Annotated in this window: 55 protein-coding genes (1 of these 55 cut by a window edge); 34 read left to right on the plus strand and 21 right to left on the minus strand. The window is 71.7% G+C overall.

What is annotated here, in order from left to right; genetic code table 11:
- Window positions 1-88: 88 nt before the first annotated feature.
- Complete coding sequence (locus tag ACWDY5_RS30860; RefSeq protein ID WP_449725654.1) at window positions 89-1,162, minus strand: MBL fold metallo-hydrolase; 1,074 nt, start codon at window positions 1,160-1,162, stop codon at window positions 89-91.
- A gap of 89 nt (window positions 1,163-1,251) precedes the next feature.
- Between ACWDY5_RS30860 and ligA the strand changes: the two genes are divergently transcribed.
- The 3 genes from ligA (at window position 1,252) to ACWDY5_RS30875 (ending at window position 4,797) form a co-directional block, all read left to right on the plus strand.
- A complete protein-coding gene (ligA, locus tag ACWDY5_RS30865) occupies window positions 1,252-3,243 on the plus strand; it encodes an NAD-dependent DNA ligase LigA (RefSeq protein WP_449725655.1) in 1,992 nt (663 codons plus the stop codon).
- A gap of 274 nt (window positions 3,244-3,517) precedes the next feature.
- Window positions 3,518-4,204, plus strand: coding sequence for a hypothetical protein (locus tag ACWDY5_RS30870; protein WP_449725656.1), 687 nt, complete (start codon window positions 3,518-3,520; stop codon window positions 4,202-4,204).
- A 20-nt stretch (window positions 4,205-4,224) separates the two neighbouring features.
- The gene (locus ACWDY5_RS30875) at window positions 4,225-4,797 is read left to right on the plus strand and encodes a hypothetical protein (RefSeq protein WP_449725657.1); all 573 of its coding nucleotides are present in this window, start codon (window positions 4,225-4,227) and stop codon (window positions 4,795-4,797) included.
- 61 nt (window positions 4,798-4,858) lie between these two features.
- Here ACWDY5_RS30875 and ACWDY5_RS30880 read toward each other — a convergent pair whose 3' ends face one another.
- Complete coding sequence (locus ACWDY5_RS30880; RefSeq protein WP_449725658.1) at window positions 4,859-5,950, minus strand: winged helix DNA-binding domain-containing protein; 1,092 nt, start codon at window positions 5,948-5,950, stop codon at window positions 4,859-4,861.
- A gap of 35 nt (window positions 5,951-5,985) precedes the next feature.
- Window positions 5,986-6,885, minus strand: a complete 900-nt coding sequence (locus tag ACWDY5_RS30885) for a LysR family transcriptional regulator (protein WP_449725659.1) — start codon at window positions 6,883-6,885, stop codon at window positions 5,986-5,988.
- A gap of 104 nt (window positions 6,886-6,989) precedes the next feature.
- Between ACWDY5_RS30885 and ACWDY5_RS30890 the strand changes: the two genes are divergently transcribed.
- On the plus strand, window positions 6,990-7,355 hold the full coding sequence (locus tag ACWDY5_RS30890) for a darcynin family protein (protein ID WP_449725660.1): 366 nt from the start codon (window positions 6,990-6,992) through the stop codon (window positions 7,353-7,355).
- 25 nt (window positions 7,356-7,380) lie between these two features.
- On the opposite strand, the gene ACWDY5_RS30895 is transcribed toward ACWDY5_RS30890, so the two are convergent.
- On the minus strand, window positions 7,381-8,037 hold the full coding sequence (locus tag ACWDY5_RS30895) for a maleylpyruvate isomerase N-terminal domain-containing protein (RefSeq protein WP_449725661.1): 657 nt from the start codon (window positions 8,035-8,037) through the stop codon (window positions 7,381-7,383).
- A 116-nt stretch (window positions 8,038-8,153) separates the two neighbouring features.
- Between ACWDY5_RS30895 and ACWDY5_RS30900 the strand changes: the two genes are divergently transcribed.
- Window positions 8,154-9,470, plus strand: coding sequence for an SGNH/GDSL hydrolase family protein (locus ACWDY5_RS30900; RefSeq protein ID WP_449725662.1), 1,317 nt, complete (start codon window positions 8,154-8,156; stop codon window positions 9,468-9,470).
- Window positions 9,467-12,556: a glycosyl hydrolase 115 family protein gene (locus ACWDY5_RS30905; protein WP_449725663.1), complete on the plus strand. Its 3,090-nt coding sequence runs from the start codon at window positions 9,467-9,469 to the stop codon at window positions 12,554-12,556. The genes ACWDY5_RS30900 and ACWDY5_RS30905 overlap by 4 nt, the downstream gene beginning before the upstream one ends.
- On the opposite strand, the gene ACWDY5_RS30910 is transcribed toward ACWDY5_RS30905, so the two are convergent.
- The 3 genes from ACWDY5_RS30910 to ACWDY5_RS30920 form a co-directional block, all read right to left on the minus strand.
- On the minus strand, window positions 12,553-13,323 hold the full coding sequence (locus ACWDY5_RS30910) for an SDR family NAD(P)-dependent oxidoreductase (protein ID WP_449725664.1): 771 nt from the start codon (window positions 13,321-13,323) through the stop codon (window positions 12,553-12,555). The two genes, ACWDY5_RS30905 and ACWDY5_RS30910, sit on opposite strands and share 4 nt — an antisense overlap.
- 64 nt (window positions 13,324-13,387) lie before the next feature.
- Complete coding sequence (locus ACWDY5_RS30915; protein ID WP_449725665.1) at window positions 13,388-14,908, minus strand: purple acid phosphatase family protein; 1,521 nt, start codon at window positions 14,906-14,908, stop codon at window positions 13,388-13,390.
- Complete coding sequence (locus tag ACWDY5_RS30920) at window positions 14,901-16,481, minus strand: purple acid phosphatase family protein (protein ID WP_449725666.1); 1,581 nt, start codon at window positions 16,479-16,481, stop codon at window positions 14,901-14,903. Before ACWDY5_RS30920 ends, ACWDY5_RS30915 begins: the two co-directional genes overlap by 8 nt.
- Before the next feature lie 101 nt (window positions 16,482-16,582).
- Between ACWDY5_RS30920 and ACWDY5_RS30925 the strand changes: the two genes are divergently transcribed.
- Complete coding sequence (locus tag ACWDY5_RS30925) at window positions 16,583-17,320, plus strand: MerR family transcriptional regulator (RefSeq protein ID WP_449725667.1); 738 nt, start codon at window positions 16,583-16,585, stop codon at window positions 17,318-17,320.
- The gene (locus tag ACWDY5_RS30930) at window positions 17,317-17,859 is read left to right on the plus strand and encodes an isochorismatase family cysteine hydrolase (RefSeq protein ID WP_449725668.1); all 543 of its coding nucleotides are present in this window, start codon (window positions 17,317-17,319) and stop codon (window positions 17,857-17,859) included. The genes ACWDY5_RS30925 and ACWDY5_RS30930 overlap by 4 nt, the downstream gene beginning before the upstream one ends.
- 18 nt (window positions 17,860-17,877) lie before the next feature.
- Here the strand turns inward: ACWDY5_RS30930 and ACWDY5_RS30935 are convergent, their stop codons facing one another.
- Window positions 17,878-18,888 (minus strand): LacI family DNA-binding transcriptional regulator, encoded by a 1,011-nt coding sequence (locus tag ACWDY5_RS30935; RefSeq protein ID WP_449725669.1) that lies wholly within the window; start codon window positions 18,886-18,888, stop codon window positions 17,878-17,880.
- A 171-nt stretch (window positions 18,889-19,059) separates the two neighbouring features.
- Here ACWDY5_RS30935 and ACWDY5_RS30940 point away from each other — a divergent pair, with 171 nt between their 5' ends.
- The 10 genes from ACWDY5_RS30940 to ACWDY5_RS30985 are packed head-to-tail and all read left to right on the plus strand — an operon-like array spanning window position 19,060 to window position 31,026.
- Window positions 19,060-20,880, plus strand: coding sequence for a glycoside hydrolase family 127 protein (locus ACWDY5_RS30940; protein WP_449725670.1), 1,821 nt, complete (start codon window positions 19,060-19,062; stop codon window positions 20,878-20,880).
- A 36-nt stretch (window positions 20,881-20,916) separates the two neighbouring features.
- Window positions 20,917-22,152: an ABC transporter substrate-binding protein gene (locus tag ACWDY5_RS30945; RefSeq protein ID WP_449725729.1), complete on the plus strand. Its 1,236-nt coding sequence runs from the start codon at window positions 20,917-20,919 to the stop codon at window positions 22,150-22,152.
- 1 nt (window position 22,153) lies between these two features.
- Complete coding sequence (locus tag ACWDY5_RS30950) at window positions 22,154-23,005, plus strand: carbohydrate ABC transporter permease (protein WP_449725671.1); 852 nt, start codon at window positions 22,154-22,156, stop codon at window positions 23,003-23,005.
- Window positions 23,002-23,799, plus strand: a complete 798-nt coding sequence (locus ACWDY5_RS30955) for a carbohydrate ABC transporter permease (protein ID WP_449725672.1) — start codon at window positions 23,002-23,004, stop codon at window positions 23,797-23,799. The genes ACWDY5_RS30950 and ACWDY5_RS30955 overlap by 4 nt, the downstream gene beginning before the upstream one ends.
- A 17-nt stretch (window positions 23,800-23,816) precedes the next feature.
- A complete protein-coding gene (locus ACWDY5_RS30960) occupies window positions 23,817-24,641 on the plus strand; it encodes a hypothetical protein (protein ID WP_449725673.1) in 825 nt (274 codons plus the stop codon).
- A gap of 41 nt (window positions 24,642-24,682) precedes the next feature.
- Window positions 24,683-26,551 carry a beta-L-arabinofuranosidase domain-containing protein gene (locus tag ACWDY5_RS30965; protein WP_449725674.1) on the plus strand — a complete coding sequence of 623 codons (1,869 nt, stop codon included), beginning with the start codon at window positions 24,683-24,685 and terminating at the stop codon, window positions 26,549-26,551.
- Between the two features lie 9 nt (window positions 26,552-26,560).
- Window positions 26,561-27,571, plus strand: coding sequence for a glycoside hydrolase family 43 protein (locus tag ACWDY5_RS30970; protein WP_449725675.1), 1,011 nt, complete (start codon window positions 26,561-26,563; stop codon window positions 27,569-27,571).
- A complete protein-coding gene (locus ACWDY5_RS30975) occupies window positions 27,571-30,423 on the plus strand; it encodes a discoidin domain-containing protein (protein ID WP_449725676.1) in 2,853 nt (950 codons plus the stop codon). Before ACWDY5_RS30970 ends, ACWDY5_RS30975 begins: the two co-directional genes overlap by 1 nt.
- Before the next feature lie 17 nt (window positions 30,424-30,440).
- A complete protein-coding gene (locus tag ACWDY5_RS30980; RefSeq protein WP_449725677.1) occupies window positions 30,441-30,659 on the plus strand; it encodes a hypothetical protein in 219 nt (72 codons plus the stop codon).
- Between the two features lie 37 nt (window positions 30,660-30,696).
- Window positions 30,697-31,026 (plus strand): hypothetical protein, encoded by a 330-nt coding sequence (locus ACWDY5_RS30985; RefSeq protein WP_449725678.1) that lies wholly within the window; start codon window positions 30,697-30,699, stop codon window positions 31,024-31,026.
- A gap of 15 nt (window positions 31,027-31,041) precedes the next feature.
- Here ACWDY5_RS30985 and ACWDY5_RS30990 read toward each other — a convergent pair whose 3' ends face one another.
- The gene (locus ACWDY5_RS30990; protein ID WP_449725679.1) at window positions 31,042-31,398 is read right to left on the minus strand and encodes a winged helix-turn-helix transcriptional regulator; all 357 of its coding nucleotides are present in this window, start codon (window positions 31,396-31,398) and stop codon (window positions 31,042-31,044) included.
- A 71-nt stretch (window positions 31,399-31,469) separates the two neighbouring features.
- Here ACWDY5_RS30990 and ACWDY5_RS30995 point away from each other — a divergent pair, with 71 nt between their 5' ends.
- Together ACWDY5_RS30995 and ACWDY5_RS31000 are read left to right on the plus strand one after the other, a co-directional pair.
- Complete coding sequence (locus tag ACWDY5_RS30995) at window positions 31,470-32,063, plus strand: carboxymuconolactone decarboxylase family protein (protein WP_449725680.1); 594 nt, start codon at window positions 31,470-31,472, stop codon at window positions 32,061-32,063.
- 30 nt (window positions 32,064-32,093) lie between these two features.
- On the plus strand, window positions 32,094-33,386 hold the full coding sequence (locus ACWDY5_RS31000; RefSeq protein WP_449725681.1) for an APC family permease: 1,293 nt from the start codon (window positions 32,094-32,096) through the stop codon (window positions 33,384-33,386).
- Between the two features lie 52 nt (window positions 33,387-33,438).
- Here ACWDY5_RS31000 and ACWDY5_RS31005 read toward each other — a convergent pair whose 3' ends face one another.
- On the minus strand, window positions 33,439-34,575 hold the full coding sequence (locus tag ACWDY5_RS31005; RefSeq protein ID WP_449725682.1) for an epoxide hydrolase family protein: 1,137 nt from the start codon (window positions 34,573-34,575) through the stop codon (window positions 33,439-33,441).
- Window positions 34,576-34,629: 54 nt separating this feature from the next.
- On the opposite strand from ACWDY5_RS31005, the gene ACWDY5_RS31010 reads away from it, so the two are divergent.
- Window positions 34,630-35,637 (plus strand): helix-turn-helix transcriptional regulator, encoded by a 1,008-nt coding sequence (locus ACWDY5_RS31010; protein ID WP_449725683.1) that lies wholly within the window; start codon window positions 34,630-34,632, stop codon window positions 35,635-35,637.
- A gap of 23 nt (window positions 35,638-35,660) precedes the next feature.
- The gene (locus ACWDY5_RS31015; RefSeq protein ID WP_449725684.1) at window positions 35,661-36,083 is read left to right on the plus strand and encodes an MmcQ/YjbR family DNA-binding protein; all 423 of its coding nucleotides are present in this window, start codon (window positions 35,661-35,663) and stop codon (window positions 36,081-36,083) included.
- Window positions 36,084-36,093: 10 nt separating this feature from the next.
- Here ACWDY5_RS31015 and ACWDY5_RS31020 read toward each other — a convergent pair whose 3' ends face one another.
- Window positions 36,094-36,663 (minus strand): helix-turn-helix domain-containing protein, encoded by a 570-nt coding sequence (locus ACWDY5_RS31020; RefSeq protein ID WP_449725730.1) that lies wholly within the window; start codon window positions 36,661-36,663, stop codon window positions 36,094-36,096.
- A 76-nt stretch (window positions 36,664-36,739) separates the two neighbouring features.
- Between ACWDY5_RS31020 and ACWDY5_RS31025 the strand changes: the two genes are divergently transcribed.
- From ACWDY5_RS31025 to ACWDY5_RS31045, 5 genes are all read left to right on the plus strand, one after another.
- Window positions 36,740-37,366 (plus strand): class I SAM-dependent methyltransferase, encoded by a 627-nt coding sequence (locus ACWDY5_RS31025; protein WP_449725685.1) that lies wholly within the window; start codon window positions 36,740-36,742, stop codon window positions 37,364-37,366.
- Window positions 37,363-37,830, plus strand: a complete 468-nt coding sequence (locus ACWDY5_RS31030; RefSeq protein ID WP_449725686.1) for a DinB family protein — start codon at window positions 37,363-37,365, stop codon at window positions 37,828-37,830. Before ACWDY5_RS31025 ends, ACWDY5_RS31030 begins: the two co-directional genes overlap by 4 nt.
- Window positions 37,831-37,856: 26 nt before the next feature.
- The gene (locus tag ACWDY5_RS31035; protein ID WP_449725687.1) at window positions 37,857-38,858 is read left to right on the plus strand and encodes an alpha/beta fold hydrolase; all 1,002 of its coding nucleotides are present in this window, start codon (window positions 37,857-37,859) and stop codon (window positions 38,856-38,858) included.
- A 138-nt stretch (window positions 38,859-38,996) separates the two neighbouring features.
- Window positions 38,997-39,503, plus strand: a complete 507-nt coding sequence (locus ACWDY5_RS31040; protein ID WP_449725688.1) for an SRPBCC family protein — start codon at window positions 38,997-38,999, stop codon at window positions 39,501-39,503.
- A complete protein-coding gene (locus tag ACWDY5_RS31045) occupies window positions 39,503-40,327 on the plus strand; it encodes a phosphotransferase family protein (RefSeq protein ID WP_449725689.1) in 825 nt (274 codons plus the stop codon). The genes ACWDY5_RS31040 and ACWDY5_RS31045 overlap by 1 nt, the downstream gene beginning before the upstream one ends.
- Window positions 40,328-40,332: 5 nt before the next feature.
- Here the strand turns inward: ACWDY5_RS31045 and ACWDY5_RS31050 are convergent, their stop codons facing one another.
- The 4 genes from ACWDY5_RS31050 to ACWDY5_RS31065 are packed head-to-tail and all read right to left on the minus strand — an operon-like array spanning window position 40,333 to window position 43,313.
- Window positions 40,333-41,364 (minus strand): ABC transporter ATP-binding protein, encoded by a 1,032-nt coding sequence (locus ACWDY5_RS31050; RefSeq protein WP_449725690.1) that lies wholly within the window; start codon window positions 41,362-41,364, stop codon window positions 40,333-40,335.
- Complete coding sequence (modB, locus tag ACWDY5_RS31055; RefSeq protein WP_252481452.1) at window positions 41,361-42,164, minus strand: molybdate ABC transporter permease subunit; 804 nt, start codon at window positions 42,162-42,164, stop codon at window positions 41,361-41,363. Before modB ends, ACWDY5_RS31050 begins: the two co-directional genes overlap by 4 nt.
- A complete protein-coding gene (gene modA / locus ACWDY5_RS31060) occupies window positions 42,161-42,913 on the minus strand; it encodes a molybdate ABC transporter substrate-binding protein (RefSeq protein ID WP_449725691.1) in 753 nt (250 codons plus the stop codon). The genes modB and modA overlap by 4 nt, the downstream gene beginning before the upstream one ends.
- Before the next feature lies 1 nt (window position 42,914).
- Window positions 42,915-43,313 (minus strand): TOBE domain-containing protein, encoded by a 399-nt coding sequence (locus tag ACWDY5_RS31065; protein WP_449725692.1) that lies wholly within the window; start codon window positions 43,311-43,313, stop codon window positions 42,915-42,917.
- A 58-nt stretch (window positions 43,314-43,371) separates the two neighbouring features.
- Here ACWDY5_RS31065 and ACWDY5_RS31070 point away from each other — a divergent pair, with 58 nt between their 5' ends.
- From ACWDY5_RS31070 to ACWDY5_RS31085, 4 genes are read left to right on the plus strand one after another with little or no spacing between them, the layout of a single operon-like run.
- Window positions 43,372-43,989 (plus strand): 2'-5' RNA ligase family protein, encoded by a 618-nt coding sequence (locus ACWDY5_RS31070; protein WP_449725693.1) that lies wholly within the window; start codon window positions 43,372-43,374, stop codon window positions 43,987-43,989.
- Window positions 43,990-44,021: 32 nt separating this feature from the next.
- Complete coding sequence (locus tag ACWDY5_RS31075; protein ID WP_449725694.1) at window positions 44,022-44,819, plus strand: thymidylate synthase; 798 nt, start codon at window positions 44,022-44,024, stop codon at window positions 44,817-44,819.
- The gene (locus ACWDY5_RS31080; protein WP_449725695.1) at window positions 44,816-45,310 is read left to right on the plus strand and encodes a dihydrofolate reductase; all 495 of its coding nucleotides are present in this window, start codon (window positions 44,816-44,818) and stop codon (window positions 45,308-45,310) included. Before ACWDY5_RS31075 ends, ACWDY5_RS31080 begins: the two co-directional genes overlap by 4 nt.
- 44 nt (window positions 45,311-45,354) lie before the next feature.
- Window positions 45,355-46,935: a DUF5722 domain-containing protein gene (locus tag ACWDY5_RS31085; RefSeq protein WP_449725696.1), complete on the plus strand. Its 1,581-nt coding sequence runs from the start codon at window positions 45,355-45,357 to the stop codon at window positions 46,933-46,935.
- A 7-nt stretch (window positions 46,936-46,942) separates the two neighbouring features.
- Here ACWDY5_RS31085 and ACWDY5_RS31090 read toward each other — a convergent pair whose 3' ends face one another.
- Window positions 46,943-48,502 (minus strand): alpha/beta hydrolase, encoded by a 1,560-nt coding sequence (locus ACWDY5_RS31090; protein ID WP_449725697.1) that lies wholly within the window; start codon window positions 48,500-48,502, stop codon window positions 46,943-46,945.
- 244 nt (window positions 48,503-48,746) lie between these two features.
- Between ACWDY5_RS31090 and ACWDY5_RS31095 the strand changes: the two genes are divergently transcribed.
- Entirely contained in the window at window positions 48,747-50,207 is a 1,461-nt protein-coding gene (locus ACWDY5_RS31095) for a glycoside hydrolase (protein WP_449725698.1), read from the plus strand.
- Window positions 50,208-50,319: 112 nt separating this feature from the next.
- Here ACWDY5_RS31095 and ACWDY5_RS31100 read toward each other — a convergent pair whose 3' ends face one another.
- From ACWDY5_RS31100 to ACWDY5_RS31115, 4 genes are read right to left on the minus strand one after another with little or no spacing between them, the layout of a single operon-like run.
- Window positions 50,320-51,231 carry a MerR family transcriptional regulator gene (locus ACWDY5_RS31100; protein WP_449725699.1) on the minus strand — a complete coding sequence of 304 codons (912 nt, stop codon included), beginning with the start codon at window positions 51,229-51,231 and terminating at the stop codon, window positions 50,320-50,322.
- A gap of 15 nt (window positions 51,232-51,246) precedes the next feature.
- Complete coding sequence (locus ACWDY5_RS31105) at window positions 51,247-51,531, minus strand: WhiB family transcriptional regulator (protein ID WP_449725700.1); 285 nt, start codon at window positions 51,529-51,531, stop codon at window positions 51,247-51,249.
- 60 nt (window positions 51,532-51,591) lie between these two features.
- Entirely contained in the window at window positions 51,592-53,046 is a 1,455-nt protein-coding gene (locus ACWDY5_RS31110; RefSeq protein ID WP_449725731.1) for an SDR family oxidoreductase, read from the minus strand.
- A 13-nt stretch (window positions 53,047-53,059) separates the two neighbouring features.
- A complete protein-coding gene (locus tag ACWDY5_RS31115; protein WP_449725701.1) occupies window positions 53,060-53,551 on the minus strand; it encodes a TspO/MBR family protein in 492 nt (163 codons plus the stop codon).
- Between the two features lie 105 nt (window positions 53,552-53,656).
- Between ACWDY5_RS31115 and ACWDY5_RS31120 the strand changes: the two genes are divergently transcribed.
- A complete protein-coding gene (locus ACWDY5_RS31120) occupies window positions 53,657-54,535 on the plus strand; it encodes a helix-turn-helix domain-containing protein (RefSeq protein ID WP_449725702.1) in 879 nt (292 codons plus the stop codon).
- Between the two features lie 58 nt (window positions 54,536-54,593).
- Complete coding sequence (locus tag ACWDY5_RS31125; RefSeq protein ID WP_449725703.1) at window positions 54,594-55,052, plus strand: SRPBCC family protein; 459 nt, start codon at window positions 54,594-54,596, stop codon at window positions 55,050-55,052.
- Window positions 55,053-55,061: 9 nt separating this feature from the next.
- On the opposite strand, the gene ACWDY5_RS31130 is transcribed toward ACWDY5_RS31125, so the two are convergent.
- On the minus strand, window positions 55,062-55,612 hold the 3' portion of the coding sequence (locus ACWDY5_RS31130) for an LLM class flavin-dependent oxidoreductase (protein ID WP_449725704.1). Its footprint extends 409 nt past the window's final position; only the last 551 of its 960 coding nucleotides appear in the window; the start codon falls outside the window, past its right edge; the stop codon is at window positions 55,062-55,064.

Here is a 55,612-nt window from a genome sequence, read left to right on the forward strand (position 1 = left end):
GGGCAGCCCACTGCTCATCGGTCAGCTCATGACGACGCACCACGAACGTGATCAAAGCAGATCACACCAGCCGCTTTGAAAACGCCCCCTAGGACTCCAGCAGCTTCCACCAGGGCACCACCGGCGCGGGCGCGGCCACGTCCACCCGCTCGCCGGGCCGGGGCACGGCCACCGCGACCTCGCGCGCCTTCGCCTCGGCCCACAGCCGGTCCACCGGCTCGGACCAGTCCTGCACGCCCAGCACGAACGTCGCCCAGTGCACCGGCACCAGCAGCCCGCCGCGCAGGTCCAGGTGCGCGGCCACGCCCTCCTCCGGCGTCATGTGGATGCCGGGCCAGTCCTGCACATAAGCGCCGATCTGCACCAGGGTCGCGTCGAACGGGCCGTGCTCCGCGCCGATCTCGGCGAAGCCGGGGAAGTAGCCGGTGTCGCCGGTGTAGAACACCCGGTGCGCGGGGCCGATCAGCGCGTAGGAGGCCCACAGCGTGTCGTCGCGTTTGAGCGCCCGCCCGGAGAAGTGCTGCGCCTCGGTCGCGATGATCTGCACCCCGGCGACGGTGGTGGACTCCGACCAGTCCAGCTCGATGATCCGCTCCTCCGGCACCCGCCAGCGCCGCAGGTGCGCCCCGACGCCCAGCGGCACCACGAACGGCGCGGTCTGGGTGCGCAGCAGGGCCCGCACGGTGGCCAGGTCCAGGTGGTCGTAGTGGTCGTGCGAGATCACCACCGCGTCCACTGCGGGCAGTGACTCCACCGGCGCGGGGGCCTCGTGCAGCCGCCGCGGCCCGCCGAAGGGCAGCGGCGAGACCCGTTCGCCCCACACCGGGTCGAGCAGGATCAGCGCGCCGTCGAGCTCGACCAGCGAGCTGGAGTGCCCATACCAAGTCAGGTGCACGCCCCGCCCGACCGGCGGCTCCGGCTCGACCAGCGGCACCGCGCCTGCCGGTTTGCGCCGCTGCTTGCCGAAGAACAGCTCGCGCGCCAGCCTGGCCCGCGCGCCGGGTGCGGCCAGCGCGTCCACCCGGTTGCGGAACAGGCCGTCGCGGTACTGCGGGGAGCGGGTCAGGCGGGCCCCGGAGGCCCGGCCGCCGAGCTGGGCCGGTAGATCCCGCAGCGTCCACGCCAGGGCGGCGGCGAGCGCGCCGAGCAGGTATCGGGTCATGCCGCTGATTCTCCCCGGTCGAGCTGTGCGCGTGCTCAGCAGCGCGCGGCGCCCGGCGGTTGTCGGTGGTCAACGGTAGTTTGACCGCTGTGAACGCTGGGGAACGCATCCAGGAGCTCGCCGACCGGATCGTCGCGCTGCGCGACGCCTACTACCGCGGCTCGCCGCAGGTGGCCGACGCCGAGTACGACGTGATCGAGGACGAGCTGCGCGCCTTGATCGAGGCGAATCCGGAGCTGGCGCCGGATCCGAACCCGCTGGAGCAGGTCGGCGCGCCCACGGTGCTGCACGCGCCGGTCCGGCACGCCCGCCCGATGCTCTCCCTGGAGAAGGCGACCAAACCGGAGCAGGTGGCCGCGTTCTTCGACCGGTTCCCCGGCCAGCCCGTGGTGGTGATGCCCAAGCTGGACGGGCTCTCGCTGTCGGTGGTCTATGAGGACGGACGGCTGGCGCGGGCGGTCACCCGCGGCGACGGCAGCACCGGCGACGACGTGACCCCGCTGGTGCGCGCCCTGGTCGACGGCGTGCCCGAGCGGGTGGACGCGCCCGGCCGGGTGGAGGTGCGCGGCGAGGCGGTGATGCTGCGCTCCACCTTCGCCGCCTACAACACCGCGCACCCGGACAAGCCGCTGATCAACCCGCGCAACGCCGCCGCGGGCACCTTGCGCGCCAAGGACCCGGCCACCGTGGCCGAGCGGCGGCTGCGCTTCTTCGGCTTCGACCTGGACACCTCCGCCGGTGGCGCCGCGGTCGACCTGGAGCAGGGCCTGCGCGACCTCGGCCTGGACGGCGCGGACATGCGGCTGTGCACCGACGCCGAGCAGGCGCAGGCGGTGATCACCGAGATCGAGCAGGGCCGCAACGACCTGGACTACGACCTGGACGGCGCGGTGCTGCGGCTGGCCAACCGGGACGCCTACGGCGCCGCGGGCACCCGCTCCAGCTCCCCGCGCGGCGCGCTGGCGTTCAAGTTCGCCGCCGAGGAGAAGACCACGGTGCTGGCCGATGTGGTCTGGGACGTCGGCAAGACCGGCAAGATCGCCCCGGTCGCGGTGCTGGAACCGGTGTTCGTCGGCGGCACCACGGTCACCCGGGCCACCCTGGCCAACCAGGAGGTGATCCGGGCCCGCGGCATCCGGATCGGCGACACCGTGCTGGTGCGCCGCGCCGGCGATGTGATCCCGTTCGTGGCAGGCGTGCTGGACGAGTCCCAGCGCACCGGCGCGGAGCAGGAGATCGTGCCGCCCAGCGCCTGCCCGTCCTGCGCGCAGCCGCTGACCGAGCAGGGCAACAGCCGGGAGTTGTTCTGCACCAACGCTTCCTGCCCCGCCCAGTCCGTGCGCAGGCTCATCCACTGGGCCTCCCGCGCCGCCGCCGACATCGAGGCCGTCGGTCCGGTGTGGATCGAACGGCTCGCCGAGTCCGGCGACCTGGAGCACCCCTCGGACTTCTACACCCTGACCGCGGAACGCCTGCTGGAGTTCGACCGCATCGGCGAGGTCTCCGCCGCCCGCATGATCGACTCCATCGCGGCCAGCCGCAACGTGGGCCTGCGCCGCGCCCTGATCGGCCTGGCCATCCCGATGGCCTCCGAGGGCACCGCCACCCGGTTGTGCCGCGCCGGTTTCGGCTCGCTGGAGGAGGTCGCCGACGCGGGCGAGCAACGACTGGTGGCGGTGGAGGACATCGGCCCGAAGGTGGCCGCCTCGCTCATCGAGCACCTCACCCGGCTGCGCCCCGAGCTCGACCGGCTGCGCGAACGCGGGGTCTGTCTTGACGTGCGCGAGGAGGACCTGCCGCCGGTGGTCGCCTCGGACGCGCCGCTGGCGGGCAAGACCGTGGTGGTCACCGGCGCGATCAGCGAGCCGCGCTCCGGGGAGAAGGTGCCCCGCCCCACCTTCCAGCGCCTGTGCGAGAAAGCGGGCGCGACCATCGCCTCCTCGGTCTCGGCCAGCACCGACCTGCTGATCACCGGGGCTGACGTCGGCGCGAGCAAGCTGACCAAGGCGGAGAAGCTCGGCGTGGAAGTCGTGGACCAGAGCGAGATCTGGCGGCAGCTGATCGAGGCGGGTATCGCCTAGCGACCGGGCCGATACCCGGGTACGGGCGGGGCCGGTAGGGCATTTATGCCACCAATGACGCGTCAATTCTGACGGGTTTTCGGGGCCGCTGCCGTACGCCGTCCGATTGGTCGGTTCGGAGTATTTTCGGGCTGGTGTTCGCTCCTATACGGTCGGTGCTGTCGGGGGCGGTTGGTCTGCGTCATTTCGTTTTCCTCGACCCCCGTACTCGTGAGGGGACAATCCGATGAGAACAAAGTCCAGCTGGCCGAGAACGGTCAGAATGCTCGCGGCGGTGGCCGGAATGGTCGTCCTCGGCGGCATCATCGCCGCCGGAGGGGCCAACGCCGCCCCGGCGCCGGCGGCGAGCGTCAGCACCGTCGAGGCCGCCAAGTCCGCGCCGGCCAAGTCCGCTCCCGTGCAGGCCGCGCCGGCCGGTGCGACGTTCACCGGCTGGGTCTGCGGTGGTTCGCCGATTCCGGCGAACCACGTGATCACCATGCTGAGCACCGCCTGCGGTGGCGTTTCCTGGTACCTGGAACCGGTCCGCAACGGGATGTGGACCTGCCTGGGCTCGCCCGTGCCCACCCCGTACGTGATCACCATGCTCAGCCCGAACGGCTGCGGCGGCACTGGCCGCTACCTCGAGCTGCCGCGCAACGGCATGTGGATCTGCCTCGGTTCGCCGCTGCCGGACGGCTACGTCATCAGCATGCTCAGCGCGAACGGCTGCGGTGGCACCGGTCAGTACATCGAGCTGCCGCGCAACGGCATGTGGACCTGTCTCGGCTCACCCATTCCGGTCGGCTACGTCATCAGCATGCTCAGCCCGAATGGCTGCGGCGGCACCGGCCGGTACATCGAACTCGCCAGAAGTGGTATGTGGGTCTGTCTCGGTTCACCCATTCCGCCGGGTTACGTCATCACCATGACCAGTCCCAACGGCTGCGGTGGCATGGGCCAGTACATCGTGCGCGCCTGAATTCGTGAGGAGATGAACTGGTGAACATCAAGTCCCGCTGGTCGGCAATGTTCAGAAAACTCGCCGCGCTCACCGGCATGGTCCTGCTCGGCGGTGTGCTCGCCGCCGGACCGGCCGCCGCGGCCCCGGTCGCGGCTGCGGCGAGTCCGGCCTTCACCGGCTGGGTGTGCGCGGGCTCGCCGATCCCGGACAACCACGTGATCACGATGCTCAACGCCAACGGGTGCAGCCGGGGCGGTTCGTGGTACCTGGAGCCCGCCCGCAACGGTCAGTGGACCTGTCTGGGCTCACCGATCCCGGTCCCGTACGTGATCACCATGCTGAACGGCAACGGCTGTGGTGGCATGGGCCGCTACATCGAACTGCCGCGCAACGGGCAGTGGACCTGCCTCGGCTCGCCGATCCCGGACGGCTACGTGATCACCATGCTGAACCCGAACGGCTGCGGCGGCATGGGGCGCTACATCGAGCTGCCCCGTGACGGGCAGTGGGTCTGCCTGGGCTCGCCGATTCCGCCCGGTTACGTCATCCAGCGGACCAACCCCAACGGCTGCGGTGGCATGGGCCAGTACATCGTGCGCGCCCGTGCCTGAGACTGTTTGAGGACACCGGGTTCGGCCCGTTCGCCCGTCGCGCGAACGGGCCGTTCCGGTGTCAGGGCGCGATCCGCACCCGGTTGCTTTCCTTGTCCGAGAGGAACAACGCCAGCTGCTCGGCCTCCTCGGCCACCGCCGTCCGGTCGGCCTTGGTGAAGCGGTCCAACGGGGTGACCACCACGGTGTCCGTCTGCACGGTCCAGGTCGCGGCGACCCGGCCGTCCACCAGCACCACGCGGGCACCGGCCACGGACAGGTTGCGGTGCGCGTCGTCGATGATCCGGGTGCGGTCCTGGTAGCCGAGGATCGCGTTGTCGAAGGCGGGCAGGAACCGCACCGGGGCAGGGGTTTCCGGGTCGGGCAGCGGCGCGCCGGGCAGGTCCAGCAGCTCCCGGCCCCGCTCGTCCCGGTAGCTGACCAGCTCCGGGCGCAGCGCGGCCACCGCGGCGGGCAGCCCGGCCGCACCGCTCCAGGCCCGCAGGTCGGCGGTGGCCGCGGGGCCGAAGGCGGCGAGGTAGCGCCGGAGCAGGTGCTGGCCGACCGGATCGGCCGGATCCGGGTCCAGCGGGTCGATCTCGCGGCCCACCCAGTCGGAGAGCAGCGCGTAGCGCGCCCCGCCCTTGGCCCGCCACAGTCCGCGCGGCGGGGTCTGCACCATGGTCAGCAGCCCGGCGACCAGCATCTCGCCGAGCGCCTTGGTCTCCGCCGAGGGCCAGCGGTCCAGCACCGCCCTGGCCAGCTCGGGCATCGAGCGGTGCGCCCCGTCGGCCATCGCCGCCCGCCCGGCGGCGGCCAGCTCGTCCAGGTCCACCCCGGCGAGCTCCTTGCGGTACACCCCGGTCACCCGCTGGCGCAGCATCGCGTTGTGTCGGGCCCGCCAGGCGAGGGTGTCGGCGGCGGTCAGCAGGTGCACGGTGCGGCGCATGAGGTGGGTGCGCACCACCTGCCGGCCGGTCAGCAGGTCCGAAAGCGCTGAGGGGTCGAAGGCCCGCAGCCGCGACCACAGCCCGATGAAGGGTTCCTGTGGTTCCTGGGCCTGCAGGCCGCCCACGTGCGCGACGGCGTCCAGCACCGGCAGCTCGGCGCGGTCGAGCAACAGCTGCCGGGCCAGCGTCGCGCGGTTGAGCGCCCGGGTGTCGAGAACGGTCACCGTGCTGACCTTAATGACCGCACCGACATCGGCGGTCAGTCCACGGTGGCGCGGATGGTCTCGCGCAGCCACCGCTGCGCCGGATCGGCGTCCAGCCGCGCGTGCCAGCACAGTCGCACCCCGGTCCCCGGCAGCCGCGCCGGAATCGGGAACCAGCGCAGGTTCAGCGCCTCGCCGAACTGCTCGGCCAGGCGTTGCGGCACCAGGCCGACCTGGCGGCTGGCCGCGACCAGCAGCAGGGCCACCGCGGCGGTCGGCACCACGGTGGCCACGTGGCGGCGCAGGCCCTCGGCCTCCAGCACCTCGTCGAGCGGACCGCGGGCGCGGCCGCGGCGGGAGGCCGAGACGTGCGGATGTTCGCACAGTTGAGCCAAGGTCGGCTTGCGGACGCGGGCCAGCGGGCTGTCGGCGTGCACGATGCCGACCGCGCGTTCCCGGTACAGCAGGGTGGTGCGCAGGTCGGGCGCGGTGCTCTCCTGGCCCGCGCCGATGTCCAGGTCGACCGAGCCGTCCCGGAGCGCCTCGATGCTCTCGCTGCCCTCGGTGACGAAGCGCAGCACCACCCCCGGCGCGACCGCGGCGGTGGCCTCGACCACCGCGGTGGCCAGGGTGGCGGCCACACCGTCGTTGATGCGGATGGTGAAGGTGCGCTTGAGCTCCCCGGGTGTGATCTCCCGGTCCGCGCTGATCAGCGCGGCGGCCTCCTCCAGCAGGGAGCGCACCCTCGGCGCGGTGCGCAGCGCGAACGGGGTGGGCGCCAGGCCGCGACCGGCGCGCACCAGGATCGGGTCGCCCATGGCCCGCCGCAACCGGCCCAGCGCCCGGCTGGTCGCCGGGATGGACAGGTGCAGGCGCTCGGCGGCCGCGGTGACGCTGCCGTCCTGGAGCAGGGCGTCGAAGACGCGCAGCAGGTTGAGGTCGAGCTGGTCGGGCATGGTTTGCATGCTACGCAACTGAGCCTTGCTCAAGTTGCGTGGCGCGCAGGTGTGGCCGGTCTCTAACTTCGGTGCCACGGCACATCGAGAAGAAGGAGAACGTGATGTCTGTGGAGTCGTTCGAGCCGGGCCTGACGGCGTTCATGCTGGTGAAGACCTCGCCGGAATGGCTTGGCATGTCGGTGGAACAGCGCGTGCACGCGTTCACGACCGAGGTCCTGCCCGCGATCAACGAGCGGGCGAAGGGCGTCCGGTCGCGGTTCTTCGACACGGAGTTCTACTCGGCGCGGGTGACCGACGTGTGGCTCTGGGAGGCCCGTGACCACGAGTCGTACCAGCTGCTCATCGAGGCGCTGCGGGACACCCCGTTCTGGGACCGCTACTTCGAGGTGGTGGAGATCCTGGTCGGCGTGGAGAACGCCTACGCCAAGAACAACAACCTCGACACCTTCGCCACGGTCAACGCCTGAGCCGGGGCGGCACGGGCGCTGACCCTCAGCCGAGCACGAACGGCAGCCGCGCGGCCAGCTCACCGAGCTCGGCCCGCTCCGCCGGGGTCGGCGCCCGCCGCCCGGTGCCCACCAGCAACGCGTCCCGGTCGCTGAACGAGGCCGGGAACCTGGCCCCGGCGAGCTGCTCCAGCATCTGTCTGGTCCGCGCCAGCCCCGCCTGGGGTGGCCCGGCCACGCCCGGCAGGTGTGCCACCAGGTCGAGGTGGTGCAGCGTCCACTCCAGCACGTACGCGCCCAGGTAGTCGCCCGCGGTGAGCACCTGGCCCTGGGTGCCGACCGTGCGGCCGGGATCGGCGAGTACGGCCGCCCGGCCCGCGGCCGCGCCGACGTCGTCCAGGTGGAACTTGAGCAGCGCCGGGTCCTGGTAGGCCGCGGCCAGCCGGACGATCAGCGCGTCCAGGGGGTCCTCGCCGGTGGGCGGGGTGTGCCCGACCGACCAGTAGGTCACCGCGTCCCTGGTCGGCTCGGTGTCCGCGGGCGTGACCAATGTGATCAGGACGTCCTGGGCGTCGATGACCAGGTGGCACACCAGGTCCCGCACCAGCCAGCCGGCACAGCCCGACGGCCGGGCGAAGTCCTCGTCCGGAAGGTCGGCGACCGTCGCGCGCAGTGCCGCCCAGGAGTCCGTGAACAGATCCATGGCCGCAAACTACCGGCGGGCTGGACCGTCGCGCTCGCCCGAAAGTTTCCGAAACTTGTTGTTACGTTTGGCGGGCGCTCCCTACATTCGGGACTCCGGCCCGGAAGGAGCTGTCCTTGCACCCCTTCATCGCCCGCCCCTGCCGGGGCAGACCCGCCGCACTCGTCCTGGCCGTGCTCGCACTCGTGCTGGCCGCCTCCTCAGGAGCCGCCGCCACCCGGCCGGACCGCGCAGGCGCGCACTGGGTGCACAGCTGGACCGCCATGCCGCAGCAGGCCGCCACCGCCGACCTGCCACCGCCGCCGTTCACCCAGGACGGCGTGGTCCTGGCCAACGCCACGCTGCGCCAGACCGTGCACGCCTCCCTGGGCGGCACCCGGATCCGGCTGCGGTTCTCCAACGCCTTCGGCACCGCCGCCCTGCCGATCGCCGCGGTCTCGGTGGCGCTGCCGCAGGGCGGCGCGGCTGGGGTAAGCGCTGTCCAGCCGGGTTCCGTGCGGCCGGTGACCTTCCAGGGCAAGGCGTCGACGATCGTGCAGCGCGGCGCGCAGGCGGTGTCCGATCCGCTGGACTTCCCGCTGGCCGCCCAGGCGAACCTGACCGTGACCACGTACCTGGCGCAGGGGCTGCCGGCGAGCTCGGTCACCGCGCACCCCGGTTCCCGCACCACCTCACACCTGGTGCAGGGCAACGAAGTCATGGCCACCGACCTGACCCGGCCGACCGCCACCGACCGCTGGTACCTGCTCAGCGGGATCGAGGTGTGGTCGGGGGCGTCCGCCGCGGCCGTCGCGGTTGTCGGCGACTCGCTGACCGACGGCCGAGGCTCCACCCACAACGTGAACAACCGCTGGCCGGACCGGCTGCTCGCCCGGTTGCGGGCGAACCCGGCCACCGCCGCGGTCGCGGTGCTCAACCAGGCCGCCGGCGGCAACCGCGTGCTCAACCACGGCATTGGCCCCAGCGCGCTGTCCCGGCTGGACCGGGATGTGCTGGCGCACAGCGGAGTCGCCTGGCTGGTGCTGTTCGAGGGGATCAACGACATCGGCGGCTCCGCGCTCACCGAACAGGCGCAGCATCAGATGTCCCAGGAGCTGATCGCCGCCTACGACCAGATCATCATCCAGTCGCACGCCCAGGGCATCCGGGTGTACGGGGCGACCCTGCTGCCCTTCGGCGGCTCCAGCTACGACGACCCCGGCAACCTCCGCGAGGCCACCCGGCAGCGCGTCAACGACTGGGTCCGCACCAGCAACCGCTTCGACGCGGTCATCGACCTGGACCGGGCGGTCCGGGACCCGCGTGACCCGTCCACCCTGCTGCCCGCCTACGACACCGGCGACCACCTGCACCTCAACCCGGCCGGCTACCAGGCCCTGGCCAACGCCGTGCCGGAACGCCTGTTCACCGGCGTGAGCGGGAGCCCGCGATGACGGCCGAAGGTGTGCCGCGCAGGGACTTCCTCCGGCTGCTCACCGCGCTGGGCGCCGGCAGCGCGCTCAGCACCGGGGTGGCCTCGGCCGGGACCGAGGAGTACGTCACCGCGCAGCGCGGGGGCGGCCGGTTCCCCTTGGTGGCAAAGGGAAAGGCCGCGACCTTGGTGGTGAGCTTGGCGGACGCGCCCGGTGTGCGCCGGGTGGCCGCCGACCTCCAGGCCGACGTCGAGCGGGTCACCGGCATCCGGCCCGAGCTGGTGACCGACCGGATCCCGCCCGGCCCGGTAGTGCTGATCGGGACCATCGGCGGCAGCCCGCTGGTGGATGAACTCGTTGCGGCCCAACGGCTGGATGTCACCGGCATCGCGGGCGCGTGGGAGACCTCGCTGAGCCAGGTCGTCGGCGGCCGCCTGGTGCTCACCGGCAGCGACCAGCGCGGGGTGATCTACGGCGTCTACGAGCTGTCCCGGCGGATCGGCGTCTCGCCGTGGCACTGGTGGGCCGACGTGCCGCCGGTCCGGGCCGCCGAACTGCACGTGCGGCCGCAGCGGCAGAGCCTGGGCACGCCGGTGGTGAAGTACCGCGGGTTCTTCATCAACGACGAGAACCCGGCGCTGGGCACCTGGGCTCCGGCCTACTTCGGGCCCGGCCTGGCGCCGGGACACCCCGGCGGGTTCAACCGCCACTTCTACGCCAAGGTCTTCGAGACGATGCTGCGGCTGCGCGCCAACTACCTGTGGCCCGCGGTGTGGGGGCGTGCCTTCGCCGAGGACGACCCTGGCAACCACGCCATGGCCAAGGAGTACGGCGTCGTCATCGGCACCTCGCACGAGGCGCCCATGATGCGCGGCATCGAGGAGTGGAACCGGCACGCCGTGCCCGCGGTGCGCGACCAGGACGGCAAGATCGTCACCCCTGGCCGGGATCCCTACGGCGGCACCGGGGAGTGGAGCTTCCGGCGCAACGCCGAGGCGGTCAAGGCCTACTGGGCCGAGGGCATCCGCCGGATGATGCGCGAGGACTTCGAGGGCGTGGTCACCATCGGCATGCGCGGCAACGGCGACACCCGCCTGCCCGACGGCGACGGCATCGAGCTGATGCGGGAGATCCTGGCCGCCGAGCGGGAGATCCTGGCCCGCGAGACCGGCCGGGACGTGACCACCGTGCCGCAGGTCTGGACCCTCTACAAGGAGGTCCAGCGCTACTGGGACAAGGGTCTGCGCCCGCCCGACGACGTGACCGTGGTGTTCACCGACGACAACTGGGGCAACATCCGCAAGCACCCCGATCCCGCGCTGCCACCGCGCGCCGGCGGGTACGGGCTGTATTACCACTTCGACTACGTGGGGCTGGGCCGCAACTACAAGTGGGTGGACACCACCCTGCTGGCCAACACCTGGGAACAGCTGCACCAGGCCATGGCCTACGGCACCGACCGGCTCTGGGTGGTCAACGTCGGGGACATGAAGGGCAACGAGCTGCCGCTGCAGTTCTTCCTGGACTACGCGTGGGATCCGGACGCGTGGCCGCTGGCGCGACTGTCCACATGGGAGCGTCAGTTCGCCGGGGAGAACTTCGGCCGGGGACTGGCGGCCGAGGTGGCCGAGGTGATGCACACCTACGGGTCGTTGCAGTCCCGCCGCAAGCCGGAGCTGCTCAACCGGCGGATCACCCTGGACCCGGCCAAGGACCCGGCGACCGACCCCGCCGCCGTGGTCTACGACGACCAGGCGAGTCCGTTCAGCCTGGTGCACTACCGCGAGCTGGACACCGTAACCGAGCAGTGGCAGGACCTGGCCGCCCGCGCCGAGCGGCTTGCCGCCCGGGTGCCCGCGGCCTGCCGCGACGCCTACTTCGAGCTGGTCGGCTATCCGGTCCAGGCCTCGGCGAACCTCTACGCCCTGCGCCGCGCGGAGTTCACCAACCTGCTGCACGCCGCCCAGGGCCGGGCCTCGGCCAACGAGCTGGCCACCGTCACCGAGGCCCGCTTCGCCCAGGACCAGGCGCTGGCCGAGCGCTTCAACACCGGGATCGCCGGTGGGAAGTGGCGGGGGTTCCAGACCCAGCCGCACATCGGGTACGGCGACATCGCCCGCTACGGCCCGGACGCCCCGTGGCAGCAACCGGAACGCGACCACATCGCGCTGCCGGACGAGGTCTTCCCCCCGGTGCGCAGGCTCACGCTGCCCGTCGCCGCCGAACTGGGGGTCGCCGTCGACGGCGACGAGCGGTGGTGGCCAGCGGCCGCAGGAAACCCCGTGCTGCCGGAGTTCAGCCCGTTCCAGACCACGCCGGGGCAGTACCTCGACGTGTTCAACCGCGGCCGCACCCCGTTCCACTGCCTGGTGACCACGGGCGCGCCCTGGCTGCTGGTCGAACCCAGGGGCGGCAAGGTGGCCACCGAGCTGCGGATGGGCGTGCGGGTGGACTGGGCGCGAGCCCCGAAGGGCACAACCCGGGTGCCTATAACGGTTTCCGGCGCTGGGCGGCAGGTCACCGTGCAGGCCGTTATCGCCAACCCCGAGCTGCCGGCGGCGTGGCGGCGCGGCTTCATCGAGGCCGGTGGCCACGTCTCGATGTCGGCAGAACACTGCTCGGCCAACATCGGCACCGCGGCCGCGAAATGGCGGCGCATCCCGGACCTGGGCCGGACCGGCGCCGGGATGACCCCGTTCCCGGTCACCGCGCCGAGCCAGGCCGTGGGCGCGGGACCGCGCCTCGAATACCGGATGACGCTGTTCACCACCGGCCCCGTGACGGTGTGGGCGTACCTGTCGCCGCGGTGCAACGTGCTGCCGGGCAGCGGGCCACGCTACGCGGTCGGCTTCGACGGGGAGCGGCCGCAGGTGGTCAACACCACCACCGCCTCTGGCAGCGACGACATGACCATGAACCGCCAGTGGGCCCGGGCCACCTCGGACAACGTGCACCGCCTCGCCACCCGGCACGTCATCGCCGAGCCGGGGCCGCACGTGCTCACGGTGTGGATGGTCGACCCGACCGTGGTGGTGCAACACCTCGTCGTCGACACCGGCGGGCTGCGTCCCAGCTACCTCGGCCCACCGGAAAGCCTGCGGCTCTAGGAGCGCAGGTACGAAGCCCCGTTGAGATCCACGATCGTCCCGGACGCCCAGGCGGACTCCGGCGCGGCCAGGTGCAGCACGGTGTGCGCGATCTCCCCGGGCGTGCCGACCCGGCCGAACGGGCTCTCCCGGCGCAGTGCGTCCCCGGTTTCGCCACCGAGCTTGGCCTGCTGCCGCTCGGTGGCGACGAACCCCGGCGCCACCGAGGTCACCGCGATGCCGTGTGGTGCCAGCGCCACCGCCAGCGACTGGCCGAGGGCGTGCAGCGCGGCTTTGCTCGCGCCGTAGGCCGGGTGGGCGGGTTCGCCGCGGAAGGCGCCGCGTGAGCCGATGTTGACGATGCTGCCCGGCGCGCCGCGGTCGATCAGGTGCCGGGCCACCGCCCAGGTCACGTTGGCCGCGCCCAGCAGGTTGACCTCGATCATCTGCCGCCAGGCGGCCACCCAGTCCGGGTAGCCGACCTCGGCGGGGTCGTGCCGGTTGGCCGCGGTGGGGGCCACGGCGGCGTTGTTGACCAGCACGTCCACCCGGCCCAGTGCGGCCACCGCATCCGCGGCGATCCGTTGCGCGGCAACCGGATCGCCGAGATCACCGGTCACCAGCGCGTGCCCGTCGCCCGGCAGTGCGGCCAGGGTCGCCTCGGCGTCCTCGTGCGCCCTGGTGCTGTGCACGGCCACCCGCTCGCCCGCGCCGGCGAAGGCCACCGCCACCGCCCTGCCGATGCCCCGGGACGCCCCGGTGACCAGCACCCCTCTGCGCTCCACCACCGCGCCACCCCTCCCGAACACGTACGTCCTTGTCCGGGAAGTACACCAGGTGTCGCCCCGATGTTCAGGCGCGGCGCACCGTGATCTCGTCGATCAGCGTGCCGTCCTCGGCGAGTGCCCGCACCGTCATCCGCGCCGGCGCCACCTCGACCGCCACCAGGCCGTACCCTCGGTAGCGCACCCGGGACCAGCCGACCTTGGTGTCGGTGTGGCTGTCGCTGTTCTTCTTGAAGCACTTCATCGTCGGCGAGCCGCTGCTGTCCTCGTGGCCAAGGTAGCTCTCCGGTACGTCGCGGTAGAACTTGTCCAGCCCCTGCCCGCCACCACCGGCGGTGATGTAGGTGGTGCCGTCCGTGGCCGGGACGACCGTGCCCCTTGGCTTGACCTGCTTGGTGCCCTTGCCCGCGCGGATCGGGTCGGTGCGCTCGTAGAGGCGGTTGTGCGCGTTGAGCACCAGGTCGACCTTGTGCTTGTCGAACAGCGGGGCCCACTTCTGCTGGGCCACGCTTTCCGCGCCACCGGCGTCAGCGGTGGAGTACGGGGCGTGGTGCAGGTAGACCACGATGAACTCGATCGTGCGGTCGGCGCGGAACTTGCCGAGCTGGGTGTCCAGCCACTTGAGCTGCTTGCCCTTGGTGTGGTCGTAGTTGGCGGTGTTGCGGTAGCAGATGTCGTTGCCGTCCAGGCAGAGCAGCCCGACGTTCTGGTAGCGCCAGGAGTAGATGCCGGTGGCGCCGCTCCACGCGTTGTCCGGCATGGTGAACCTGGCCTTGAACCCGCCGTAACCGCTGGCGGAGTACCAGTCCTCCATCTCCCGGTTGCCGAGCGCGACCATCCACGGGGTGCCGGCGGCGACGATCTCGTTCTGTGCGAAGTAGGAGTCCCACCGGGCCGCGTCGTACTTGTCGGTGTCCGTGTGCCCGCCCTCGTTTCCTGCTGCGCCGGAGGTGATGGCGTAGCTCAGGTTGCCGAGGCCGAGGGTGAACGCCGGGGCGAGGTCGGCGAGCTGGCTGTTGGCCCGGCGCGCGTTGTAACCGACACCCTGGTCGCCGAAGGCGGTGAAGGTGAACGGCTCGGCGCTCCCGGCGGCGGGGGCGGTGCGGAAGGTGGCGATCTCACCGGGACGGCCGCTGGTGGTGGGGTCGTAGTCCTGGTGGCCCACCACGTAGAAGTAGGTGGTGCCGGGGGAGAGGCCGGTGAGCCGGACGTGCGGGTAGTGCTGGCTCATGGTGGCTGGCGCGTGCGGCGGGAAGTCGTGTTCGGACTGCTGCCAGGCCAGCTCGCTGTCGAGTGTGCGGACCTCGGCGGCGATCGGCGGGCCGAACTTCCCTGCTGTGGTGGCGATCCGGACGTACGGGCGGGTCACCGCGCCCAGCTCCTGCCAGGAGATCACCACCTGCCTGGACGGGTCCGCGCCGTAGGCCAGGTGTCGTCCGAGTGGGCGCAGTCGCTGGGCCACGGCGCTCGGCGCGGCCGTCGCGGCGGCGGGCAGCAGGGTGCTCGCGGTGACCACCGCGCCGCCCACGGCGCCTGCCCGGAACAGCGACCGGCGCGAGTACCGGGCTTCCTGCCGTGGCTCAGACATGGCTTCTCCGCATGGTGATCTCGTCGACCAGCTGGCCGGTCTCGGTGAGCGCGCGAACCTTCAGCTGAGCAGGAGCGCCGTTGGCGGCCGGGGTGACGTCCACCGCGACCAGGCTGTAGCCCCGGTAGCGCACCCGGGACCAGCCCACCTTGATCTTCTCGGTCGGCCCGTTCTCCTGGTCCAGCCGCATGGTGGCGGTGGCGTCCCGGACGTGGCCGAGGTAGGAGTCCTCGATCGAGCGGTCGGTCCACTTGTTGACGCTCTCGCCGCCGCCACCGGCGGTGATGTAGGTGGTGCCGTCCTTGACCGGGTTGACCGTGCCGCGGATCGCGGCCTGCCTGGTGCCCTTGCCCGCGCGGATCGGGTCGGTGCGCTCGTAGACGTGGTTGTGCCCGTTGAGCACCAGGTCCACCTGGTACCGGTCGAACAGCGGGGCCCACTTCTGTTGCGCGCCAAGCTCAGCGCCGTTGGAGTCCGAAGTGGAGTACGTGCACTGGTGGCAGTAGACCACGATGAAGTCGATCGTCGGGTCGCCGCGGAACTTGGCCAGCTGGGCACCCAGCCACTTGAGCTGCTTGCCCTCGGTGTAGTCCAAGTTGGACGGACTGTTGTAGCAGATGTCGTTGCCGTCCAAGCTGATCAGGCCGACGTTCTGGTACCGCCAGGAGTAGATGCAGGTGGAGCCGTCCCAGGCGTTGTCCGGCATGGTGAACCGGGCCCGCATGCCACCGTAGCCGTGGTTGTCGTACCAGCCCTCCATCTCGTGGTTGCCCAGCGCGACCATCCACGGGACCTCGGCGGCGATGGGCTCGTTCTGCGCGAAGAAGGAGTCCCACTTGCGCGCGTCGTAGCTGTCCTCCTCCGGGTGCCCGCCCTCGCCGTTGAGCGCGTAGCTCATATCGCCCATGGCCAGGTGGAACTCCGGGCCGAGGTCGGCGACCAGGCTGTTGGTGGCCAGCGCGTGGTAGCCGACCCCCTGGTCACCGAAGGCGGTGAAGGAGAACGCGGCGGTGCTCGCCGGGGTCGGCGCGGTGCGGAAGGTGGCGATCTCGCCGAGCCGCCCGCTGGTGAGCGGGTCGTAGCCCTGGTGGCCGACCACATAGTAGTAGGTGGTGCCGGGCAGCAGGTTGTCCAGCCGGACGTGGTGGTAGTACTGGGTGACGGCTTTGCCGAGGTGCGGCGAGAACGTGTGATCCGGTTGCTGCCAGGCCAGGTCACTGGTCAGCGCACGCACCTCGGCAGGCGCCGGAGAGCCGAGCTCCCCTGCCGCGGTGCCGAACCGGAGGTAGGGCGCGGTCACCCTGGCCGGGGTCTGCCAGGAGACCACGACGGTCTGGGCGGGGTCCGCGCCGAAAGCGAGGTGCCGTCCGAAGGGGCGCAAGGCCGATCCGGGCACCGTGGGCGCGTTGAGCAGCAGGGTGGGCGCGGTGAAGGTGGTGGACGCGGCCGCGTGGGGCGCCAGCAGGCCGCCGGTGGCCAGCGCGGCACCGCCCATGGCGCCGAGCCGGAGGATGCCGCGGCGGGAGTGCTCGTACCGCTCCGCGAGGCTGGGTCGGGCGGCTGGATCGCGCATTCCCCGAGGTTAGGAAGCACTCTTTACTAAAGTCAATCGGCCTGCCCGAGGGCTGTGACTTCCCACAGTGCGCGGGCCCCTCGGTCGCTAGACTTGGGCCGGTGCTCACCATCAGCCAGCTCGCGGCCACCGCGGGCGTGACCGTGCGCGCCGTCCGGCACTACCACCAGGTCGGCCTGCTGCCCGAGCCCGAACGCGACTCCTCCGGCTACCGCCGCTACCCGGCGCAGGCGGCGGTGGACCTGATCCGGATCAAGACCCTGGCCGAGGCCGGGGTGCCGCTGGCCCGCATCGACGCGCTGCGGCACGCCGATCCCGCCGAGTTCGCCGAGGCCGTGGCCGACATCGACGCGGAGCTGCGGCGCAAGATGGACCAGCTCGCCGAGCACCGCCGCCGGATCGCCGCACTGGTCAGCGGCGACGGCCTGGTGCTGCCGCCGGAGGTGGTCGCCAACCTGGACCGGATGCGCGCCCTCGGGGTCAGCGAGCCAACGCTGCGGCTGGAACGCGACACCTGGATCCTGTTGCGGGCACTGGACCCGGAGGCCCTGCCGAAGTGGGCGGCGGACAAGAAGGCCAGCTTCGAGGACCCGGAGACGGTGCGCCTGTTCCTGCGCTGCGACGAGTCGCTGGGCTGGGAGCCGGACGACCCCAGGGTGGAGGAGTTCATCGAGGAGCTCTACGCCTGGGAGGTCCAGCGCGGCCACGACGTCAGCGAGGCGGACCAGGCGCGGTTCGCCTTCTCCCGGGTCGCCGAGGCATCCCCGACCTGGCAGCGCATCTTCGCCGAACTGGACCACCGCCGCAGGGCGGCCGCGGCACAGGCGGCCCGGACATGAGACCAGCGCTGCTGATCGTGGACATGCAGGAGGTGCTGATCCCGCTCATCTGGCGCGGGGCGGCACTGGCCGACCGGATCGCCGTGCTGGCGCGCGCCGCCCGCGACCGGGGTGTGCCGGTGATCGCGTTGCGGCAGACCGGCGACCCCGGCACGCTGTTCGACCCCGGGTCACCGGGCAGCAGGCTGAGCGCGCGGCTGGGCCTTGCGCCAACGGACGTGGTGGTGCCCAAGACCGCCACGGATGCCTTCTACCGCACCGACCTCGCGGCCCTGCTCGCTGAACGAGGTGTGGACACCGTGGTGCTCACCGGCGTGGCCACCGACTACTGCGTGGACGCCACCGCGCGGTCCGCGCTGAGTCACCGCCTGGACGTGCTGCTGGTCGCCGACGGCCACGCCCCGGCCGCCGAGGGCGACCCGGAGGCGGTCCTGAGCGCGGCGCAGATCGTCCACCGGCACAACCGGATCCTCAGCACCAGCATCCACCCCGGCGGCTCGGTGCGGGTGTGCGCGGCGGCGGAGGTGTTCCGGGACTGACCGGAGGCCGGCGGGAGCTCACGCCGTGGACTCGCGCACCACCAGCCGGCCCGGGTGCCGCACCGCGCCGGTGGCCGGTGTGCCGCCGAGCGCGGCCAGCAGGTGCCGCACGGCGGCCGTGCCCAGCTGAGGCAGATCCAGGTCGATCGTGGTCAGTGAGGGATGGCCGTCCTCGGCGAAGATCTCCCAGTTGTCGTAACCCACCACCGCGACGTCCTCGGGCACCCGCAGGCCCAGCTCCGGCAGGACCTGCGTGACACCGGCCGCGATCTGGTCGTTGCCGCAGAAGACCGCGTCGACGTCCTGGGTGTCCGCGACCAGCTCGCGCGCGGCCTGCCTGCCCCAGCGCTGCGACCACTCGCCGTAGCGCGGTTCGCCACCGGCCAGCGGCAGCCCGTGTTCGGCCAGCACCTGGCGGGCGGCGGCGGCACGCACCCGCGCGGCCTGATAGCCCTGCGGGCCGGTGATGTGCGCGATGCGCTTGCACCGCAAGGCGATCAGGTGCTCGATGGCCAGCCGGGCGCCGCCCGCGTCGTCGGAGATTAGGCAGAGGTCGGCCGGATCGGCGCTCTGGCAGTAGGCGTACACCACGGGCACCGGGATGTCGGCGGTCACCGAAGGGCGGATGTCGTTGCTGTGCCCCACGATGAGGAAACCGTCGACCTGCCGGGCCAGCAGCGTGCGGATGTGCTGCCTGCGGCGGACCGGATCGCCGCGGGCATCGCAGAGCAGCACCGACATCTCCTCGTTGGCCAGCGCGTTCTCCGCGGCCAGCAGGATCGGCATGGCGAACCGGCCGCCGAGGTCGTCGGTGAGCAGGCCGATGGCGCGAGTGGTGCCGGAGGTCAGGCTGCGGGCCACCGCGTTGGGCTGGAAGGACAACTCGGCCGCGGCGCGCAGCACACGTGCCCGGGTGGCCGCGGCCACCTCGTCCCGGTCGTTGATCGCCTTCGACGCGGTGGCGATCGAGACACCCGCCAGCCTGGCCACATCCGCCAGCGTCACCGCCTCCGACCGGCGCCTGCCCATCAAGATCCTTTCGACGCGGTATCGACTGCGTATTCGACGGCCACTGCCTCGAATGGTCCATTGTCGAAATCGTTTTCGGCGTCCATGGTGCGTGATGTGGCTATGCGAGGCAACACCTGCACCAGCGTCGGGCCGGTAGTCCCGTCCCGGGGAGCGCTCCGTCCACTTGGGATGGACGAGGTGCGCCTCACCGGTGGGTTCTGGGCGCAGCGCCAACAGGTCAACGGCGCGGTGACGCTGGAGCACGCGCTGGCCTGGATGGACAAGCTCGGCTGGGCCGGGAACTTCACCACCGTGGCCGCCGGCGCGGGTTCACCGCAGCGGCGCGGGCGGGAGTTCGCCGACTCCGAGGTCTACAAGATCGTCGAAGCCATGTCCTGGGAACACGGCCGCACCGCCGCGGCCGATCTGGACACCCGGATCGAGGCGCTGACCGGGATGATCGGCGCGGCGCAGTCCCCGGACGGCTACGCGCACACCGCCTTCGGCAGGCACGGGCAGCCGCCCCGGTACAGCGATCTCGCCTGGGGGCACGAGCTGTACTGCACCGGGCACCTGGTGCAGGCCGCGGTGGCGCGCACCCGCGCCGGCGGAGCCGGGCCGCTGCTGGAGATCGCGCGCCGCGCCGCCGACCACGTCTGCGCGACCTTCGGCCAGGGCGGCCTGCCCGGGGTGTGCGGACATCCGGAGATCGAGACCGCGCTGGTCGAACTGGCCAGGGTGACCGGGGAGCAGCGCTACCTCGACCAGGCCGCGCTGTTCGTGGCCCGGCGCGGCTTCCGCAGCCTGCCCGCGCACGAGTTCGGCTGGTCCTACTTCAGCGACGACGTGCCGGTGCGCGAGGCGAGCACGCTGCGCGGGCATGCGGTGCGCGCGCTGTACCTGGCCTGCGGCGCGGTGGACGTCGCGGTGGAGACCGGCGATGAGGACCTGCTGGGCGCGGTGGCCGCCCAGTTCGACCACGCCTGGGCCCGGCGCACCCACCTCACCGGCGGCATGGGCTCGCGGCACCAGGACGAGTCCTTCGGTGAGGACTTCGAGCTGCCCGCGGACCGGGCCTACGCGGAGACCTGCGCCGGGGTGGCCGCGATCATGCTGGCCTGGCGGCTGCTGCTGGCCACCGGCGAGGGCCGCTACGCCGAGGTCGTGGAACGCCTGCTGCACAACCTGGTCGCGGCGGCCATCGGCGACGACGGCCGGAGCTTCTTCTACACCAACACCTTGCACCAGCGCGCGGCCGCCAGGTCAGTGCCCGGTGACGGCGAGCGGCTGGGCGTCGGCGGGGGGTCGCGGGCGCCGTGGTTCGAGGTGTCCTGCTGCCTGCCCAACCTGGCGCGGCTGCTGGCCAGCCTGGCCTCCTACGTCGGCACCGCGGACCGGACCGGGCTGCGCCTGCACCAGTACACCGACTGCGAGATCTCCGCGCGGCTGGCCGACGGGCGCCAGGCCGGGCTGGAGGTGCGCACCGCCTACCCCGAGCGGGGAACCGTGACCGTGCGGGTGACGCGGACCAGCGGTGGTCCCTGGTCGCTCTCGTTGCGGGTGCCGGAATGGGCGAGCGGGGCGGTGCTCGTGGTGGGCGAAGAGCACCGCCAGGTCCAGCCGGGTGAGGTCGTGGTGCGCCGGGACTTCGCGGTGGGGGAGCAGCTCCGGCTGGAACTGCCGATGCGGCCCCGGTTCACCTGGCCGGATCCGCGCATCGACGCGGTGCGCGGCTGCGTCGCGGTCGAACGCGGCCCGCTCGTGCTCTGCGCCGAGTCGCTGGGCGAGCTCGATCTCGACGCGCTGCGGGTCGACACCGCGTCCACCCCGGTGGCCGCGGGCGACGGTGCGGTGGTGCGGGCCCGGTCCGACCGGCCGGCCGACCGGACCTGGCCCTACGGCGACCGCGCCGGGCGGGCCGGCCCGTCGGCCGCGCTGCGGCTGATTCCCTACCACCGCTGGGCCCGCCGGGGCCCGGCCACCATGCGGGTCTGGCTGCCCACGGCCTGATCCGCGCCACGTCTCAAAGGAGAGACCGTGAAAGCGATGCTGGCGGCGCTCGCGCTGGTGCTGGCCACCGCGGCCTGCGGTGCCGACGGGACGGACTCCGCGGGTGACGGGGTGACGCTCACCCTGTGGACCCGGGCGGGGACCGAGTCGGTGACCAAGGCCTACGCCGAGGCCTACAACGCCACCCACCGCGACCAGGTTCAGGTGACCGCCTACCCCAACGAGGAGTACCCGGCCAAGCTCGCCTCGGCCGGCGGCGCGCGGGCGTTGCCGGACCTGTTCGCCGCGGACGTGGTCTTCGCCGCGCAGTACAGCGCACAGGGCCTGTGGGCCGACCTCACCGACCTGTTCGCCGCCCTGCCGCACAAGGACTCGATCGCGCCCTCGCACGTGCGGGCGGGCACCTCTGAGGGCCGCAACTACGCCCTGCCGCACACGATCGACGTGTCGGTGCTGCTCTACAACAAGGATCTCTACGCCAAGGCGGGCCTGGACCCCGAGCGGCCACCGCGCACCCTGCGCGAGTTCGCCGAGCACGCGCAACGCATCGACCGGCTCGGCGGCGAGGTGCACGGCACCTACCTCGGCGGGAACTGCGGCGGCTGCGTGGAGTTCACGCTGTGGCCGTCGGTGTGGGCCGCCGACGGTGAGGTCCTGGACGCCGAGGGCCGCACCGCCAAGGTGGACTCACCCGAGATGGCCGAGGTGTTCGCCCTCTACCGCGAGCTCTACGAGCAGGGCGTGGCCGCGCCCGCGTCCAAGGAGGAGGCCGGACCGACCTGGCTCGGCGCCCTGCAGAGCGGCAAGGTCGGCATCGCACCGGGACCGTCGGTGTGGCTGGACCCGATCGAGAGCAAGGGCACCAAGCTCGGCGTGGCGCCCATCCCCGGCCTGGCAGGCGGCGAGTCCACCTTTGTCGGCGGCGACGCCATCGGCATCGGCGCGACCAGCCGGAAAGCCGAGCCAGCCTGGAAGTTCCTGGCCTGGACGATGTCGGAGCAGGCGCAGGTGGAGGTCATCGCCAAGAACAAGGGCGTGCCGGCCCGCACCGACCTCGCGAAGAACAAGTACGCCGTGGCGGATCCCCGGCTGGTGACCGTCAACGGCCTGGTGGCCAAGGGCAGGACGCCCTACGCCCGCAACTTCAACGCCTCCTTCAACGATCCGCAGAGCCCGTGGCTGCGCACCGTGCGCGGGGCGCTGTTCGGCGACGCCACGCGGTCGCTGGCCGAAGGGAACTCGGCCATCACCAAGTCGCTGCGGCAGGGTTGAGATGTCCCGGCTGGCCGGCGCCCTCTACGCCACGCCGACCGCGGTTCTGGTCGGGGTGTTCTTCCTGGTGCCACTGGGACTCCTGGGCTGGATGTCGCTGCACCGGTGGCCGTTGCTGGGCAAGCCGGCGATCAACGCGCCGGACAACTACACCGCGCTGGCCGCCGACGAGCTGCTCGGCACCGCGGCCTGGTTCACCCTGAAGTACACGGTGATCATCACGGTGCTGCTGTTCGCGGTGGCGTTCGGGCTCGCCCTGCTGGTGCAGCACCGCAGGCCGGGCGTGGGATTCTACCGGACGGCGTTCTTCCTGCCCACGGTGCTCGGCTTCGCCAGCGCATCGCTGCTGTTCCTCGGCCTGCTGAGCAACGAGATCGGCCCGCTGGCCCGGCTCGGCCTGGTGGCCGGGGACGTGTCCCTGACCAATGGCAGCCCCGGCTCCGCGCTGGGATCGGCGGTGCTGCTGGTGCTGTGGCGGTTCGCGGGCTTCAACATGCTCATCCTGCTCACCGGGCTGCAGGCCATCCCGGTGGAGGTCTACGAGGCCGCGCGCATCGACGGCGCGTCCGGCTGGCAGCTGTTCCGGCGGATCACCGTCCCGCTCATGCGCCCGACGATCGCGCTGGTGCTCACCATGATGACCACCGGTTCCCTGCTCGCCTTCGACCAGTTCTGGATCCTCACCAGGGGAGGCCCGGACAACAGCACCACCTCGCTGGTGATGGTGATCTACCGGGAGGCCTTCGTGCGGCTGGACCTCGGCTCGGCCGCCGGGATCTCGGTGGTGCTGCTGGCCGTGCTGCTGGTGGTGAGCGCGGTGCAGCTGCGCGTGCTGCGCAGGAGGTCCACATGAGACGGTCGAGCTGGGGCTTCCACCTCACGGGCGCGAGCCTGGCGATCCTGTTCCTGTTCCCGCTGGTGTGGAGCGGCTGGGCGTCGGTGCACACCGAGACCGGCTTCGGCACCGAGAACTACCAGCGGCTGTTCACCTCGGCCGGCGGGATCAGCCCTCGGCACATCCTCAACAGCGTGCTGGTGAGCGTGCTGACCGTGGGCGGCACGCTGCTGGTCTCCACGCTGGGCGGGTACGCCTTCGGCCGATTCCGCTTCCCCGGCCGCGACCTGCTGTTCCTGCTCACCCTGGCGATCCTCATGGTGCCCTACGCCACCATCCTGATCGCGCTGTACGTGCTGCTGGGCTGGTTCGGCCTGCAGGACTCGCTGATCGGGCTGAGCGTGGTGCTGGTGGTGTTCCAGCTGCCGTTCGCCACCTTCATGATGCGCAACAGCTTCGCCGCCGTCCCGGTCGAGCTGGAGGAGTCCGCGCGGGTGGACGGCTGCTCCAGCTTCGGCACGCTGGTGCGGATCATGCTGCCGATGGTCCGGCCTGGCCTGCTCACGGTGGGCCTGTTCGCCTTCCTGTCCTCGTGGAGCGAGTTCTTCGCGCCGCTGATCCTGCTCAACTCGACCGAGAAGTTCACCGCCACGCTCGCCGTGGTCAACATGCGCACCGCGAACCACGGCTCGATCGACTACGCCGCACTGGAAGCGGGCGTGGTGGTTATGGCGGTGCCCTGCCTGTTGCTCTTCGCCGTCCTGCAGCGCAGCTATGTCCGGGGGTTCGCCTCCGGCGCGGTGAAGGGCTGAGAACCGAAGGAGGAAAGATGATCCGGCTCTGGAAGGGTTATGTGGCCGCTGTCTTCGCGGCGGTGCTGGTGCTGACCGGGACGACCCCGGCCACGGCCGCGGACTCCTGGTCACCGCCTGCGCACCTGGTCACCCCGCTGAACCAGGTGTGGCAGCACCAGGAAAGCACTTACCCGAACCTCTACGGCTTCCGCAACTACGGCTGGGACCAGATCTTCGCCAACCGCGGCTACCTGAACTTCTGCGTGCGCTGGGACTCCCCGGCGCCGGTGACCGTGGCGCAGCGCGACGCCATCCACGCCCAGCTGGCCCGGCAGTACAAGAAGTGGATGGACGCCATGGCGGGCCACAACAACTGGCCGTACGCCAGCGTGCCGGTCAAGGTGGTGGGCTGGGCGGTGCGTGACCGCAACCAGCTGAAGTGGAACGACAACTCCGTCGACATCTACGTCAACGACATCCGCGAGGGCGCGCCGCAGTGCTCGGAGGGCTGCGGGCGCTTCTTCAACCGCAACGGCAGCTACCCGCGCTGCCCCGGCGGTGTGGCGCGGCACTACGACCAGTCGCTGTGGCTCACCGCCGGGATGGGCGGGGGAGCGGGTGGTGACTGGGGCCAGCGCATGGGCAGCGAGTACTTCATGAACTCCCTCAACGCCGCCGACGTGACGATCCTGCTGCACGAGATCGGCCACACCTTCGGCCTTGACGACTTCTACGACTGGACACCCAGCGGGGTCGGCGGCTTCATCATGAAGGCCGGCAGCTCCGCGGTGATCACCGAGTTCGACCGCTGGATGCTGCGCGACTGGTGGCGGCACCTGAAGAACCGCTACGGCTACTGACCCTCCCCGCGTTGCCTCCCCTGCACTGAAAGGTGATGCGCATGATTCCCCCTCCCTCCCGGCGTGCGGTGCTGCACGCGGGCGTCCTGGCCGCCGCGGCCGCGGCCCTGCCCGCACCGGCATCGGCCACTTCCGCACCGGCCACCCCGGCTCCGGCCGCGGCCCGTCCCGACATCGGTGTCTCGGCCGAGCTCTTCCCGCTCGGCGCGGTGTCCCTGCTGCCCGGCCCGTTCCAGGCCAGCACCGCCCGCACGCACGCCTACCTGAAGTTCCTCGACCCAGACCGGCTGCTGCACACCTTCCGGCTCAACGTCGGCCTGCCCAGCTCGGCCACCCCCTGCGGCGGCTGGGAGTCCCCGGCAACGGAACTGCGCGGCCACTCCACCGGCCACCTGCTCACCGCACTCGCCCAGGCCTATGCCAGCACCGGCGACGCCGCGTTCAAGGCCAAGGGCGAGTACCTGGTGGCGCAGCTGGCGATCTGCCAGGACCGGGCCAGGACGGCGGGCTACCACACCGGCTACCTGTCCGCGTTCCCGGAGAGCTTCATCGACCGGGTCGAGGCCAGGCAACAGGTCTGGGCCCCCTACTACACCCTGCACAAGATCATGGCCGGCCTGCTCGACATGCACGTGCTGGCGGGCAACGCGCAGGCGCTCACCGTGCTCACCCGGATGGCGGCCTGGGTCGGCTGGCGCAACGGCCGGCTCAGCCACCCGCAACGGCAGGCCATGCTGCGCACCGAGTTCGGTGGTATGAACGAGGTGCTGGCCAACCTGTACCAGCTCACCGGGACGCAGGCGCACCTGACCAGCGCCCAGTACTTCGACCACGCCGAGATCTTCGACCCGTTGGCGGCCAACCGCGACGCGCTCGACGGCTACCACGCCAACACCCAGATCCCCAAGGCGATCGGCGCGATCCGCGAGTACCACGCCACCGGGAACACGCGGTACCGCGACATCGGGAGCAACTTCTTCGACATCGTGGTCGGCGCGCACAGCTACGCCATCGGCGGCAACTCCAACGGCGAGTACTTCAAGGCGCCCGGCCGGATCGCCGCCGAACTCTCCGACAGCACCTGTGAGTCCTGCAACTCCTACAACATGCTCAAGCTCGCCACCCAGCTGTTCCGCACCAGGCCGGGCGAGGCGCGGTACTTCGACTTCTACGAGAAGGCGCTGTACAACCACCTGCTGGGCGCGCAGGATCCCGGTTCCAGCCACGGCCACCACAGCTACTTCACCCCGCTGCGGCCCGGCGGCATCCGCGGCTACAGCAACGACTACCACAACTTCACCTGCTGCCACGGCACCGGGATGGAGACCAACTCCAGGCACTCCGGGCAGATCTACGCCCACGCCGGCAACACGTTGTGGGTCAACCTGTTCATCGCCGCCACCCTGCGCTGGCCGGGACGTGGCATCACGGTGCGGCAGGACACCTCCTTCCCGGAGACGCCGGGCAGCAGGCTGACCATCACCGGCTCCGGGCCGATCGACCTGCGGGTGCGGGTGCCGGCCTGGGCGGCGGGCGCGCGGATCCTGGTCAACGGCGCACCGCACACCCCGGTCACCCCAGGTTCCTACGCGCGGATCAACCGCGCCTGGGCCAGTGGCGACGTGGTGGACATCAGCCTGCCGATGGCGCTGCACCGGGAGTCCACATTGGACAACCGCGCGGTGCAGGCGGTCAAGCACGGACCGATCGTGCTGGCCGGCGCCTACGGCAGCACGAACCTGACCTCGATGCCCGCGCTCCGGCCGGCCACGATCAGGCCCGCCCCGGGCCCGATGCGGTACACCGCGACGGCCAGCACCGGTCCGGTGACGCTGATGCCGTTCTACCAGCTGCACGGGCAGCGCTACACCGTCTACTGGCAGGTCACCGAAGGCACCACCGGTCGTTGAGGAGGACCCATGCGAGCCACCCGCCGAGCGCTGATCCTCGGCGCCGCGGTCACCGTCGCCGTCAGCACCGTGGCGACACCGGCCGCGCACGCCGCCAACCCGATCATCACCTCGATCTACACCGCCGACCCCGCACCGCTGGTCGTCGGCAACACCCTCTACATCTACGCCGGCCGGGATGAGGCCGCGCCCGGCCAGACCAACTTCCAGATGCGGGAGTGGCGCGTGCTGTCCTCCACGGACGCGGCCACCTGGACCGACCGAGGCGCACGCGCCAACATCGGCACCTTCCGCTGGGCCGGCGCGGACGCCTGGGCCAGCGAGGTGGAACCCCGCAACGGCAAGTACTACTGGTACACCTCGGTCAACGGCAACGGTCCCGGCTGGATGAACATCGGCGTCGCGGTCGGGGACAGCCCGCTGGGGCCGTTCACCGACGCCAAGGGCGGGCCGCTGGTCAGTGACAGCACCCCCAACTCCTCCGGGCTCAACATCGACCCGACCGTCTTCACCGACGACGACGGCCAGGCCTACCTCTACTGGGGCAGCTACTGGGCGCCCAGGGCGGCCAAGCTCAAACCGAACATGATCGAGCTCGACGGCCCGGTGATCACACCGCAGGGGCTGACGAACTTCTGGGAAGCGCCGTTCCTGTTCAAGCGCAACGGTCTCTACCACCTGGTCTACGCGGCCAACGACACCAACGGCTGCGTCAGCTCGACGAACTACGCCTGCCAGCGCTACGCCACCGCCACCAGCCCGATGGGACCGTGGACCCACCGCGGGGTGGTGCTCGGCCAGGTCTCCTCGACCACCAACCACGCGGGCGTGGTGCAGTTCAAGGGGCAGTGGTACATGGTCTACCACAACGCCGGCGCACCCGGTGGCGGCAACTTCCGGCGCTCGGTCGCGGTGGACCTGGTGCACTTCAACGCCGACGGCACCATGCGGCGGGTCCAGCAGACCACCACCGGCCCGCCGCCGAACCCGGCAGGCCCGCACCTCTCGCGGGAGGGATGATGCGCACCCGCCGCGCACTCGCCGCCGTGCTGCTCGCGGCGACGCTGACCGTGCCTGCCACCGCGCTGCCCGCGCACGCGGCGCAGGCTATCGGCTATCCGACCTTCTCCGGACCCGCGATCCCCGCACCACCGGTGGGATACAACACCGGCAGCACCATGCGGGCGATCTACGACGCGGAGAGCTCCGGCACCGACTTCTGGCTGGACCGCCTGCTCGCCCGCCCCGGCAACGACCCGGCGGGCACCCTGCTGATGACCCGCGGCCGCGGGCTGTTCATGTACACCCACGACCCCGCGGTCATCGGCTTCGGGGGCAAGGCCGCCTACTGGGACGACCTCAGCGGCCAGCACGCCTACTCGATCGGGGTGTCCCCTGGCACCTTCACCGAACAGGTGGACAGCAGGCTGCAGAAACCCAGTCACTACAAGGGCGTCTTCACCAGCGGCGCGATCCGGCTGGAGCTGACGAAGTTCATCACGCACAACAACGTGGCCGTGACCAACCTGGCCATCGTCAATACCGGCGGCGCGCCCGCCACCCTGCAGCTGCGCGCCACCTCGCCGTACGCGACCACGGTCGCCGGGGACGAGCTGACCGGCAGCAGGGCGGTGAAGAACAACCTGACCACCATCCAGCCACGCCTCTCCGGCGACGGGTTCGCGGCCGGCGCCGGCGGCCTGAGCAGGTCGGTGACCGTCGGCGCGGGCCAGACCGTGACCACCAAGGTCGTCATGGGGTTCCTCACCACCGAGATCCCGGACTCGCGCACCGAGTACCAGGCCTACCGGGGCCACTCGCCCGCGACGGCCTTCGCCACCCACGTGCGTGCGTACAACCGCTGGTGGGCCGACAACATCCCGTACATCGACGTGCCCGACGCGGCGATCAAGAAGAGCGTCTACTACCGCTGGTGGCTGATGCGGTTCAACCACCTCGACGTCGACATCCCCGGCCAGGACTACCAGTTCCCGGTCTCCATCGAGGGCGTCACGGGGTACAACAACGCGATCGCGCTGACCCAGCCGATGCACATCGACGACCTCAAGTACCTGCGCGACCCGGTCTACTCCTACGGTCCGTGGCTCTCGGCCGGGCAGACCTCGCGCGGCGGCCGGTTCATGGACAACCCCGGTGACCCGGAGAACTGGTCCAACTCCTACACCCAGTACATCTCCGAGGCGGCCTGGCGCAGCTACCAGCTGCACGGCGGGCAACCGGAGATCGCCGGGCTGTTGGCCCGCTACGCCGAGGGCGATGCCAAGGGACAGTTGTCCTTCTACGACACCAACAACAACGGCGTGATCGAGTACGACTGGGGCGCGCTCACCGGCAACGACGCCGACGCGGTGTCCTTCGACTGGCGGCCGGGCCGCCTCGACCGCGCCGAGACCGCGTACGTGTGGAGCGGAGCCGTTGCCGCCCAACGGGCCTACGCGCTCATCGGCAACACCGCCAAGGCCAACGAGATGCAGGCCCTCGCCGACCGCATCCGCACCGGTGTGCTGAACACGTTGTGGAACCCGGCCCGGCAGCTGCTCGAGCACAAGCACGTGCCCACCAACACCCACGTGCCGTGGAAGGAGATCAACAACTACTACCCGTTCGCCGTCGGCATGATGCCCAGCACCGAGCAGTACAAGCAGGCGCTGCGGTTGTTCGCCAGCCCGGCCGAGTACCCGGTGTTCCCGTTCTACACCGCCAACCAGAAGGACAAGGCCGAGGCCGCGGCCGCCGGGCACCCCGGCTCGAACAACTTCTCCACCATCAACTCCACCGTGCAGTTCCGGCTCTACGCCTCGGTGCTGCGCAACTACCCGAACCAGTGGATGACCGCCGAGGACTACAAGAAGCTGTTGCACTGGAACGCCTGGGCGCAGTACGTCGGCGGCAACACGCAATGGCCGGACGCGAACGAGTTCTGGGCCAACTGGAACGCGGGCGCCCAGCGGATCGACTACCGCTCCTGGATCCACCACAACATCCTCGGCAGCAGCAACTGGACCGTGGTGGAGGAGGTGGCCGGCCTGCGCCCGCGCACCGACGCCAAGGTCGAGCTGTGGCCGATCGGCATCGGCTGGTCGCACTTCGCGGTGAACAACCTGCGGTACCGCAACATGGACCTGAGCATCGTCTGGGACGACCCGGCCGACGGCATCACCCGCTACCCCGGGGTGCCGCAGGGATACTCGGTCTACCTCAACGGAACCCGCGCCTTCACCGTGGACCGGCTCACCCGCGCGGTGTACGACCCGGCGACCGGCTCGGTGACGCTGCCCGCGGGCGGAAACCTCACGCACAGCACGGCCGTGGCCGGTGTGCAGGCCGCACAGGAGGTGGTGCAGAACAGCGCGCGCATGGTCGACGTGTTCGCCAAGGCAGGCGTCGACCTGACCTCCGCGCGGCCCAACCTGGCCCAGGGCGCCACGGCCTCGGCCTCGCACACCGCCGCGGACACCTCGGCAGGCGCCGCGGTGGACGGATTCCCGATCAACGCGCCGATCTGGGGCAGCTCCGGCTCACCCAACGGCACGGACTGGTACCAGCTCGACTTCGGCCGCTCCCAGACGGTCCAGGAGGCGCGGCTGTACTTCCGGGACGACCGGGCGGGCAACCGGTACCGGGCACCCGCCTCGTACACCGTGCAGTACTGGAACGGCCAAGCCTGGGCCGATGTGTCCGGGCAGGCGAGGACACCGGAGACGCCGAGGGCCAACTACAACCGGGTGCGGTTCACCCCGGTCAGCACCGACCGCCTGCGGGTGCGGCTGACCCACGCGGGCGGCTTCCACACCGGTCTGACCGAGCTCAAGGTCTACGGCCTGCCTACACTCTCGACCACCGGCCGCTGACTTGCTGCGAGGTTGACGTGCTGCTGCTGGACTACCGGCTCGAGGAGTCGTACGAGTCGTACCAGCGGCACGTCAACCTCGCCACGGCGGACGAATGGGTGCTCGGGTCGGACTGCTTCCTCGGCGAGGCCGACTTCACCGTGGGCGGGCAGGACCTCCGGGTCGGACCGGCGCTCGTGCCGGTCCTCGCGGTGGCCAAGGGGCTCTACCTGGCGGTGGCCCAGGGGCATTCCTAATCCCGCGTTGCTCGGCAACAACATCGTCACCAGGCTGATGGACCGCATCCGTCGGGACGACACCGCCGGGCCGGAGCTGGTGCGGGTGCTGCCCGAGGACCCGGACGGCGTCGGTGACCGGGTGGCCGCCCTGCTCTGGTCGGGCGGTGGTCTGGTGGGCACGTCATTGACCCGGGTCGATGTGGAGCTGATGCCCGCTCCCGAGCCGGTGCTGGACGAGCGGCCCGACCTGACGGACTTCAGCCGCCCGCTCTTCCTCGCCGGCGGGCCTGCGGAGGCGGTACCGGGTCTGGTCCGCCGTGCCGTGCGCCTCGCGCTCACCCTGCACGGGCTGGCTGACCACCCGGCGGCGCGCCTGCTCGGCTGACCCGAACGGGTCCCGTCATCCGGGCCGACGGCTGATCGTGGTCGTTCCTTCCCGCTCGGCCCAGCGGTCAGCCCAGGCTTGGAAGGCGGGATAAGCGACGAGTAGTTCCCTGCCTTCCGCGGTGAGCCGGTATCCGTTGCCGTCCTGCTCGACGATCCAGGCGGCCCGCAACTCGGCGAGGCGCTGGTTGAGGACGGAGGAGGACATCCCGTCGCAGCGCGCTTGCAGGTCGCGGAAGCTCAGCGGGTCCTCCCGCAGCTCCCAGATGACGCGCAGCGCCCAGCGGCGGCCGAGCAGATCGAGCAGGGCCATGATCGGCTTGCCCGTTTCGGAACCGCGGACCGGCCGTCCCGGGCGAGGGATGTCGGACACCGGTTCCTCCTTGTGCTTCTGTTTCCGAAGCACTACGCTGCGCTTCGATTACCGAAGCAGGAGGGTAGCCCATGGCCACCATCTCGACCACTCCCCGCATCCCACCCCTCGAACCTCCCTACCAGCCGCACATCAAGGCGATGCTCGACAAGTGGATGCCGCCGAACACCGCGATCGAACCGCTGGCGCTGTTCCGCACGTTCGGCGTGCACGACGAGCTGTTCTCCCGGATGCTGCCGCTGGGCGCGGGCATCCTCGGCCACGGCCGGGTCGAGCCCCGGCTGCGTGAGGTGGTGATCCATCGGACCTGCGCGCTCTGCGGGGCCGAGTACGAATGGGGAGTCCACGCCGTCGTCTTCGGCAAGCCCCTTGGCATGACCGACGCGCAACTCTTCTCGACCGTGCACGGCAACGCCGATGATCCCGTGTGGTCGCAGCCCGAGGCGCTGGTCTTCCGCCTGGCCGACGAACTGCATGCCACCAGCGGGCTGTCCGACGAGCTGTTCACCGAGCTGACCGCGCATTTCACGCCTGACCAGATCCTCGAGCTCGTGATCACCGCGGGCTGGTACCGCACCATCTCCACCGTCATCAACGTCGCGGGCGTCGAACTCGAGCAGTGGGCCGCGCGCTTTCCCGCAGCGGACCAGCAGGTCGTTGTTTAGCTGGGATGACGGGGGAGAACTCTGCGCGGTATGGCGCTCTCGCTGAAGCGGTCGGTGACGACTCCGCTGCTGTTCCTGTTCATCCTGGGGGACATCCTCGGAGCCGGGGTCTACGTGCTGGTGGGCAAGGTGGCCGGGCAGTCCGGTGGTGCCGTGTGGGCGCCGCTGTTGCTCGCGTGGTGCCTGGCGATGCTGACCGCGGGGTCCTATGTGGAACTGGCCACGAAGTACCCGCGCGCCGGTGGCGCGGCGCACTACGCACAGCGCGCGTTCGGGCCGTTCGCCGCGTTCATGGTCGGCTTCTGCATGCTCGCCGCCGGGGTGGTGTCGGTGGCGGCGCTCGCGCTCGGGTTCGCCGGGGAGTACCTGAGCCAGTTCGTCACCTTGCCCACCGTGCTGGTGGCCGGGGTCTTCCTGGCCGCGCTGGGCCTGCTCAACGCCCGTGGCATCAAGGACTCCTTGCGCGCCAACATGGCCGCCACCGTGGTGGAGGTCGGCGGGCTGCTGCTCGTCATCGTGCTCGGGATCGTGGTGATCGCCAGGGGAGAGGCGGACCCGGGGCGGCTGGTCCAGTTCGGCACGGCCGAGCACGGGCCGCTGTCAGCGGTGCTGGCCGGAGCCGTGCTCGCCTACTACTCCTTCGTCGGCTTCGAGACCTCGGTCAACGTCGCGGAGGAGACCAAGGACCCGCGCCGGGCCTACCCGCGCGCCCTGTTCGGGGCGCTCGCCTTCGCCGGCGTGGTGTACGTGGCGGTCGGCTCGATCGCGGCCGCGGTGGTGCCGCCCGAGGTGCTGAGCACCTCCAGCGGCCCGCTGCTGGAGGTGGTCCGCCTGGCCGGTGGCGTGCCGACGTGGCTGTTCGGGCTCATCGCCCTGGCGGCGGTGGCCAACGGGGCGCTGCTGACCGGGATCATGTCCTCGCGGCTGGCTTACGGCATGGCCAGGGACGGCCTGCTGCCCGCGGTGCTGGCCCGGGTGCTGCCGCGGCGGCGGACGCCGTGGGTGGCCATCGTGGCGACCACGGTGACGTCGCTGGGACTCGCGCTCACCGGTGACGTGGCCTCGCTGGCCTCGACGCTGGTGCTGTTGCTGCTGGTGGTGTTCTTCGCGGTGAACATCGCCGTGCTGGTGCTCCGGCGCGACGAGGTCGAGCACGACCACTTCCGCATCGCCTCGGTGTTCCCGGTGCTGGGCGCGGTGTCCTGTGTGCTGCTGGCCGCCCAGGTCGAGGCCGGGGTGTGGCTGCGCGGCATGCTGGTCCTCGCCGTCGGCCTGGTCCTCGCGGCCGGTGTGGCGCTGCGGGCGCGCCGCCGGATCGGGTGACACCCCATCGGCCACCCGCCGTCATCCGGCAGGCGGCCGATGGGCGTGGAGCTCAGGAGCGGAAGAACACCCGCAGATCGCCGGCCAGGAGCTCGGGGCGCTCCATCGCCGCGAAGTGCCCGCCCTCGGGAAACTCCGACCAGTGCACGATGTTGGAGTTGTCCCGCTCGGCGAAGGTCCGGATCGTGGTGAAGTCGTCGGCGAAGACCGCGACCCCGGTGCGGGAGGGGTTGACCTCCGGCTCCCGCGCCGCTTTGGCCTCCTCGAAGTAGTAGCGGCCCGCGGTCGCCTGGGTGTTGGTGAACCAGTACAGCGACACCTGGGTCAGGATCTGCTCGGTGCTGACCAGGCTGGTGCCGTTGCCGAAGTTGTTGAACAGCTCGCTGTAGGCCAGCTGCCCGACCGGCGAGTCGGCGATGGCCGCCCCGATGGTCTGCGGGCGGGTGGCGTTCATCTGGTTGTAGCCGCCGACGGACTGGAACCACTGCAGGTGCTCCAGCGCCGCGTAGTCCTTGGGCTCCAGCTTCTCGAACTCCGCCGGGTCGCCAGAGGGGAAGGAGAACAGCTGCTGCACGTGCAGGCCGAGGAAGCCTTCCGGCTGCAGCAGGCCGAGCTCGCGGGAGATCATCGCGCCGCTGTCGCTGCCGTGCACGCCGTAGGAGTCGTAGCCCAGGCGCCGCATCAGCGCGTCGAAGGTCTCCGCGACCTTGCGCATGGTCCAGCCGCGGCCGGTCAGCGGCATGCTGAAACCGGTGCCGGGGATCGAGGGCACCACGACCGAGAAGGCGTCCGCCGCCTCGCCGCCGTGCGCGACCGGGTCGGTGAGCGGTCCGATCAGGTCGAGGAAGTCGGCGAAGGAGCCGGGGTAGGTGTGCAGCAGCAACAGCGGGGTCGCGCCGGCTTCCTTGGACGGCACGTGGATGAAGTGCACGGTCTGGCCGTCGATCTCGGTGAGGTGGTGCGGGAGCTCGTTCATCCGGGCTTCCTGCGCGCGCCAGTCGAACTTGGTCCGCCAGTGCTCGACGGTCTCCCGCAGGTAGCTGTTCGGGGTGCCGTACTCCCAGTCGTCGGTGGGCGCGGGCTGCGGCAGCCGGGTGCGGGCCAGGCGCTCGTTGAGGTCGTCCAGCTCGGCCTGGGCGATGTCGATGCGGAAGGGGCGGATCTCGGTGGCGTTCGTGGAGTTCGTCATGACGCAGACTCTAGGTACCTATTAGGCACGTTCGGTTCCTATAAGCTGAAGTTCATGTTGGACACCTCGTCGAGGCTGCTCGCCCTGCTCGCGCTGATGCAGTCCCGGCCGGAGTGGACGGGCGCCCAGCTGGCCGAACGGCTGGCGGTCAGCGGCCGCACGATCCGCAACGACATCGAGCGACTGCGCACGCTGGGCTACCCGGTCGAGGCCGAGCGCGGGCCCGCCGGGTTCTACCGGCTGGGCGCCGGGGCGAAGCTGCCGCCGCTGCTGCTCGACGACGAGGAGGCGGTGGCGGTCGCGATCGGCCTGCGGGCCGGCCGGGGCGTCACCGGCATCGAGGAGAGCGCCGCCCGCGCCTTGAGCAAACTCGAACAGGTGCTGCCGCACCGCCTGCGCAGGCAGGTGACCGCGCTGCACCAGGCGGTCTCCGAAGGCCCGGACAACACCGGCAGCAACGTGGCAGACCCGGTCGTGGACGCGGCCGTGCTGGCCACCGTCGCGGCCGCGGTCCGTGACTCCGAACTGCTCCGCTTCGACTACACCGCCCCGGTCCGCGAGGACGACACCCCGCGCCGCAACGACGCCTCGGCGCCCTTCGGCGACTGGCCGGTGCTGGTCGAGCCCTACCGCCTGGTGAGCTGGCAACGGCACTGGTACCTGGTGGCGCGCGGACCCGAGACCGGCGCCTGGCACACCTACCGGGCCGACTGGATCACCCTGCGGATGGCCACCGGCCGCCGCTTCACCCCGGTCGAGTTCCCCGGCGGCGACTACGCGAGCTTCGTGCTGCGCGATGTGGCCACCGCCGGGTGGCAGGTGCACGCCCGGATCACCGTGCGCGCCCCCGCCGAAGACGTGCTGGCCCGGATCAACCCGGCCGTCGGCGTGGTCGAGGCCGTGGACGAGTCCACCTCGGTGCTGGTCACCGGCGCGGACAGCCTGGAGATGATCGCGGTCTACATCGGCATGCTGGGCCTGGACTTCCACGTCACCGAACCACCCGAGCTGGTCGAGCACCTCCGCACCCTGGGCCGCCGCTACGCCCGCGCCGTGGAGTAGGCACGCGGACGTACGCTGTGGTCATGTCGGCAGGATCGCGCCGGGCGCGGGTGCAGGACGTGCACGAGCTGGCGTTGGGGATGCCCCACGTCACGGTGGTGCTGGGCACCGCTGACAACCCGGTCTACCAGGTCGGCCGGAAGTCGTTCGTGTTCTTCCGCAACCCCCGCCCCGATGCCGTCGATCCGGAAACCGGTGCCCGCTACCCGGACGTGATCGTGTTCTGGGTGCCCTCCGAACACGACAAGCAGGCTCTGGTCCAAGATCAAGGGTCGCCGTTCTTCACCACGCCGCACTTCAACGGTCACCCGTCGGTGCTGGTGCGGGCCAGCCGGATCGGCGAGCTCACCCTGCGGGAGCTGACCGAGGTCGTGCAGGACGCCTGGCTGTCCCGCGCCTCGCCGACCAGGGCCGCCGCCTGGCTCCGCGACCGCGCGGAACACTGAGCCGCTCCCGCTACCGCTCCGCGCTGGGCCGCACGTGCGCGCGCACCCCCTGCGGGTCGAACAGCACCAGCAGCTCCACCGCCTCCCCGTCGGCGCTGCCCAGCCAGTGCGGCACGGAGGTGTCGAACTCGGCGGCCTGACCGGGCGGCAGGACCAGGTCGCGGTCGCCGACCAGCAGCCGCAGCTGGCCGTTGAGCACGTACAGCCACTCGAAGCCGGGATGGGTCTGCGGGGTTGGTTCGACCGGTTCCCGCCGGGCCGGGATGAGCATCTTGAACGACTGCACCCCGCCCGGCCGCCGGGACAGCGGCACGAAGGTCAGGCCGAACCGGTGGATCGGCTTGAGGTGGATGCGGGGGTCGCCGGTGCGGGGCGCGCCGACCAGGTCGTCCAGTGGCACGTCGTAGGTGCGCGCCAGCGGTAGCAGCAGTTCCAGGGTCGCCTTGCGCTGTCCGCTCTCCAGCCTGGACAGGGTGCTCTCCGAGATGCCGGTGGTCACCGCTAGATCGGCAAGGGTGATGCTGCGGGCGTTGCGCAGCGCCCGCAGCCGCGGTCCGACCGCCTCAAGCACGTTATCCATGTCGTCCACGGGATCAGGTTGCCAGAACGGCAAGAATCCGTGCCAGTCGATCCGGCCGCTGGCGAGACTTGGCCGCATGAACAGCACCGACCCGGTCGCCTTCTGGGACGACCTCTACGCCGCCCGTCCGGCCGCCGACGACCCCAGGCCGAACAGCACGCTCGTCGACCTGACCACCGACCTGCCGCCCGGCCTCGCGCTGGACCTGGGTTGCGGGAGCGGCGGCGACTCGCTGTGGCTGGCCCGCCGGGGCTGGCAGGTCACCGCGGTCGACATCTCGGCCGTGGCGACCCAGCGGCTCGCCGCCCGCGCCCAGTCCCTCGGCCTCGGCGAACACCTCCACGCCCAGAGCCACGACCTGCGCGAATCCTTCCCCAGCGGCAGGTTCGACCTCATCTCCGCGCACTACCTGCACACCCCGTTCGATCTGGACCGGGCGAGCGTCCTACGCACCGCGGCGCACGCGTTGCGCCCGGGCGGGCGGCTGCTGGTCGTGGACCACGGCTCGACCGCGCCGTGGTCCTGGAACCAGGACCCGGACGCGCATTTCCCCTCGCCGCAGGAGGTCGCGGCCGGGCTCGACCTCGATCCGGGGGAGTGGGCGGTGCAGCGGGCCGAGTCGCCGCGCAGGATCGCCACCGGGCCGGGTGGGCGCACCGCCGAGGTCACCGACCACGTCCTGCTGCTCCGGCGGGCCGCATGACCCGCCGCCGCGACCAGCCACCGCCGCGCACCGGCGGCACCGAAGCCGAGACCCTGCGCGGGTTCCTGGACTACCTGCGCGACTCGATCGCGGCGAAGGTGCAGGGCGCGCCCGAACCGCAGGTGCGGACCGCCGGGGTGCCCTCGGGCACCAACCTGCTCGGCCTGCTCAACCACCTCACCTTCGTCGAGCGCGCCACCTTCCTCGGCGCGAAGGTCACCGACTGGCAGGCCACCTTCCACGCCGCACCGCAGGACAGCGTCGCCGAGGTGCTCGCCCGCTACCGGGAGACCGTCGAGCGCGCGAACGAGGTGCTCGACCGCTGCACCGACCTCGGCGCAACGATCCCTGGTGGCCGCGCCAGCGCTCGCTGGGCGCTGACCCACCTGATCGAGAAGACCGGCCGCCACGCGGGCCACGCCGACATCCTGCGCGAGCTCATCGACGGTGCCACCGGGCGCTGATCCACCGTCTACATAGGACAGAGAACATGATCTCCACATCAAGGTTCGCCCGTGCGGCAACGGCTCTTGCGCTGACCCTCCTGCTCACCGGCGCGGCCTGTGCCGCACCGGCCGCCGCCCCCGAGGTGCCCGCGCACGCCGCGGTCACACAGGGCGACCCGAAGTTCGCGGGCACCTTCCGGCACGAGTTCACCGAGGTCGACGGTGTCCGCATGCACTACGTGACCGGGGGCCGCGGCACGCCGGTGGTGCTGCTGCACGGCTGGCCGCAGACCTGGTACGGCTGGTGGCCGATCATGCCCGCGCTGGCCGAGCACCACACCGTCTACGCCGTCGACCTGCCAGGGCTCGGCGACAGCACCGGCACCCCGACCGGCTACGACAAGGCCACCCTGGCCCGCTACGTGCACACCTTGATCGCCGACCGGCTCGGCCTGCGGGACGCCCGCGTGGTCGGGCACGACCTCGGCGCCGCGGTGGCCTTCCAGTACGCCGCCCAGTTCCCGGCCGACACCGCGCGGCTGGGCTACCTCGACCTGCCGCTGCCCGGTCCCGGCATCGACGGGCCCACCTACCGCTCGCTGAGCTGGCACATCGCCTTCCACTCCCAGCGGCGAGTGCCCGAGGCCGTGGTCGGCAACGACGTGCGCGAGTACCTGAAGCTGTTCTACCCACAGGTTTCCTTTGGCGGCACGGCTTTCGGCGGCACCTCGGACCGGTCGCCGTTCACCGAGGACGAGATCAGCGAGTACGCGCGGACCTATGCTCGGCCCGAGGCGCTCTCCGGCGGCTTCGAGCTCTACCGCGCCCTGGACAAGGACGTCCGCGACACCGTGGCGACCGCGCCGGTGCGGGTGCCGGCTCTGGTGATGGCCGCGCAGGGACAGGCGGAGGCGATCAAGGCGACGGTGGCTCCCCGGCTGAGCGACATCGTGCGCGCGGTCGATGTGCCCAAGGCCGGACACTGGCTTGTCGAGGAAAACCCAGGGTTCGTCACCGAGGAACTGTTGCGCTTCTTGAAGGGGTGATCAGTCCTCGGACAGTCCGGCGGCGGTCGGAGGCCCTCGCCGACCACCCGCACCAGCGCTTCGCGCACCACGGCCAGGCTCACCGCGTGCTCCTCGCTATCGTCGACCCCGGCCGCCGCCCGCTCGGAGAGGTACAACGTGACCACCAACGACCCCGCCACCCAACCCGCCGGGAGCGCGGAACGGATCGAGGTGTCCCGGCTCATCCCCGCGCCGGCGAGCGCGATCTTCGCGGTCCTGACCGATCCGTTGGGGCACGTGGACATCGACGCCTCGGGCATGCTCATGGACGCCGAAGGCGAACCGGTCACCCAGGCGGGCGACCGGTTCCGGGTGCACATGGACCGGGAAGCCCTCGGCGACCGTCCCCTCGGCAAGTACCAGGTCGAGGTGATCATCACCACGCTCGTCCCGGAGCGGGAGATCGCCTGGACCGTGGAAGCCGGAGTCCGCCCGCACCTCCGGCACATCTACGGCTACCGCCTGGCCCCCGCCGAGGACGGCACCCTGGTCACCTCCTACTACGACTGGTCGGAGCTCCCCCCGGAATGGAAGCAGCGCCTGGTCTTCCCGGTGGTGCCCGAGTCCGCGCTCAAGGCCACCCTCGGCATCCTGGAGCGCGTGGTCCGCAGGCGAGCCGCCTGATGCCGATCTCTGATCCGCACCGCGAGGTGCTGCGCCGGGAGCTGCCCGGGGCGGACCTCGATGAGCTGGTGGTGCACCGGGGCCAGTTCCACGAGGTGGTCATCGGCGCGGACCGGGTGGTGTGCTTCGCCCGCACCGCCTCGGCCGCGTCCCGGCTACCCGGGCGCGCGTCCCGGCTGCGCTCAATCGCCGACTCGGGCTTCAGCTTCGCCACCCCCGTCCCTCTGTCCGAAGTGGACGGTGACCCTGCCTGCCTGGTGCTCAGCCGGGTTCCTGGCACGCCGCTGGCGGCGGATCGGCTGGCCGCGCGGCCGGTGTTCGAGGCGGTGGCCGCCGGTTTCGGCGCGCTGCTGCGGGAGTTGGCCGGGGTGAAGGCCGGATTGCCGTCGGCGGGCCGCTGGGCAGAGTTCGCGGAGGCTGTCCGGGCCGAGTTGTTCCCGCTGATGTCCGAGTCCGGCCGGGCCAGGGCCGAGGCGGAGCTGGCCGCGGTCACCGCTCTGCCGCACCGGGTCACCGGGCTGGTGCACGGCGACCTCGGCGGCGAGAACGTGCTGTGGTGCGAACAGGACGGCCTGCCGCGACTGTCCGGGGTGGTGGACTGGGACGAGGCCGCGTTGGGGGACCAGGCGGAGGACCTGGCCGCGATCCGGGCCAGCTACGGCGAGGAGATGGCGCGTGCCGTGCTGGCACACCTTCCTCCGGACGAGGGACTGCTTGACCGGGCGACGGCCATCGGCGGCACTTTCGCCTTGCAGCAGGCGTTGTCCGGGCTGCGCGATGGGGACCAGGAGGAGCTGGCGGACGGGCTGCTGGGGTACCGCTGAGCCGGTCAGCGGGGGTAGGTGTGGATCTCGGTTGCCTTCACCGAGGCCCACAGGGTGTCGCCGGGGTGCAGGCGCAGGTCGGCGACGGTGGCGGTGGTGATGTCGGCCAGCACGGCCGGGGTGCCGTCCAGTTCGATCCTGGTGGTGTGCGCGTGCTGTTCGATCCCGGCGACGGTGGCCCGCCAGGTGTTGCGCGGGCTGCCAACGGGTTTCTCCGGGTACAGGCTCACCGCGCTGGGCGGGAACACCACGTGCACCGGGCCGGTGGCCGGTTCGGCGACGGTGAGCGCGCCGCCCTCGTCGAGGTGGATCTCGGTGTCGTGGGCGGTGCCGCGGTAGAAGTTGAGGCCGACCAGGTGGGCGACGTAGTCGGTGCGCGGCTGGCGGACCACCGCGCGCGGGCTGCCCTGCTGCACCACGCGGCCGTGTTCGAGGATGACCAGGCGGTCGGCCAGCACCATCGCGTCCAGCGGGTCGTGGGTGACCAGCAGGGTGTGGCCGGGGTAGTCGCGCAGGTGCCTGCCGAGCTCGGCGCGCACCCGCAGCCGGGTGCTCGCGTCCAGGGCGGCCAGGGGTTCGTCGAGCAGCAGCAGTGCGGGGTCGGTGGCCAGCGCGCGGGCCAGGGCGACTCGCTGGGCCTGGCCGCCGGAGAGGGTGCTGGGCTTGGCCGCGGTGTGGTCGGCGAGGCCGACCTTGGCCAGCCAGTGCGCGGCCCTGGCGTTGGCCTCGGTCTTGCGCTGGCCGCGGGCGCGCAGGCCGAAGGCGACGTTGTCCAGTGCGGTCATGGTGGCGAAGAGCAGGTGGTCCTGGAACACCACGCCGATCGGCCGCAGCTCGGTGGGCAGACCGTCCCAAGTGGACTCACCGAGCCGGATGGTGCTGTCGGAGGCCAAGAGTCCGGCCAGTGCGCGCAGCGCGGTGGTCTTGCCCGCGCCGTTGGGGCCGAGCAGGGCGACCACCTCGCCGGGCTCGATGGTCAGGTCCAGGTCGAGGGCGAAGTTCTCGCGGGTGACTCGCAGGCAGGCGCGCAGGGTCATGAGGCGCCACTGATCCAGCGGTCGCGCAGACCGGCCAGCACGCCGACCGACACCAGCAACAGCACCACGCTGAGCACGATCGCGGCGTCCGGATCGCTTTCCAGCGCGAGGTAGACGGCCAGCGGCATGGTGGTGGTCTCACCGGGGAAGTTGCCGGCGAAGGTGATGGTGGCGCCGAACTCGCCCAGGGCCCGCGCCCAGCACAGCACGGTGCCCGCGACCACGCCGGGCATGATCGAGGGCAGGGTGACCCGGCGGAAGGTGAGCCAGCGGGAGGCGCCCAGGGTGGCGGCGGCCTCCTCGAAGCGGGGGTCGGCCGCGCGCAACGCGCCCTCCACCGAGATCACCAGGAACGGCATCGCCACGAACGCCTCGGCCAGCACCACGCCCGCGGTGGTGAACGGCAGCGAGATGCCGAACCACTGGTCCAGGTACTGCCCGAGCAGCCCGCGCCTGCCCAGCACCAGCAGCAGCGCCACCCCGCCGACCACCGGCGGCAGCACCAGCGGCACCGTGACCAGCGCGCGCAGGAACCCCCGGCCGGGCACCTCGCCGCGGGCCAGCAGCCAGGCCAGCGGGATGCCGAAGAGCAGGCACAGCACCGTGGCCAGGCTCGCGCAGACCACCGACAGCCGCAGCGCCTGGCCGACCTCGGGGCTGAACAGCCTGCCGGGCAAGGTGGTCCAGGGCGCGGTGACCAGCAGCCCGGCCAGCGGCACCAGCAGGAACACCAGCCCGATCACCGCGGGCAGCACCAGGATCAGCGGCCGCCGTCCCCGTGCCCTGCGCGTCTTGGTCATGGGGCCGCGAAGCCGGCTTCGGCGAGCACCGCGCGGCCCTTCTCCGAGCGGACGTAGTCGACAAAAGCCTTGGCGGCCACGGTGTTGGGGGCCTTGGCCAGTGGCGCGATGGGGTAGTCGTTGACCGCTTGGGCGGCCTCGGCGAAGTCCTTGCCCTCGACCTTTCCGCCCGCGGCCTTGACGTCGGTGCGGTAGACCAGCGCGGCGTCGACCTCGCCGAGGGAGACCTTGGTCAGCACCGCTTTGACGTCCTGTTCCAGGGTGTCCGGCCGCGCGGTGATCCCGGCCGCCTCGAACACCTTCTTCGCGGCCGCGCCGCAGGGCACCTGCCCGGCGCACAACGCGATCTTCAGCTCGGCCCTGCCGAAGTCGGCCAGCCCGGTGACCTTGGCCGGATTCCCTTGGGGCACCGCGATCTGCAGCGTGTTCCTGGCGAAGGTCACCGGCGCGGCGGTGACCGTGCCGGTGTCGGTCACCTGCTTCATGTTCGCCGGGGCGGCCGCGGCGAACACGTCGGCGGGCGCGCCCTGGTTGAGCTGCTGGGCCAGCGCCGAGCTGCCCGCGAAGTTGAACTTGACCGTGGTGCCGGGGCTGGCGGCCTGGAAGTCCTTGCCCAGCTTGGTGAAGGACTCGGTCAGCGAGGCGGCGGCGAACACGGTGAGCGTGCCGCCGGCCGGGGAGGAGCCCGGCTGCGCGGTGCCACAGCCGGCCAGCGCCAGCACCGCGAGCACCACGAGCAGTTTCCGCACCTCAGGCCTCCGGGATCTCGACGACGACATGGGTGGACTTGATCGAGGCCACCGCGACGCTGCCGACCTCGAGGCCGAGCTCCTCCGCGGACTCCCGGCTCATCAGCGACACGATCCGGAACGGGCCTGCCTGCATGTCGACCTGCGCCATCACCCCGTCCTTGACCACGCGGGTGACGATGCCCTTCATCCGGTTGCGCGCGGAGGCGGCGACCGTGACGCCGGGCTCGGCCGACTCGGACAGCTGCTGGGCGAAGGCGGCCAGCTCGGTGCCGGCCACGCCCTTGCGGCCGTTGTCCAGCGTGATCGCGGTCAGGCGGCCCTGGTCGATCCAGCGGCGCACGGAGTCATCGCTGACGCCCAGCAGCGCGGCCGCCTCACTGATCCGCAGATTCGGCATGAAAGCGAGTATAGGTCCGCGTCAGCGGATCGCCAGGGCAGGGTAAAGTCCCGCCGCCGTGGACACGTACCTGATGGAGCAGCTCAAGCTGCGCTGGCCAGTGGACTGGACGAAGCCGCACGCCTACTTCGTGCCCGACCCGGCCGAGATCGCCCCGCTGGTGGCCGCCTACCAGGACGTCCTCGCCGGGGTGGACTTCGTGGCCCGCCAGCCCGAGGAATGGCTGCACGCCACCCTGATGGTCGTCGACGGCGTCGCGGCCAGGGACGTGCCAGCAGCTCAGCGGGCGGAGCTCACCGAGCGGCTGCGCGCGGCCGTGCGCGAGGTGCCCGCCTTCACCGTGACCTGCGGTCCGGCGATCGCCGGTCGCAGCAGCGTCGCGCTGGACCTGGTGCCCGACCGGGACTTCGCCGAGCTGACCCGGCGGGTGCGGGCCGCCGCGGCTGCGGTCTTCGGCGCGGAGGCCGTGCGCTTCTCCGGCGGGCGGCCGCACATCACCCTCGCCTACGCCACCGGGGACGGCGACTCCGGGGTGCTGGCCGGGCAGCTGCGCCAGGCCACCGACCTGCGCGCCACGCTCACCGTGGACAGCGTGCGGCTGGTGGACGTGCTGGTGGACACCGAGCTGTGCCAGTTCCGCTGGACCGAGCTCGCCGCACTGGCCCTGGGTCGCTGAGCGGGCCGGGCCCCTCGTCTAGGCTCGCGGGCATGCTGGACACGCAGTACGAAGACCTGCTCCGCCAGGTACTCGACACGGGCGCGCGCAAGCAGGACCGCACCGGCACGGGCACCCGGTCGATCTTCGGTCACCAGCTGCGCTACCGCCTCGCCGACGGTTTTCCGCTGATCACCACGAAGAAGGTGCACTTCCGCTCGATCGCCTACGAGCTGCTCTGGTTCCTGCGCGGCGAGGCCAACGTCACCTGGCTGCAAGAACACGGTGTGACCATCTGGGACGAGTGGGCCGCGCCGGACGGCGACCTCGGCCCGGTCTACGGGGTGCAGTGGCGGTCCTGGCCGACCCCCGACGGCGGGCACGTCGACCAGATCAGTGAGGTGCTGCGCACGCTGCGGGAGAACCCCGACTCCCGGCGGATCATCGTCTCCGCCTGGAACGTGGCCGACATCCCCCGGATGGCGCTGCCGCCCTGCCACGCGTTCTTCCAGTTCTACGTCGCCGACGGCAAGCTCTCCTGCCAGCTCTACCAGCGCAGCGCGGACCTCTTCCTCGGCGTGCCGTTCAACATCGCCAGCTACGCGCTGCTCACGCACATGATCGCCGAGCAGGTCGGCCTGGGCGTCGGCGACTTCATCTGGACCGGTGGGGACTGCCACATCTATGACAACCACGAGGAGCAGGTGCGCACCCAGCTCGCCCGCCAGGCGCGGCCGTTCCCGAGCTTGAGCCTCAAGCCCGCGGACAGCCTGTTCGACTACACCTACGAGCACATCGCCGTCGACGGCTACCACCCGCACCCCGGCATCAAGGCGCCGGTGGCGGTGTGATCGGGCTGGTCTGGGCGCAGTCGGCCAACGGCGTCATCGGCCGCGACGGCACGCTGCCGTGGCACCTGCCGGAGGACCTCAGGCACTTCCGCGCGCTGACCGCAGGCGCGACCGTGCTGATGGGCCGCCGCACCTGGGAGTCGCTGCCGCCGCGGTTCCGGCCGCTGCCGGGCAGGCGCAACCTGGTGCTCTCGCGCACCCCGCAGGAAGGCGTGGAGACCTTCCCCGACCTGGCGCGGGCGCTGGCCGCCGCGGCAGGCGACGTGTGGGTGATCGGCGGCGCGGCGGTGTACCGGGCGGCGCTGCCGTTCGCCGACCGGATCGTGGTCACCGAGATCCGCGAGACCTTCGAAGGGGACACGCACGCGCCGGGGGTGGGCCGCGCGCCGGACTCCGCGGGGGCCTGGCAGGAGTCCGAGACCGGGCTGCACTACCGCTTCCTGACCTGGGACCCCTCGGCCCTCGTTTCTGGCAGCATCAACAGCGGGTAGGCCAACAGCCGAGCCACTGTCGACGCGCCGGAACGGAGCACTTGGTGAAGGTCCACCTCAGCCGCACGCCGTCGCTGGTCGTCGCGCTGATCGTCCTGCTCTGCGGCGGACTGCTCACCGCGCTGGCCTCGGCCACCACGGATCCGCTGCCCTACCCCGCACGCGACGGCTACCGGATCAAGTCCATCCAGCCGGACTCCTGGGCCGACAAGGACACCATCGCGGGCAACAACACCGGCGGGGTGGCGCTGAACCTGGTCTGGGCGGAGTGGGAGCCGAGCCGGAAACCGGCGCCCTGCGCCGAGGGCGAGGAGTTCTTCGACAACCACTGCTTCAGCGTCCCGGCCGAGGTGGACAGCGCGATCAAGGACTGGTCCGCGCGCGGGCTGGTGGTCACCGGCGTCACCTACGGGACCCCGGCGTGGGCGCGCTACGCCAAGCCGTGCTCCCCGGCCGAGCCGGGCTTCGAGGTGCACTGCACGCCGAACCAGGCCGCCGACTACGCCCGGTTCGCCGGCATGCTGGCCCGCCGGTACAGCGGGCTGCGCGGCCACGGGCGGGTGGCCGACTTCGTGGTGCTGAACGAGGTGAACACCAACACCTGGTTCGACATCGGCTGCGGCCAGGGCGTGCCCTGCGACCGGCAGCGGTGGCTCGAAGAGATCGGCGAGCTGTACGTGGCCGCCTACGACCGGGTCATCGCCGAGCAGCCGCACGCCAAGGTGCTGATCTCGCTGGACAACCGGTTCGGCGCGGAGCTGGACAGCCCCGCGGCGCGGGAACCGGTGCTGGCCGGGCAGAACGTGCTGCGCGCGCTGGCCGCGCGGGCCGGGGCGCGGCAGTGGCGGGTCGCCTTCCACCCGTACCCACGGGACCTGCGGCGACCGGAGATCAGCGCGGACGACTTCCCGTACGTCACCTACGGCAACCTGGGCGTGCTGGCCGGGTGGCTGGCCGCGGAGTTCCCCGGCAGCGTCGCGGCCACCGACATCCAGCTCACCGAGAGCGGGATCAACTCCAGCGCGCCGTCCACGCCGGAGCGGCAGGCCGCCGCGGTCTGCGACTCCTTCCGCGCGGTGCTGGGCACCCCTGGGGTGACCAGCCACGTGTACCACCGGATGCGCGACCACCCCGATGAGACCGGCGCCGGGCTCGCGCTGGGTCTGTGGCAGGACAACGGCGCGCCGAAACCGGCGTGGACGACCTGGGCGCTGGCCAACCGCGCCGACCTCGGCCGGGGCGGGCTGTCCTGCGGGTTCGAGCAGCTGCCGCACACCAGGCTGGTGCGCGGGTTCAACCCGGCCCGCGGCCACTGGGCCACCTCCCGGCTGCTGCCGCCCGGCTTCACCGCCCAGCAGTCCTGGTTGCTGCTGCGCGAGCCCGCGGCCCGGGCCGCGGTGCTCTACGAGTGCGGGGTGGGCGGGCACAACCTGCTCACCACCGATCCGCGCTGCGAGGGGCTGCCGCCGCTCGGTCCGGTCGGCTCGGTGCACACCGCCCCCGCGCCGGGCCGGACCGCGCTCTACCGCTGCCTGGTGCCGCGGACCGGCGACCACTTCGTGGCCGCCGATCCGCAGTGCGAGGGTCACCGGGCCGAAGCGCTGCTCGGCTACACGGCGGCCTGAGCGCGGCTCAGCCTGCCGGGACGGGCAGCGGCATGCCGGGCACGTTCTGGTCCGCCGGGACCACGCCGTCGACCAGGTAGGCGTTGACGATCTTGTCCACGGCCGGGTTGCCCATGCCGTAGACGCCGTGGTCGCCCTCGCCGGTCACGGTCAGCAGCCGGGAGTTCGCGAAGCCCGCGCGCGCCCGGCGCGCGCCCTCGATCGCGGTGGCCCCGTCGTGCTCGGCGTGCACGATCAGCACCGGCGGCACACCCTTGCCGTCCAGCTTGGGCAGCGGGCGCGGCTGGTTGTCCCAGAACGCGCACACCTGGAAGCCCATCCAGCCGCTGTGCAGGGTCTGGCCGCGGTCGAGGAACTGCTGCGAGCGGCGGATGAGCGACTCGCGGTCACCGGTCCACGGACCGTCGTTGCACAGCGTGTTGAACAGCGTGGCCAGCAGCGCGTCCGGCGCCTCGGCCCGCTGCTTGGCCACGCCCTCCTTGAGGCCGTCCCGAGCCTCGATCTTGGCCTGTTCCGGCGTGCCCGGCTCAATCAGCGTGCGCAGCCGGACGAAGTCCTCGGCCAGCGCGGTGAACCGGGCCTTGGACTTGAGCTCGCCGAGGGTGCGCAGGTCCAGCTCGCTCGGGCCGATCTTCACGCCGTCGATGACCACCGGCTTGCGGCTGAGCGCCTGCCGGATCCGTTCGTAGGTCTGCCGGGCCGCCTCGGCGGTGGCACCGAAGTGGTACTTGCCGTCGTAGCGGGCGATCCAGGGCAGAAAGTCCTGCCGCCAGCGCCGCTCGAAGGCCATCGGCTGCCAGTCGAAGGACTGCTGCCAGCTCGCGGTGAACTCGGTCGCGGAGTCCAGCACGAACCGGCCGACCCGGTTCGGGAACCGCTGGGCGTAGTGCGCGCCCAGCCAGGTGCCCGCGGAGTAGCCGATCCAGTTGATCTTGTCCCGGCGCAGCAGCACCCGCAGCAGGTCCAGGTCCTTGGTCATCTGGAAGGTGTTGATGAACGGGCCCAGCTCGCCGGAGGCCTTCCGGCAGTCGGCCGCCTGCCGCCGCACCGTGTCCACGACCAGGTCCAGGTTGCGCGGGTCCCGGTTGCGCGAGTCCGGGATCAGCTCGGGGCTCATCGCGCCGCCGCAGCTGACATTGGTGCTCTTGCCGGTGCCCCTGGTGTCGATGCCGATGACCTCCTGGTGCTCCCGCAGCTTGCTCTGGTTGCGGAAGACCGCGGGCAGCGTCCGGCCGGGGCCGCCGGGGCCGCCGGGGTTGGTCAGCACCGAGGCAGTGGCCTTCCCGGTGGCGGTGAACCGGCTGATCGCGATGGTCAGCTCCGGCCGCTGGTGCGGGCGCTCCCAGTCCCTCGGCGTGCGGTAGGTGGCGCACTCCAGCTCCGGCACCGGCGAGGGCAGCTCCTCGGCGGTGCACAGGTGCCAGTCCAGCGCCTGTTTCGCGTAGCGGGCCGGGATGTGCGTGGTGTTCAGCGCCTCGGCCGGGTCGGCCAGCGCCGGGGACATCCCGGCGATGAGCCCACCCGCGAGCACCGGGACGACCACGGCGGCGAGCGATCGCCTGCGCATGTTGTTCCCCCTCTTTCGGGTCGATCCTGCGGACACCGAAGAGTCCAAACCGTGCCGTCGCGGCACAGTCAATAGCGGCGGCTGACCGGTTCCGGCAGGGGGGCCGGGGGGCCGGGGGCACGGCGTCGATGGTCGTCGAACGCGTTCGACTACGGCGACAGCGGTGTGTTGCCACGATTCCTCTTGCGTGCCAAGGTGGAAAACGCTTTCCTAGCTTGGAAACGCCCCGGCATCGGGAGGTCCCATGATCAACCGTCGGACAGTGCTGTTCACCGCCGCGGCCGCCGCCGCGGGCAGTGCCCTGCGTGCGGGCACGGCGCACGCCGCCACCACCGTGCCCGTCGACCCGGGCGCCGACCACGGGCGCTGGGAAGGCTGGGGCACCTCACTTGCCTGGTGGGCCAACGTCTTCGGCGACCGCGAGGACTTCGCCGACCTGTGGTTCACCACCAAGTCCGTCAGCTACCGGGGCCTCGCGCTGCCCGGCCTTGGCATGAACATCGCCCGCTACAACCTAGGCGCGTGCGGCTGGAACACCGTCGACGGGGCGAAGATGGCGGTCTCGCCCAACATCCCCCGGTTCAAGCAGATCGAGGGGTTCTGGCAGGACTGGCGCAACGAGGACCCGGCGTCCTCGGCCTGGAAGTGGTCGGCGGATGCCAAGCAGCGCGCGGCGCTGGTCATGGCGACCCAGCGCGGCGCGATCAGCGAACTGTTCGCCAACTCGCCGATGTGGTGGATGTGCGCCAACCACAATCCGTCCGGATCGGCCAGCGGCGGCAACAACCTCCAGTCCTGGAACCACCGCCAGCACGCCGCCCACCTCGCCGAGGTGGCCCGGCGCGCCAGGGACAGCTGGGGCGTGCGCTTCGCCACCGTCGAGCCGTTCAACGAACCGTCCTCGGACTGGTGGCGGGCGGACGGCAAGCAGGAGGGCTGCCACATCGACGCCACCACCCAGCGCAGCGTGCTGCGGCACCTGCGCGCGGAGCTGGACCGGCGCGGCCTGTCCGCCACCCGGATCTCCGCCTCCGACGAGACCAGCTACGACCTGGCCCGCACCACCTGGAACAGCTTCGACGCCGCCACCAAGGCGATCGTCGACCAGGTCAACGTGCACGGCTACCAGGGCGCGGGCGGCCGCCGCGACCTGCTGGGCCGGGAGGTGCGCGCCGCCGGGAAGGTCCTGTGGAACTCCGAGAGCGGTGAACGTGACGGCACCGGCCTGACCATGGCGCGCAACCTGTGCCTGGACTTCCGCCACCTGCACCCGACCGCCTGGTGCTACTGGCAGGTGATGGACCCGACCCCGGACTGGGCGCTGATCGCCTACGACCCGAACACCCTGCAGCCCGGCGCGGTGCAGACCAAGCTCTACGTGCTGGCCCAGTTCACCCGGCACATCCGGCCAGGGATGCGGATCATCGGCGCGGCCGCCGACAACGCCGTGGCCGCCTACGATCCCGCCGCCCGCCGCCTCGTCCTGGTGGCCGTCAACCCCGGCGCGGCCCAGACGATCACCTTCGACCTGTCCCGGTTCCGCACGCTCCCGACGGGGACGATTCCGCGTTGGTCCACGCAGACCTCCGGCGGCGGCGACAAGTACACCCACCGGGTGGACGCCCGCCTGGACGGCAAGCTCCTGCGCTCCGCCTTCGCCGCCGGGGCGGTGCAGACCTTCCAGCTCGACGGGGTGGTGGTCTGACACCGGCACGCCAGGCGGTGTCCCGGGGTTTCCACCGGATGGCGGTCATCGCCCAATGGCGCAGCGGGCGGCGGCTAACTGACTCCCTGCGAGAGCAGTAGGGTCGCGACTGTCATGACAGCGCCCAGCGCCTGCTCGCTGCCTCGTCGATGAACCGCACCGCCCCGCGCAGGTCGTGCATCCGCCGCGCGTGCTCCGGGATCTCGACCTCCGCCCAGCCCGGACCGGCCAGCACCAGCACCGTCCGCCGGTCCTCGGTCAGCTCCCGCGCCGGAGCGGCCAGCGCGGTCTCCGGCTGGTGCGACCACACCACCGTCACCAGCGGACGCAACCGGTGCACCGCGCCCAGCAGCGCGGCCGGGGGCACCCTGGCGCCGAGCATGCGGGAGCTGCGGCGCAGGCCGGCCAGTGCGGCGGCGAGGGCGTCCAGGGGCAGGGTGTGCTGTTCGTCGGGGGCGGCGGCGAGCAGTGCGCACAGCCTGCCCTGTTCGGGGAGGTGGGTGAGCTCGCGCAGCACGTGCTCGATGCTGTCGCTGATCACGTGCTCGATCTCCACGCCGCTGCCCGACTCGGCCACCCGCTGGCCGAGCTCGACCAGCACCGGCGTGCACACCCGTTCCCAGGCCGCGATCACGCCGAACTCGGCGATCGCGGTGCGGGTGAGGTGGCGCAGCGCGGGCGCGTCCATGCGCAGCGCGGCCGCGTGCAGTCCGCGCACGGCCGACTCGGTGGTCAGCTCGGGCGTCGCGGGGAACACCGGCCCGGCCGCCGGGTCCGGCTCGGCGAGCGCGGTGGCCGCCGCCGCGGCCGCGGCCATGCCCTGGCCGGTCAGCTCGACCATGCGGCGGAGCCTGCGCACGTCCTCCTCGGTGTAGCGGCGGTGCTTGCCCGGCTGGTGCGCGCCGGGGCCGAGGCCGTAGCGGCGTTCCCAGGTGCGCAGGGTGATCGCGGAGACGCCCAGTCGCTGGGCCACCGCTTTGGGCGTCCACTCACCCGAGGCCGACTTCTCCCCAGGTCCGATCATGCCGGGACGCTCCCCTCATCTTCGCCGCTGCTGGGTGATCAGCTCGCGCAGCTCATTCTCTCCAAGGCCGCCCCAGACCCCGAACACCTCCTCGGTCTCCAGCGCGTGCCGCCTGCACTCCGGCACCACCGGGCAGGAGGCGCAGACGGCCTTGGCCGCCTCCTCGCGGGCCGTTCGGCTGACGCCTCGGGCGTTGAACGGGTGGAAGAACAGCGCCGCGTCGCGGCCCCGGCAGGCGGCGCGCAGCTGCCAGTCCCACTCCTCGGCGACCGGTTTGGGCAATCGGCTCAGTTCGGGCATCACCGGCTCCTTCCTGGCTGAGGGTTCCGCCCCCTACGGTAGAACCGATTCGCAACCGATTCAACTCGAAGGCCGGCGCTCGGCCGTGCCGGTGATGTTGCGGGCCATGCCGCCGAAGACCACCGCGTGGAAGGGCGCGACCGACTTCCAGTACAGGTGCCCGGCAAGGCCGTGCGGTTCGAAGATCGCCCGCTGTCGGTACACCGAGCCGCCGGAGTCCGCCGGGGTCACCGACAGTTCCAGCCAGGCGCGGCCGGGCACCCGCAGCTCCGCGCGCAGCCGCAGCAGGCGCGGGCGGTCCAGGTGTTCCACCCGCCACCAGTCCAGGGCCTCGCCCGCGCGCAGGCGGCGCGGGTCGCGGCGGCCCCTGCGCAGGCCGGCCCCACCGGCCAGGCGGTCGATCCAGCCGCGGACCGACCAGGCCAGCGGGAAGGAGTACCAGCCGTGCTCGCCGCCGATGGCCTCGATCACCCGCCACACGGTCTCAGCCTCGGCGGGGGTGTGCCGTTCGCGGACGTCCAGGTAGCGGGTGCCGCCGGACCACTCCGGGTCGGTGGGCAGCGGGTCGGCCGGGTCGCCCGCGTCCGACCAGCGGGTCGGCACGTCGGCGTCCCTGATCCGGGCCAGCGCCAGCTCGATGGCCCGCTCGTAGGGGGTCAGGCCGCCGTCGGGGCCGGGGATGTGCGCGGCGATGTCCTTGTCCTGCTGGACGACCTCGTGCACCAGCGACTCGATCAGCGGCACCGCGATGCTGTTGGGCACCGGGGTCACCAGGTTCACCCACTGCGCGGACAGCCACGGGGTGAGCACCGGCACCGGCAGCACGAGCCGGCGCGGCAGCCGGGCCACCACCGCGTACCGGCGCATCATCGCCAGGTAGGTGAGCACGTCCGGGCCCGCGATGTCGAAGCCCCGGCTCACCTCCGGCGGCAGCTCGGCGGCGCGCACCAGGTAGTGCAGCACGTCGCGGACCGCGATCGGCTGGATCCGGTTGCGCACCCAGCGCGGGGTGACCATCGCGGGCAGCCGTTCGGTGAGGTGGCGCAGCATCTCGAAGCTGGCCGAGCCGGAGCCGAGGATGATCGCCGCGCGCAGCACCGCGGTGGGCACCCCGGAGGCGAGCAGGATCTCCCCGACCTCCGCCCGCGAGGCCAGGTGCGGCGACAGCTGCTCCCCGGTCGGGGTGATCCCGCCCAGGTAGACGATCCGGCGCACGCCCGCCTCGGCGGCGGCTCGCGCGACCGTGCGGGCGGCTTCGCGGTCCAGGGCCACGAAGTCGCGGCGGTTCAGCGAGTGCACCAGGTAGTAGACGACCTCCTGGTCCCGCACGGCCTCGGCGACGGAGTCCGGATCGAGGACGTCGCCCGGCACGATCTCCGCCGAGGCCCGCCAGGGCACCTCGGCCAGCTTGCCGGGGTCGCGGGCCACTGCCCGCACCCGGTGCCCGGCGCGCAGCAACGCGGGCACCAGCCTGCCGCCGAGGTAGCCGGTGGCGCCGAAGACGACACAACGCATGCTGGTCACCAGCTCAGTTCAGTCGCCAGATGGCGAAGTTCAGCGCCCCGGCGAAGCTCACCCAGGCCCAGTACGGCAGCAGCAGCACCGCCGCGGTCCGGTGCAGCGGGAAGAAGCGCCACACCGTCACGCCGATGGCCACCCACATCAGCACCAGCTCGGCGAAGGCCAGGCCGTACAGCCGCGCGCCGAAGAAGATCGGGGTCCAGGCCGCATTGAGCGCCAGCTGCACGCCGTAAGCCGCGAGGGCGGAGCGGGCCGCCGGGCCGCTGGTGTGCCGCCAGAGCAGCCAGCCGGAGATGGCGATCATCGCGTAGAGCACCGTCCACACCGGACCGAACAGCCAGGACGGCGGGGCCCAGGACGGCTGGCGCAGGGCCAGGTAGTCGGCCGAGGTGCTCGTGCTGGCCAGCGCGCCCAGGCCCGCGGCGAGCACGACCGAGACGGCGAAGACCGCGCCGGCGCCGAGCTGGCGGGGCACGGTCGGGTGGGTGGCAGCGGCCACGACTCCTCCGAGCTGAATCGAATGTGAATCGATTCTAGGATGGCGGCAGGAAGTGGACAACCGGAAGGCCGGCCGCCGGATGTCGCGATCTCTAGACTGGGCGGGGTGTTCGACTCGGCCGACTTCGACCTGGCGCCGTATGCGAACCCCGGCTCGCCGAAGTCCGTGCGGCGGGAGTACTGCAGCTGGGGCGAGTCCGGCTGGCGGTCGATGCTCGTGCAGAGCTTCGAGCACGCCCCCGAGGCCGAGTGCCTGCCGCTGCCCGGCGTGGCCGACCTGCACCTGGTGCTGTGCGTGGCCGGGGACGTGGACATCCAGGTGAGCGCCGACGGCAGACCGGTCCGCCGCCGCTGGGTGCCCGGCAGCCTGGAGCTGATGGTGCCTGGCCTGGCCAGCGTGCGCAGCTACCGGTCCAGGTCGGCGATGCGCACCGTCCAGGTGCACATCCCGTCCGCGACCGTGCGCCGGACCGCGGCCCAGCTCGGCGGCGCGGAACCGGACTTCCAGGCGCTCTCGGCCGCGCTGACCGCGGGCGACCCGCTGGTCGAACACCTCGTCCGCGCCCTGCCCGCCGCCCAGGACGCCAACGACCTCTACGCCGAGTCCGCCGCGGCCTTCCTGGTCACCCACCTGCTCACCCAGGGCAGACAACCGCGGCGGCCCGGCCCCGAGCACACCGCGGTCCGCGCGGCCGCGGCGATCATGCGGGACCGGCTGGCCGAGCCGCTGCGGGTGGCCGACATCGCCGCCCAGGTGCACCTGAGCGTCTTCCACTTCATCCGGGTGTTCCGGGAGGCGACCGGCGAGACCCCGCACCGGCACCTGACCCGGCTGCGGATCGAGCAGGCCCGGCGACTGCTCACCGGCACCAACCTGACCATCGACCAGATCGCCGAACGCTGCGGCTTCGCCAGCCCAGGCGCGCTGTCCTCGGCTTTCCTCGGCCAGGTCGGCGTCCGGCCCTCGGTCTACCGCAAGATCTGACCGATACCGGGCAATCCACCGCATGTCCCACGGTCGCGGCCCGGCCTAGTTTCGAGCCGTGCAGAAATACCACGCGACCGCCACCACCCCCGCGCCCCCGGCCGTGGTCTGGCGACTGCTGCTGGACGCCCGCACCTGGCCGGCTTGGTCCACTGTGGACAGTCTGGTGCCGGAACGCTCCAGCGGTCTTGACCGCAACGGCCGGGACCCGGTCGGCGCGGTCCGCGCCTTCCGCACCGGGCGGACGGTGACCGGCGAACGCATCACCGGGCTGACCGAGGAGAAGCAGCTGACCTACCAGGACGCCTTCAACTGGGTCCTGCGCGACTACCGCGCGGTCATCGACCTCGCCCCGGCCCCCGATGGTGGCACGATCATCAACTGGCACGGCACCTACACCGCCAGGTGGGGCATGCGGCGGATGATGCGGCGCGTGATGAGCCAGACCATGCAGCGGATGGCCGACGGCCTGGCCGACTACGCGGCCAGCCAGCCACTGAGCTCGAAGGACCTGTAGCCGGACGGCTCAGCCGGGCCGGGCGGCCAGCAGTTCGGCGAGGTCGTCCAGTGCGGCGGTGCGGCCCTCGGTCAGGTGCACCCCGGCGGTGTTGAGCACCACCTCGTCCACCCCGGCCGCCCGGTACTCCGCCAAGCCCTCGGCGATCTTGTCGACCGTGCCGGTCAGGAAGACGCCGGCGCGCACCAGCGCGCGGGCGCTCAGCGCGACCTGCGCCGGGTGCACGCGCAGCCCGGCCCGCCGCAGCATGTCCGTGTAGTGCGGCGCGGCCAGGTGCTCGCGCGAGCCGTTCAGCGCGACCAGGTGCGGATCGCGACCGGGCCGGGCCACCGCGACCTGCACCACCGCCACCACCCTCGGCACCGGCCTGCCCGCCGCCCCGGCCGCGGCGCGCAGTGCCGGCAGCAGCACCTCGCGCAGGTAGGCCGGCGGGGTGAGCCAGGTGATCGCGACCTCGGCCAGCTCCCCGGCCACCCTGGCCATGCCGGGCCGCAGCACACCAAGGCCAAGGGACACCAGGGGATGCGCGAACTCGGGCAGCGCGCCCAGCATGGTGTCGT

The sequence above is a fragment of the Crossiella sp. NPDC003009 genome, assembly GCF_053591555.1.

Excerpts from the sequence above, each read along its gene's own strand:
- ACWDY5_RS30860 (WP_449725654.1), bottom strand. The coding sequence starts at position 1,162 with ATGACCCGATACCTGCTCGGCGCGCTCGCCGCCGCCCTGGCGTGGACG.
- ACWDY5_RS30885 (WP_449725659.1), bottom strand. The coding sequence starts at position 6,885 with ATGCCCGACCAGCTCGACCTCAACCTGCTGCGCGTCTTCGACGCCCTG.
- ACWDY5_RS30890 (WP_449725660.1), top strand. The coding sequence starts at position 6,990 with ATGTCTGTGGAGTCGTTCGAGCCGGGCCTGACGGCGTTCATGCTGGTG.
- ACWDY5_RS30895 (WP_449725661.1), bottom strand. The coding sequence starts at position 8,037 with ATGGATCTGTTCACGGACTCCTGGGCGGCACTGCGCGCGACGGTCGCC.
- ACWDY5_RS30905 (WP_449725663.1), top strand. The coding sequence starts at position 9,467 with ATGACGGCCGAAGGTGTGCCGCGCAGGGACTTCCTCCGGCTGCTCACC.
- ACWDY5_RS30915 (WP_449725665.1), bottom strand. The coding sequence starts at position 14,908 with ATGTCTGAGCCACGGCAGGAAGCCCGGTACTCGCGCCGGTCGCTGTTC.
- ACWDY5_RS30920 (WP_449725666.1), bottom strand. The coding sequence starts at position 16,481 with ATGCGCGATCCAGCCGCCCGACCCAGCCTCGCGGAGCGGTACGAGCAC.
- ACWDY5_RS30930 (WP_449725668.1), top strand. The coding sequence starts at position 17,317 with ATGAGACCAGCGCTGCTGATCGTGGACATGCAGGAGGTGCTGATCCCG.
- ACWDY5_RS30935 (WP_449725669.1), bottom strand. The coding sequence starts at position 18,888 with ATGGGCAGGCGCCGGTCGGAGGCGGTGACGCTGGCGGATGTGGCCAGG.
- ACWDY5_RS30940 (WP_449725670.1), top strand. The coding sequence starts at position 19,060 with ATGGACGAGGTGCGCCTCACCGGTGGGTTCTGGGCGCAGCGCCAACAG.
- ACWDY5_RS30945 (WP_449725729.1), top strand. The coding sequence starts at position 20,917 with ATGCTGGCGGCGCTCGCGCTGGTGCTGGCCACCGCGGCCTGCGGTGCC.
- ACWDY5_RS30950 (WP_449725671.1), top strand. The coding sequence starts at position 22,154 with ATGTCCCGGCTGGCCGGCGCCCTCTACGCCACGCCGACCGCGGTTCTG.
- ACWDY5_RS30955 (WP_449725672.1), top strand. The coding sequence starts at position 23,002 with ATGAGACGGTCGAGCTGGGGCTTCCACCTCACGGGCGCGAGCCTGGCG.
- ACWDY5_RS30960 (WP_449725673.1), top strand. The coding sequence starts at position 23,817 with ATGATCCGGCTCTGGAAGGGTTATGTGGCCGCTGTCTTCGCGGCGGTG.
- ACWDY5_RS30965 (WP_449725674.1), top strand. The coding sequence starts at position 24,683 with ATGATTCCCCCTCCCTCCCGGCGTGCGGTGCTGCACGCGGGCGTCCTG.
- ACWDY5_RS30970 (WP_449725675.1), top strand. The coding sequence starts at position 26,561 with ATGCGAGCCACCCGCCGAGCGCTGATCCTCGGCGCCGCGGTCACCGTC.
- ACWDY5_RS30975 (WP_449725676.1), top strand. The coding sequence starts at position 27,571 with ATGCGCACCCGCCGCGCACTCGCCGCCGTGCTGCTCGCGGCGACGCTG.
- ACWDY5_RS30985 (WP_449725678.1), top strand. The coding sequence starts at position 30,697 with ATGGACCGCATCCGTCGGGACGACACCGCCGGGCCGGAGCTGGTGCGG.
- ACWDY5_RS30995 (WP_449725680.1), top strand. The coding sequence starts at position 31,470 with ATGGCCACCATCTCGACCACTCCCCGCATCCCACCCCTCGAACCTCCC.
- ACWDY5_RS31000 (WP_449725681.1), top strand. The coding sequence starts at position 32,094 with ATGGCGCTCTCGCTGAAGCGGTCGGTGACGACTCCGCTGCTGTTCCTG.
- ACWDY5_RS31005 (WP_449725682.1), bottom strand. The coding sequence starts at position 34,575 with ATGACGAACTCCACGAACGCCACCGAGATCCGCCCCTTCCGCATCGAC.
- ACWDY5_RS31010 (WP_449725683.1), top strand. The coding sequence starts at position 34,630 with ATGTTGGACACCTCGTCGAGGCTGCTCGCCCTGCTCGCGCTGATGCAG.
- ACWDY5_RS31015 (WP_449725684.1), top strand. The coding sequence starts at position 35,661 with ATGTCGGCAGGATCGCGCCGGGCGCGGGTGCAGGACGTGCACGAGCTG.
- ACWDY5_RS31020 (WP_449725730.1), bottom strand. The coding sequence starts at position 36,663 with ATGGATAACGTGCTTGAGGCGGTCGGACCGCGGCTGCGGGCGCTGCGC.
- ACWDY5_RS31025 (WP_449725685.1), top strand. The coding sequence starts at position 36,740 with ATGAACAGCACCGACCCGGTCGCCTTCTGGGACGACCTCTACGCCGCC.
- ACWDY5_RS31030 (WP_449725686.1), top strand. The coding sequence starts at position 37,363 with ATGACCCGCCGCCGCGACCAGCCACCGCCGCGCACCGGCGGCACCGAA.
- ACWDY5_RS31035 (WP_449725687.1), top strand. The coding sequence starts at position 37,857 with ATGATCTCCACATCAAGGTTCGCCCGTGCGGCAACGGCTCTTGCGCTG.
- ACWDY5_RS31045 (WP_449725689.1), top strand. The coding sequence starts at position 39,503 with ATGCCGATCTCTGATCCGCACCGCGAGGTGCTGCGCCGGGAGCTGCCC.
- ACWDY5_RS31050 (WP_449725690.1), bottom strand. The coding sequence starts at position 41,364 with ATGACCCTGCGCGCCTGCCTGCGAGTCACCCGCGAGAACTTCGCCCTC.
- modB (WP_252481452.1), bottom strand. The coding sequence starts at position 42,164 with ATGACCAAGACGCGCAGGGCACGGGGACGGCGGCCGCTGATCCTGGTG.
- ACWDY5_RS31065 (WP_449725692.1), bottom strand. The coding sequence starts at position 43,313 with ATGCCGAATCTGCGGATCAGTGAGGCGGCCGCGCTGCTGGGCGTCAGC.
- ACWDY5_RS31075 (WP_449725694.1), top strand. The coding sequence starts at position 44,022 with ATGCTGGACACGCAGTACGAAGACCTGCTCCGCCAGGTACTCGACACG.
- ACWDY5_RS31090 (WP_449725697.1), bottom strand. The coding sequence starts at position 48,502 with ATGCGCAGGCGATCGCTCGCCGCCGTGGTCGTCCCGGTGCTCGCGGGT.
- ACWDY5_RS31095 (WP_449725698.1), top strand. The coding sequence starts at position 48,747 with ATGATCAACCGTCGGACAGTGCTGTTCACCGCCGCGGCCGCCGCCGCG.
- ACWDY5_RS31100 (WP_449725699.1), bottom strand. The coding sequence starts at position 51,231 with ATGATCGGACCTGGGGAGAAGTCGGCCTCGGGTGAGTGGACGCCCAAA.
- ACWDY5_RS31105 (WP_449725700.1), bottom strand. The coding sequence starts at position 51,531 with ATGCCCGAACTGAGCCGATTGCCCAAACCGGTCGCCGAGGAGTGGGAC.
- ACWDY5_RS31110 (WP_449725731.1), bottom strand. The coding sequence starts at position 53,046 with ATGCGTTGTGTCGTCTTCGGCGCCACCGGCTACCTCGGCGGCAGGCTG.